The sequence below is a fragment of the Mycobacterium venezuelense genome (genome assembly GCF_054919535.1).
In genome coordinates this window covers 115,343-173,013 of the sequence record NZ_JBONDW010000015.1, presented here as the reverse complement: position 1 = coordinate 173,013, position 57,671 = coordinate 115,343, and the positions used below count along the sequence as shown (strand labels likewise).

Here is a 57,671-nt window from a genome sequence, read left to right as displayed (position 1 = left end):
ACAACGCATTCGTCGGGTTGTGTGGTTCGGGAAAGTACCGCGTCCACGTGCAGAGCACGCCGCTGCCCTTCCCGGACTCGATCACATCCCAATGGGGCTGAGCACCGGGAAGACACCAGGCCGGAGGTGGAACTGTCGGCCCGAGATCGGTTGTCGGGAGGCGGTCAACCTTATGTACGGTCAGCGACATCGTGCTCCTGCTCCTATCAGTTCATTGACTGCTACTTGTGCGGGCAGATCGGCTCATCGTCGAGGCGGTAGGTAGAAGCATTTGGCGAAACAGTCTCAAGTGGCCGGCACGGGCAGTTCCGAGAACTGCGCTCTCGAGCAGCAGTTCTGATTGAGCCGGTTTCGCGAGCGGCGGCATGGGACAACACTATGGATCCACCCACGACCTGCGCGTCGTCCCGCGGACCGAACTGTGTGTACTACCACGGGCGGACATGGGACATGACCCCGCAGATCGCGCCATGCGCGTCACTACTCGTTGGTTACCGACCCCGATACCGGTCTGTACCGATACGATCGCGCTATCGCTCAATCAAATGTGTGTCGTTGCGCACCGGGGGGAAGCGCGCTGTGCCGCCTCATGGACGGCGAAGCTTGTCACCGGATAACTAGAATCACGCTGGGCCGTACCGGACCAGATTCCGCTATCCACAGACGATTCGGAGTCCCATGACTTCCCTGGCAGATCATAGTGCCGACGAGTCGGCGATCTCGGTGCTGCTGGTCGACGATCAGGAGTTGGTCCGGTTGGGGCTACGGCGCGTGCTCCGGCGCGAGGAAGGCTTCGTCATAGTGGGTGAGGCAGGCGACGGCGGCGAAGTGCTGGCCGCGGTGGCTCAGTGCCGTCCGGACGTGGTCGTCATGGATGTGCGGATGCGTCACGTCAGCGGTATCGAAGCGACCCGCCTGCTCACCGAAACCGGCGGGCCGCCGGTGCTGGCGCTCACCACGTACGACGACGACGAGTTGGTGTCTGCGGTGCTTCGGGCCGGCGCCCGGGGGTTCGTACTCAAACACTCTCCGGCCGAAGGTCTTATTCGGGCCGTGCGTACCGTCGCGCGCGGCGAGTCCTATCTGGACTCCGCGGTCACAGGCAGTGTGCTGGAGACTATTCGCCGCGCACCGGCACGGCTCTCCGTCGAACCACAGCCGAGTGAACTGACCGAGCGTGAGCACGGTGTCCTGATATTGCTCGCACGCGGCCTGACGAACGGTGAGATCGCCGAGACACTGGGGATTTCGGATACCACCGTCAAGACCCACGTCCGTCGCATCTTCGCCAAACTGGATCTGCGGGATCGGCCAGCGGCAATCGTATACGCATACGAACACGGCATAGTCAGCGCTGTCGGCCATGACGAAACCTATCGCCCAAGCGGCTCTTCGCCGTCAAAGTGAACCGCGAGGGCCGATGAGTCAGTCCAGAAGCGAGGCCGGCCTGGTCGGCGTTGGCGTGCGGTCCTTCCAGGTCGTCATCCGGGCGATCGCGGAATTCTTCCGCCGACGCTTCGCCGGCGAAATCAGCCCGCTGGGTTTTCCCTGGGCGATCGGCATCGCCTGGCACTTAGGACTGTGGGTCGTGGCGACGACAGCCATCGTCCAACGTGGTGGTCAGCCGTGGGGCTGGATGGTCGTGGCCGGGCTGCTGGTTTTCGCGCCAAGCATCGTGTTCCTCGCGACGGGCAAAGTCATGACGGGCTTTCCCCTCGCGGCGACGACGCTGCTTTCGACCGCGGTGTTCGTCTGGACGCATCCGGTGTCGTTTGACATCGCGCCGCTGATCCCGGCGTTTGCGTTGGGCGCGATAGCCGTTCAACTGTCGACCCTCGCAACTGCCATCATCGCGTTGGGGTATTCCGCCGTGCTGATCGGTGCACAGCTCACCGATCGCATCGACGGCGTGGTGATCTTTCTGGTGTTGATGGTGATCTCCCTGCTGATCCACCACATGCTCAAGACACAGCAGCGGCTGTTGGCCGTTGAGCAACAGGCCAAAGACAGCGTGCGCGAGCACGCGACAAGCGAGGAGCGCCGCCGGATCGCGCGGGAAATCCATGATGTGGTTGCACATTCGATGAGCATCACCCTGCTTCACCTGACTGCGGCGCGTCGAGGATTGCAGCAGCAGGGGGATATGTCCGAGGTGATAAGTGCCTTGGTTGACGCCGAGCGGATCGGTCGTTCCGCGATGACCGATATCAGACGCACCATTGGATTGCTGGAGACCGGGCCTACGAGCCCGACGTCCGAGCCGAGTATCGACGACGTGGTCGACCTCATCCACGACTTCGAGGTGGCAGGCTTGTCTCTGGACTATCAGATCATCGGGTCCACCGACCATGTGTCACCGAGTACCGGATTAGCGGTCTACCGAATCTGCCAAGAGGCACTGGCGAACGTGGTCAAGCATGCACCGCAGGCGAAAGCCGACATGCTCCTTGAGATATCGTCCAGCTCGATCGTCGTATCGATCGGCAACGAATGCCACCGTTCACCTGCGGTCACAAATCCCGACCCGGTCGGCGGTCGCGGCATCTCAGGGATGAAGCAACGCGCCGAGCTGCTCGGCGGCTCGGTGATCGCCGGGCGGCACCGCTCGCGGTGGACCGTGGAAGCACGCATACCGTTGACCAGTTATCAGCCCGGGACGCGTTGACGTCGGTTATTCCGAGGTGTCCGGCGGAAGGAATTCGCGCGGTGAAACCCCGAGCAGCGCCGCCAACTCGTAGACGACGTCGAGCCGCGGCGCCGATTCGCCGTGGTAATACCGATAGATCTGCGTCTGAGACACCGGCAAGTCGGGGGCTTGCTCTTTGAGCAGCTTCTGCAGCCGCAGCGGCGTCAGCTTGCGCACCCGGCCCGATCCATCGAGCCTGCGGACATTGAGATTCTGCGAGAGCTCCTGAAGACGCTGCGAGAAGTACTGGGTGGCCGGATGCGGAGGCTCGAACGGCGCCTCGTCGCTCGTCTCGACGCGCACCAGCTCCAGCTCATGTGGACCCGTCACTCGTATCCTTCCCTGGGTTGACTCTGCCTTCGGCATACCACGATGCTCTTCTTGATCGAAGAATTCGAGGCGGTCTTCGCTAGTCTAAGTTTCTGCCCGGCCTTGACAGGCTGTTCAGCGGTTTGCGGCACGGAATGCACTTCCATCATATCGCGGTGGACGGCTTAGCCAACTGGATCGCCACGGCTATCGTTTGCCTTTCCGGCCGGCCTACCCCAACGACGATGGCGGCGTCGGGGGCAGCTTCGGACGACGGCGCGGCGCACTCGCCGCCGGTTGAGCCGGCTGGCCGCGGACGGTCCGGCGGGGCTCGGCGAATCGGAACGATCGGCCTGCGGCCGGGTACCTCGGTTCGCTGTTGCTGTGCGCGACACCCACGCTGGCCGCTTTGCGCGGGACGTCCTCGGCTTCTCGCCGGCGCGGGGATCGGGTGAGGACGGGGTCGGTTCTCACCACACGGCGTGGTTGTGCAGTTCGATCGTCGATGCCGAGATACCTGTCTTCCTCTCTGGTGCGGACGACGGTCACCTCCACCGGAGGCCGGTGTCTGACCGCGACCGTCACCTTCGACCGGTCGCGCTGTGTCAGCACCAGATCGGCGACGGTGTTCGGACTCAGCTGACCGTCGGACAGTGTCAGCACGGTTCGCGCAGGCACGGTGGTCACCGGGGTCGCGTCGAACACCGCGATGTCGCAGTCCCGCGCACCCGCGGTAGCGAAGAACAGGCGGCGCGGGTCGTTGACGGACGCGACCAACGTGTCCCAGCGGGTTCGGTCGGCAGCGTGTAACCCCACCACGGACCCGGTGACGACGGCACGGAGCACGAGTTGATGGGCAAACAGCAAATCGACTCCGGCATCGACCCGCAACCGTTCCGGGCGTCCGCTGTGGTCGCACAGCGACACGGCCACCATCGCCCCGTCGTCGTGGCCGAGAATCTGCCCGGCGGGACCGATGGGCACCTGGATGTCTCTGAGCGCTTCGCCATACGTCGCACTGGGGATGTCGGCAGCCAAACTGACATCGCCGCCGGGCAGTGCAGCCTGCAGCAGCGGACCCTGGACTCCGGCAGGCGCCGTCAAGACCCCGGTCGGCGGGCGCTGGACGTTGCCGAGCGTGGCGTAGCGGACGAGCGCTCCGATGCGTGGACCGGACGTGATCCTGATTGTCACCGTGGTGTGTTCGGTTCGCCACGCCCACCACCGATGCAGCTGTATGGTGCTGATCTCGGTGGGATCCGCGACGTACGTCGTCACGTAGGTGGCGTCCGTGCGGATCGTCGACCATCGTTCGTCACAACCGTCCATTGCGACCCCGTTCAAGAGCACGTCGGACAGGTTGTCGAGTTCAGCGCCGGACAACGCATGCGCACGAATGCGCTGCTCCCCCAATCTCTGCACGACCCGATACGCGGCCGTGGCCAGCGCCCGCGGCGCAGACCGACGAGATGGACCACGCGCCGCGATGCCGTCGAGATTGTCAACAGCGTTGAGGCGCAGCACAAGCCAGGTTCGACGCTGTGCGACGAACGGGCGCGATCCCACGAACTGGGAGTACACGGTTCGGTACGCCGAACCCACTGGGACATGCTCGCCGGCGGACACGACGTCGATGTTGAGGTCCAGCCCGTACTGCTGCGTAAAACCCACCACCATGTCGAGCGGCAACACATTGCTTGTCGTCGGTTCGTCGTCGCCCTCGCGGGTCAACGCCAACGCGGGTGCGACCTCGACCGCGGCGACCAAGGTTTCGCCTTGCCAACGGATCCCGGCCTTGCCGGCCAACACTGTGACATCGGCGGCAGCAGGCAACCGACCGATGGGACGGCGGCGCCGCCGCAGATGCGCCGCGATGACCAACACCCAGTCCGGCACCAGAGTGCGGCGATCGATCCGCGCGAACAGCATCAGCGAGGCCGCGGCCACGATCGCCCCGCCGAGCAACGGCGACAACTGTCGCCCCGCCACAAGCGGCACGACGGTACACAGGGTCAGGACCAGGACCAGTGCAGAGCCTGGTCGCATCCGATTTCGGTGGGAACTCTTCACGGCTTACCGTCAGAACTGGCGCGCGCGGCGATCGTGATCAACCACGCACACAACGCGATCAGTGCGATGGCCGCCGAAACAACCGCCGCCACGATTTTCGGCCGGGTGTCGGGCGGCGGCAGTGCGGCGGGGATCGTAAGCTCGGCCGCGGTCACGGTGATCTCAGGTTCGTCAGCAACAGGCACGTCGTGAGTCAACGCCGCCAGCGGGTCGATCATCCCGCGTCCGACGACGTTGTCGGTTCCGCGTGCAGGCGCGTGCGCGGTGGTGATGATGCGTGCGGCGATTTGGCGCGCCGACATCTGCGGGAAGCGAGACCGCAATAACGCGGCGGTGCCCGATACGAACGCCGCGGCGAACGACGTTCCGGCGATCGGCACCAAACCGCCGTTCTCGCTTGCCATGCCGTTGATCACCTGGTTCGGGTCGCCGTTGCTCAGCGAGACGACACCCGATCCCGGCGCGGCGACGTCGACCCATGGACCGGCCATCGAGTTCGGGCTCCGGATGCCGTCGGGGGAAACGAACCCGACCGACAAGACAAGTTCATCGAACCATGACGGAGTGGACACGGATGTCACCGAGCCCCAATTGCGACTGTCTTGCGGTCTGGCCGGATCCGTCATGGGGTTGCTTGTGCAATTGGTGTGTGCTCGACCGGCTTCGAGGCTGCCCACGTTGCCTGCTGCGGTGACGACGAGTGCGTCTTTGACGTCGACGGCGTACCGCAGCGCGCCGCCGAGCGTGGACTGGTCGATCATCTCGTTGGCCTTCAGACATGTCACGACGCTGATGTTGATCACCTTCGCGCCGAGATTCGCTGCATGCACAATGGCACGTGCCAACGATCGGATATCGCCTGCCGCACGAGTTTGATTGGGATCGTTCGGGTTTGCGCCGATGGATTGCGGAGTGAACGCCTGAGACGTCTGCCGGATCGACAGGATCTGGGAGCCCGGCGCGATTCCGACGAACCCGTCATCGGGTGATGGTGAGGCGCCGATGAGCCCGGCGACGGCGGTGCCGTGGCCTTCGCAATCGGTGAAACCGTCACCGGCGGCGTCGACATAGTCGCCTCCAGGCACCATCGCGCGCAGCCGCGGCTGGGGCCGCACCCCGGTGTCGATGACCGCCACCATCACTCCGGCGCCGGTGGAGAACTTGTGGATCTCGTCAAACTGGAGAGTGGTGGCCGGAGGAGGCGACTTGTCGAGATCGGAGTTCGGTAGCACTCCCCCGACGATGCATCCGCTGTTCTGGCGCATCGGCACTTCGGGCCCTGGCGGTCCGTCGGGCGGTGCCGCGGCAAGATCGGGCTGGGGTGGCGTAACCGCATGCGCGGGCAACACGGGCGCGATCGTCCATGCGACCACCACCGTGGCGATGGCCAGCCGACGCCACCTCGTGGGCCCACCTACGGCTTTCACCACAGCCCGTTCCGCAGCGCCGCGTAGGCACCGACGATCCAGAACGCCAACGGCGCGACGGCGAGAATCGCAACGAACTCAAGCTGTTCGATGCGCCGTAGCGTGATGGGCGACATCTTGGCTCTGGGCAGCAACAGGCCCGCCAGTAACGCCAGCACCCCCGACGCAGCCACCACGGTGATAACCCCCAACTGCGCACCGGGTGTGTGCACACCGGCCACGACGACGACGGCCGTGCCCGCGGTCAGAGCGAACGCGCCGATGAAGAACACCGTGGCATGCAGACGGTCCGGCAGCGACCGGCCGCGCAGGAGCATGATCAAAATCGTCAACAGTGCGAGCGCCAATTCGCCGTAGAAGTAATGGGTTCCGGGGCGGAGGGCTGCCACCGCACCGATCACGAGGGTGACGACCGCGGCGACGAACAATCCGGTGAGATACTTGTTTGCGACCCGGGACCGACGCTCCAACTGGCGATCCTCGTCATCGGACAACGCGACCGAACGTACATTGTCCGCGTCGTCGAACACCTCCACCTCAAGGGCGGCCTCTTCCAGTTCGGCACGGTCGATGTCCTCACCGGGGACCGGCAGGCTCGGCGGGCGTACCTTGGCCCGCAGCAATGACAATGCCGGCGCTCCGACGATCACCACCATCCCGGCGACGACCGCACCGGTGCCGACTTGTCGGCCGTCGAACCCGGTGAATGTCAGCACCGCGGCTGACACGGCGCCGATGCCCGCACCCGTGACTGCCGCGGTGTGCATCATGATCCCGATGCCCGTCAACCGGGCCACCAGGAGCGAAACCACGCCGGCGGCGAGCGCGGCCACCGTCGGGTTCGCGGCAGTCCAGGCGCCATCAACCCCGTCAAGCGTGGGCACGGCCACCCAACCGGCCGCAAAGGCCAAGGGCAGTGCCGCAATTCCGAGCGCATACGACAGCGCCGCGCTGCGCCGCTTCGCGATCACAGAGCCGGCAACCGCCAGCACGGCCGGCACCACCGCCGGGGCAAGCCACCAGTACACGTCCGAGGCGGACCACCAGGACAGCATTGTCAGCACTGCCAGCAGCAGTCCGAATGCCACCAGCGCCGTCAACGCGAGTGACCGTGCGGTCGCCGGTGTGAAGGACGGGAACCGCACGGCGTTGAATTCGGCGAGCGCGTCCGGACCGTCCTCGATCAGCGGTTTGAAGACTTCGGTCGAGTGGATCTCGCGCAGGATCAACCGGTCACCGTCAAGCACGCCCAGTTCAGCCAGGGTCTGAGATCTGGCATAAGGCATTCCCCCTTCGGGGGCAAGCGAATACACGCCAGTCGGGTTGAACTGGACCTCGAGACCCTCGTCGGCCAACGTGGTGGCGAGAAATCTGGTGAGACCCTCCATCACAACGGTCAACGGTGCATGGGCCACCAACGAGGTTTCGACGAACCACGTACCAACATGGATCGCCACCCGCACCTGTTCGGGTACCGCCGCGACGGGACCGGCCGCGGAGGTGTCAGGCTGCGGCGCCGCGTCGAGCACTGGTAGTACGACTGACATGACGCTCGCCTCAGTCTCCCGCCGCGGATTGAGCCGGCGGTTGGGGGATCAGGAAATCGTCGGCGAGAACACCGGCCAGTTCCTCGAACCCCCTCCTGGATCGGCGCGACAGCTTGTTGAGATCCACCGCGAGACCTTCGTCGAGGTGCTTGTCATAGCCGACGTAGTGCATCTTGATCTGCTGACGGGCGAAGAACTTTCGAAGCTCGTCGACACTCATCTGCGGCTTGGCCGACGATTCGTTGATGAGCAGGACCGTGCGGGCCAGCAGGCCTTCGTGTCCGTGAAACCGCAACCAGTCAATACTTTTCGCGGCAGCGAGCGCTCCCGAACGAGTCGGTGGGATCAGTAGCACCAGTGCATCGGACTTCGTGAGGACCTCGCGACTGACCGGTGTGTGAAGGTCGGTGCCGCCGTCCCAGAGCAACAGACTGTAGTAGTGCGACGCGATTTCGTGGACATCGCGGATGTCCTCGGGTACCAGGACGCGGTCACTGTCGGCGCGCCATCCGCCCGCCAGTACATGCAGGTTGGTTTCGGTGGTGGACAAGTAGCGCTGCACGAAATCCCGCTGGGACAAGTCGCTGGCATTGAGGAGATCCAGCATCGTGTGGCGTTCGGGATGGATCGCGGTACGGGTGTCGAGATCGCCTGCGGCCGGGTCGACATCGACCGCAAGGACCCCATCCGGGCGCAACGACGCGAAGACCTGACCCAAAGTTGAAGAAACGGTGGTTTTTCCCGCGCCACCTTTGAGGGTGAGCACGGCGACGGCATACATGGCATTCTTCGGTGCTCGAATGCGCTGAACCAAGTCACGGTGCCGGCGTTCTTTTGCCGATGGTCCAAGCCCCAGTCCCAAGCCGTTCAGCGTGCCGCGCCACCCGGTGGTCGCACGCGGTGACTGCTCTTCTTGTGACACCGTGACCAGTTCGGCATGCAATCCTGCGGTGGCCGCCTGAATCGGCGCCGAACGCCGGTACTCCGCGTCGGTTTGCGGTATCGCCTCGGCACGTGGGCCCGGTGTCGGGGCTGGGCCGCGGCGCGTCGGCATTGCCATCGGACCGGTGTGCCCAGAACCGGCATGTGGCCGCCGTGGTGCAGCGTCTTTGGTGCGGACGCTGCCACCGAAGCCCGGCGATGACTGTTCGTGTGGCTGTTCGGCGAGATCGGGCGGCGGTGGCAATGGGTGATGCTGTTGCGGAGCCCATGGCGGCATGGCCATACCCGAGCGTTGCGGCGCCTGCGCATTGCGTAGTCCGTTGGGCGGAGGGCCAGGCAGACCCTCGCCGCGATCAACGCCGGCGCGCACGAACACCTTCGTCACTTCCTCCGAGGGCACAGAGGGATCCCACAACCGTTGGTTGGGAACCGAATCGGCTTCCTCAGCCACGCCATTTCTCCTTCTCCGCAATGTGTCGCGGATGTGTTCGGTCCAGCTACGGTGCGGCCGTCGTGGCAAACCAGTTGCGGGACGGTGTCATCGCGATGAGGTCCTCGACGGCTGTGCGGAACCGCGCGTAGGTTCCCGGCCCCGCAGTGACGGAAAGCTGCGATCCATGTTTGCGCACCGCGGTGATCACCCGGCCGAATGAGGTGTCCGCCACGGCGATTCCGGCGGGCGTTACGACCGGCTCTGTTCCATGGTTGTCGTACATCACGATCTCGCAGCGCTGGCCGCTATAAGTCGAGACCTCGTTGAGGATCCGCGCAGTAGCAGCATCCACTCCGAGTTGCCGCAGCGGCCGCACGATTTCACCGGGAGGACTCTGCGCGACGCGCTGGAACTCCTCCAGTGGCGCGGTTACCGAGGTCATCCTCGCCGGCGGCGGCGCTTGGCTACCCTCCGATTCCCGCATCGCGGCCCACAATGGTGCGGCGACGACTTCGTGTGCCCGCTGACCGTGTGACCACAGTCCCTGTATAACGACCTCGTCGCCACGCCGCACCGCCATGACGTGTTCGGATCCGCGACGGGCGACCACGACTCGTCGCATGAATTCTCCGTTCATCGCGCGCAGCGACGCCTCTACGTCGGGGCGCTCGAGGACCCGAAGCCATCGCGCCAGGTCGGGTTCGACGGATCCGTCCACATCGAGCAGCCCTGAACGAACGAGCACGGGAACCGTGACGTCATCCACGCGGTGCTGGTCCGTGCGGTAGTACACGTTCGAGTACAGCGCCAACACCGCCGGAAAACTGTCGATCCCGAGCAGTCGTTTCAGGAACAGCGCACCGTCGACGCTCAGGTAGGCCGCGGCCAACATCTGTTTTTACCGTGAACCGTTCTGCCACGTCTGACAGTCACCCGACGAAACGACAAGTCCCCACGCATGTGACGCGTTGGGGCGCTTGTCGATTCGTTGGTTGTCAGACACCCCGGAACATGTTGGCGTGTGAGACTTCGGTCATCGCCATTTCGCCGTTCGCTACACCGAGGTCCTGCGCTGTGCGGTTGGCAATATCGATGACCCCTTGATTGGCGGCTTCGAATTGCGTGAAGGCGTCCTGAAACGAAAGCCCCGACGTACCGTCCCACGACGCCTGCAATGAGGCCCGGTTCGCTCGGCCCGCGTCGAGAAGCGCCTGGGCGGTGGTCACAATCCTGTCCAGCCCGGCCTTCACCTCCTCGATACCGCCGTAGTTGTAGTGCACATCGGTCGAGCTAGAGCCTGAAATCATGATCGTCCTCCTGTATGTGTCTCGTCTGGCGTTCAGCCGAGACGGGTTTAGACAACGCCTTGCTGAAAGAAGCTGGCGCCGGCGGCCTCCTGATTGGCGATCAACGCAATGCCGTGTTGCAGGCCATCGGTGATTGCGGTGTAGGTGTTGTTGTTGAGCAGCGCCACCTGTCGGATTTCCATGCTGCGCGTCGTGAAGGCGGCAGCCATTTCGCCCCGGGCGACGCCGGGAACGGTGTCGATCAATGCTTGCAGCTGAGTGATGTTCCCCGCTGTCTCGTCGACCAGCCCCCGAAACCCCTTCGTGTTCGCGATCTGGTTGGCGGTGTCCTGGGTGAATGCCTGCTGCATCGTTATCTCCTTGGGCCGTTGGACTGTGCGGTGCTGCTCCTCGGACGCGCAGATGTGCGCGCTACGCCCCGAGCAGCTTTGGGCGCAAGTACATGTCGAGACCGGTTCACGACGCCTCCTGTCGTTCCCGCGTCAACTCGCCGACCGACACCGTCTCCACCGACGTGTCCTGTTCGCCCCACACCGGAATGACCTCCGTCACCGGCCGGGTGAGCGGAGCCGCTTGATCACGGCTTTGTTGGGTCCCCGCCATCGGGGCGATCGCCGGTCCGATCGGACGTGCCGCGCCGGCGGCCGACGCGGCCGCGGAAGATGGTGGCGGCGCCGAGGCCGCAAGCGCGGCGTCCCATGACGCCGGGAAGCGGTACCCGGTGGACGCACCGGACAGTCCGCCGAGTCCGGAGACATGCAACCCGGCGACCATCGCCGAACTTCCCGTTCCGGTTCCGGCCAGAACATCCAAAGTCGGCGAATCCGGCCGAGTGTCAAAGAATCCCACGTCACCAAGATCTGGTGCGTTCACTCCCTCCATCAGGCTGGCGACGTGCGAGCTGATCTGCTGTCCGACCTGCTGACCGGCCTGAAGTACTTGCTGACCCACCTGCTGCTGCAGCTGGATGGCCTGCTGAACGACTATCGGCGCAATCTGCTGCGCAGCCTGCTGACCCATCTGCTCGAGTTGACGGAGTTGAGCTTCCCGGAATCGGGCCATCGCCGCCTCGGCGTCGGCCTGCTCGGATGTCGTGGCAGCCTCCTGAGCCGCCGCGTACGTGAGCCCCGCGCCCTGACCCGCCTGCATCGCAGCCTGGTCCGCACTGGCTTCAGCAGCAATCGCTTTGAGCCGCAAGTTGTCTGCTGCCGAGGTCGCTGCCGCCATGCTCTGGTTGGCGATAGAAGGCACCGCGACGTCAGTGCTCACGAGCGGCGCGGGAGGCTGGAACGGCTCGAAGGTCGTGTTGGCGACGGTAGCTGCGAGGTATGCCGCCTGCACGGCCATGTTGTGGAAACCCATCACGGCGTACTCCACCTCCTTGACCGTGATGATCGGCTGGTTCTGGCCGAAGAAGTTGGTGGCGACCAGAACTACGCGCGTGACCTTGTTGACGACGATCGCCGGAATCGGGATCACCGACGTCGCCGCGGTGGTGTACGCCGCAGCTTGATCGGCAGTGCGGGCGGCAGTGGTCACGAGTTGCGCGTGGAGCAGTCGCAGTAACGCGATATGGCGGGTCAGTGTCGCTGCAACCATTTCCGCCGCCGGCCCCTGCCAACTGCCCATCAGGCGTCCCAGGTGTGTCAGCAGCGAATCAATGGCTGTTTCAAACGCATACGCGAAAGCGGTGAACGACTGCGACGCGGCGAGCATCGGCCCGGCGCCGGCACCGGCCATCAACCTGCCGGTGGTTATTTCTGGCGGGGCCCACATCAGCGTCCCCAACCGGTGGCTGCGCTCGGCCGTGCGGCCCGCGGCTTACCGGAACATGGAGCCGTTGGCGACATCTTCGACCCCGTAGCTGAACCCGGCACTGCCCAAAGCATTTGCGTACCGCGCCTGTTCCGCCGCGACCTGTGCCGCGACCGCAAGAAATTGCGCGGTGTGAGCGCTCGTGTTGACCACCGCCAGCGAAGATGCCTCGTCGACACCGGCGGGTGCCGGCTCCGCCGCGGCGGTGGCGCCGCCGGCGACGACCGCCGCGCCGCGCGCAACGACGCCTGCAATGTCGGCCATCTCAGTAACCAGCACTGGGATGTCAACTCTGGTGATCATGGCAATTCCCCGATCATGCGGATACGTGCACTTCCTGTGTGGGTAAGTTTACCTATGGCGGGAAGTATTGCAACCGGTTCCAGACCGAACAAGGCGATACCAGCAAGTTCACGATGGGTTACGCCGCCGTAACCACGTCAGTCCCCGAAGTCCTCGACTACGTCCGCCTCGGCGAGGCCCGACCACGCCACCTGGATACGCTCGGTCCGGCCGAATGCGGTCTCGACGTATCGCCCGCGGCCAGGAATGCCGAACCGCTCGAATTTGGTTTCACCGACGCCACCGTCGTACTTGTCGGCCGAGAGTAGGACGGCCGGCACACGGTCCTCCCCCAGTTGCTTGATAATCGGATCGCTGTACTCCGCGAGCATCAGCCCTTGGGAGTTGCGCGCCACCACGAAATGGAGCCCGCGAGCGAGCGAATCATTGCGTACCCATGGGACGAGGTTGTGAACGGCCGGGCTCGCATGCCGTGGCGCGACGATCTGATAATCGTCGATCACGACGAAGATTTCGGGTCCTTGCCACCACGACCGCGCCTTACGCTCAGCCGCGGTGACGCCGGTAGGGACCGTCCGCGATGCCATGTCATACGCATCGTTCAGCGTGTTGATGACGGATTCGAGCTCGCTGTCGCGCCGAACGGTGGCGAACAGGTTCTTTTCATCGATGCACCCCAGATGCCTACTGCGCGGATCGATCAGCACGATTGCCGCATCGTCCATCGTGGGGAACTGTCGCGAGATGCTGTCGATGATCGTGCCGACGAGTTCGCTCTTTCCGGACTTCGGCTCCCCGTAGATGACCAGGTGCGGCTCGCGATACATCTCGGCATATGCCACACCGAGGGTCGATTCCCGCACACCGATCGGAAGGCGCAGCCGCCGCCGTGGATCGCCGTCCTGAGAAGGCACACTCGGCGTCATCTCGGCGCGCGTCAACGAAACCGGAAGCGTCCGAACCCTCTCTGCGCCCGTCGACGAGCTACTGGCAACTGAGGCTATCAAGCTCGACAGACCGGCACCCACACTGTTCGGATCGGGCACCCCGTCAATGCGGGGCAGCGCGACAAGCCCCTGCAGCTCGGAGTCGGTGGTGATGGCATGCCCGGGTTCGTGCCGGCGTTTCTTGGCCAACGCCGCCTTGACCCGTGACATCTCACTGTCGCTGTGCAACTCGATGAACGTATGGATATGGGGTTCGATGCCGCGCATCTCTACAGTCCGGGCGGTCGTGAGAATCAGGTGCACACCGTAATTCAGCGCACCGGAGATCAGCGCCTCGACTTCAGCACCGCGGTAATTGAGCACAGCACCGGTGGCCACCGCCGCATCCCAGCCGTCGATGATCAGATAGACGTCGCCGTAGGGATCACTCGCCCGAATGGGTGTGTCGGGTCGCGTTCGCAGCGCGCGATAGTCGGCGATCGTGCCGATTCCGTGCTCCCGAAAGAGTCTCTCGCGATCGATGATCAGAGTCTGGAGCTGGACGAGCATGCGATTGACTGCGTCGGGTTCGGCGCGGGTTGCGACCGAGCCCACGTGCGGAAGCTCGCCCAGCGGGCCGAGCCCACCGCCGGCGTAGTCGACGATGTACATCTGGACCTGCTCGGCGGTGTTGTTCAACGCCAGTGAGGTCACCAGTGTCTTTACAGCCGTGGACTTTCCGGTCTGGCTGCCACCGGTGATCAACACGTTGCCGCTGAGGTCGAGCAACCAAGCGGGCTGGGCATGTCGAGCTGGGTCGTCGAACAACCCGAACGGCACGGTGAGCCTGGGCATCGATGTGTTGACCGGCGCCACCCACTCCTTGAGTCCGGGGTCGACATCGTCCAAGGTCGTAGCGGTCAACGGCGGCAACCACATCCGGTAGGGCTTGGTGGCGGTGCCGAGCTTCAATCGTTCCACCACGGTGGTGAAAACCGTCGGCGCTGCGTTGATCTCGTCTTCACTGCGATGAGGCTCCGGCAGCTCGACGGGTGTACCGGCATCGGGCAGCGGTTGTCGCGCCGCGGTGAACGGCTGCGGATCGATGGTTTCTGCGGAATGTGCCTGAGTGCCGGATTGTTCGGGATGATCGATGGTCGCGGCGGGCGGGAAGTATGGCGCACCGGTCCAACCGGAATAGAACGTCGTCATATCGCCGCCGGTTACCTTCAGCACCCCATGCCCGGGCTGGCCAGGTAACCGAAAAGCCGCATCCGAGCCGTCGAGCAGGCTTCGTGAATCACTGGCAGTCAGCGTCTTCAGGCCTATCTTGTAACCGATATTGGCCTCGAGACCGCTCGTGCGACCGGCGGTTTCCAGCGTCTGGGAAGCGAAGAGCAGGTGCACGCCGACCGACCGGCCCACTCGGCCGATCCGCTTGAACAACTCGCCGAAGTCTGGGTGGGTTTGCAGTAGCTCGGCCCATTCGTCGATGATCACGACCAAGGAGGGCAACGGTGGCAGATCGGCCCCGCGTTCGCGTTGGATCTCATAGTCGCGGATGTCTTTGATGTCCGTCCGCGGGAACCGTTCGTTCGCGTCGCGCAAAATCACGTAACGGCGTTCGATCTCGCCGTTGAGCATTTCCCGCATCCGGCCGACGAGGTGTGCTTCCTGTTCCATGTTCGTGATCACCGCAGACACATGCGGGAGGTCCCCCATGTCCAGGAAGGTCGCACCGCCCTTGTAGTCGACGAGCAGCCAATTCAACAGATCAGGACTGTGCGTGATCGAACCGTTGGCCACGACGTTGCGGAGGAACTCGGATTTGCCTGACCCCGTGGCACCCAACAATTGACCGTGCGGTCCGGTGCCGCCCTCGGCTGCCTGTTTGAGATCGAGTTCGAGTCGATCGCCGGACGGAGTGAAACCGATCGGGATCCGGAGTCGTCGCCGATCGGTATAGCGCGTGATGGCACTCCAGGTCTCCATCGGATCCAGGGCCCCAGGATCCCGCACGCGCATCAAAGCGCCCCAGTCCCGTCCGCGTTCCACCTGCTTGGTGGCTCTGGTCATGTTGAGCAGCGTGGCGACTTCGAACCTCGCCAGCTGACGGGCGACGGTGCGCGCATCCCCGATTCCCACCTGGTCTGCCATCGCCACCCGGATGGGTTCGGCCAGCGGTCGTTCGGCCTCGCTGCGCCACACACTGCCATCCGGGTCACAGCGCAACGTGATACCTTCATCGGCCGTCAGGGCGTTCAGCGGCGGATCGATCAGCAGCCAGGTGACATTGGCCAGCGGCGTAATCGCCGAATCGATCAGCTTGTCGGGTATCGCGGAATCGACCACGACCAGCACATGACGGTACCCGTCGCTCGTGATCTCGCGGTTGGAATCGAAGTTGGTGTCGAAATCCACCACTCCCTCGCGGTCGCTCTCCTCATCGGCACCAAGGCCTTTCGTCAGTGTCGACCAGTCGGAATACAGCATCCGCGCCTTGCCAAGGCGGTCGATTTCAGACGGATGCTGGCTGTGTGGAAGCCATTTCAGCCACGACCACGCCACGCCATCCGGGTCATCGGTCAGCGCTGCGATCGCGAGATTGTCCGGCCCGTGCGTCACCGCGGCGTGCAACACCATCGCCCGCACCATGCCAAGGGCCACGTCGCGCTCACCGGTGACACCGATCACCGGAAAACGCGATGCGGTCAGTGCGACCGGCATACCGCGCACGGTGGACTGATGCCGCAGAAACCGCACGGTGGTGACCCACGAAACCGGCTCGAGGAACTCCCCGGGCGGTGCCTCGGGGACGACGATGCGAGCCGCCAACTCCACCTCGCCCAAGCCGTAACGCAAGGCAGTGAACTCGTCGCTGGTCGGCATCACCTCCCACATCCGTTCGGTACCAATGAGGCTCGGCAAGGTCACCGGGTCCGGGTAGAAGTACTGCAGACCCTCGTGCATGCTCAGGCCACGCGCGAAGGCTTTTTCGCGAGTGACGCTGAGCGCCCGCGTCGACGACTTTCGGTCGGCGAGAATCTGGGCTTTGCTGGTGCCCCCACCGCCGCCCCCGTTGAGCGCCATACCGCCAACGCCCATGAGCATCATCAGGGGGAAGAGGATGTACAGCGGGTTGAACGTGCGACCGGTACGCAGCATCAGTGCCACCATCGCGATCACGACGACCACCATCATCACCGGCAGTCCGACCGTCCGCCATTTCGGCTGTGGTTCACCCTCGTCGATCTCTTTGGGCGGCGGCACCTCGATCTCGTCGCGAGCGATCCGGGGCGGGCTCGGCTTGTTGGGTGGGCGGAAAAATGAGACCCGCATTGTCACCGCACCTCTTCGGGGTCGATCCCGGCGACGAATTGATCTGGGGGTACGCCATCGTGGCGAATCAACGCATCACGTTGGGAGAGTGTGGGGCCGGCCGCGAACAGCGTCACCACTACCCAGGGCGCACGGGCAGGATAATGCAGGCCCAGTGCCGGTAGGGTCTTCTCCCCCTCGGTTCCACTGGTGTCGAGGCCGAAGCGAACACCGTTGTCCGACAGCCAGAAATAGCCTTCCTGGTTGCGGGAATCAGGCGCCGACCCCGTCACCTGAACGAAGCGGCCGGTAGTGGGTGGCATCGAGATTCGGTCGGCAGTTGAACCTTGCGAGTACGCCGCCGTCACGAGCGGCACCATCGCGGCCTGACGTTCCGGTGCCAGCGGCAGTGACCGGCCGGTGAGAACCTCTGTACTCGCGGTCGGTTCCTCCCGATGGTGCCGCCATGACCAGCACGTCACCGGATTATGCGTCGCCGATTCCAGTTGCACCGGCGCAGCGGGGTAGTAGTCGACCGACAACTGCCGCGACTTGGGATAGTCGGCCAGCTCATCCGGTCCGATCTCGGCCGGCTCGGTAGTGGCCTGCCGGTTGGCCGCCCGGATCATGGTCGCCGCGGCCATTCCCACCTGCTGAACCCCGTCGGACAGCACCACGTAATACGTCGAGTCACCGCTGAGTTCAGACACCTTGAGAATGGTTCCGACCTCAAGTCGCCGGGATGACTCGAACTTCGGCACCGTCCCGGAATCTGCGATGACCGGCACGATCAGCGGTGGCTCGGCAGGCAGTGCGTTGAACAACCCCGGAGAAATCGGAAGCACGCTGTCGTCGGTTCTCAAGCCCAGCGCATCGGCAACCACACCGTCGGTGGGATCGACCGCGGCGCGGACCACGATGCCGTCGGGCCGCGCGTACACCAGCCAGGTCTGGCTGCGATAGCCGACGAGACGAGCCCGCGCGCCACCGAGCGCGCTCGTGTTCTGATCATGATCCAGCGCGCCGCCGATCACGGTGGTGGTTACCGGTGACAGCGCACTGGACGGCAGCCCGGACACCGGATCAAGTGGCACGGCCGCGCCGGTAGCCGTCGTGTCACACACCGTCCACACCGAGAGCGGATCGTCACTGTCCCGGATATCCACTGGCGCGCCGACAATCCCGACAAGGGAACCGCGCGGAAACTTCGCGATCTCGGTATCGCGTGCGCGTACCGGGTTGTGTGGCCCGCCGGCGATCAGGCGTGCCGAGGTCAAGTTCGTCACCGGATCCAGGCGGTCACCGACGCGGACATACAGCGCACCGGAGTCTTTGTCGGCCACGATCTGCGCGTTGTCGACCAACCCGGCGGGAGAGATCAGACCCCACACCAGTGCACCGACCCCAACCACCACAGCCAAGATCAGTCCGAGCGCCAGTGGCGAGGCCTGGAAGCGCTGTGGATCGTCGATCATTCGGGTGTCGCGTCGCACCAACGCGTGCTGCAGCCGCCGGTAGAGGAATCGCCACCCCGAAACCTGATAACGGGCGGTCAATCGAAAACCGTTGCGGCGTCTCTTCTCAGGACCGTCGATCTCAGCCACGATCTGGCGCCCTCTCTCTACCAGGCCAGCGGGACGCGTTGAGCCTCACAGGCTTCCCGAACCGCCGCAGCCACCTCGGCGGGTTCGATGGTCACCAGCTGTTCTTTTGTCATCGACTGAAAATCCATGTGCCGCAGTCGATCATCTCGAATTTCGGCGGCCTTCTCGGTTATGGTCCGGATGAACCGGGCATTGCCTGCCATGTTCATCGCAGGGACCATTCGGGGCTCACCAAGCGCATCCTGGTCGGGCACAGTCAGCGTGACCAGTTTGCGAACATGCTCAAGCAGCATGTCGCGGCCGGCTGCCGAGAACAGTGAGGAGTTGTCAGCGGCCATCCGGTCGGCGATCAACGCCAACTCCTCGGCGGAGTACGGCGGAAACTGGATGCGAGTGGTGAACCGGGACGGCAGGCCTTCGTTCATGGTGAGGAACCGGTCGATGTCGGCGTCGTAACCCGCGATCACGACGACCAGTTTCTTGGCCGGATCGGTGGCCCGGCGTTCGTTGTCCATTCGAGCCAGCAGGGTCGTGACTGCCGCCTCGCCGTACGCGTCACCCTCGGCGTAACCCTTGCCGTACAACGCGTAAGCCTCGTCGATGAACAGCAGGCCACCGAGCGCCCGGTCGATCACGGTGTTGGTCTTCGCCTCCGACTTGCCGAGGTACTCGCCGACCAAATCCGCCCGGCGCACTTCCTCGACTTCCGGCCGGGCGATGATGCCCAGCCCGAACAGCAGTTTGGCGAGTACCCGCGCCATGGTGGTCTTGCCGGTTCCGGGCGGGCCGGAGAAGATGAACGACAGCGCAAGATCTTTCGTCGGAATTCCCATTTCGGCGCGTTTCTGGGCGAGCAGCATGCTCGATTCCAGACGCCGGATCTGGGTCTTGACCGCTTCCATCCCGATCTGTTTGTCCAGTTCGGCCATGGCTTCGGCGCGGATCTTCTCTCGACGGTTCTCCCGCTGCTCGGATTCCAACTGAACAGCCGAGCGTCCCGAACCCGGATCCCAGATGTCGCCGCGCGTCGCCAGGGATTCGGCCGTGACAATTTCGATCTGTGCATCCGGTTCGTCGATGGCCGCGATGACGTCGGCGTGATTGACGACTGCGCGAAGTTCCCGGAAGGCCTGCATGGCTTCTTCGCGACGCCCCAGCGCGCGCATCGCGTAGCCCCTTGCCAACTGAAGACGCTGGTAGACCTCCGCGGGCAGATTGTCCCGGCTCAGTCCGTTGTCGGCCCACCACTCCGTTTGCGCGGCGTTTCCGGTACCCAGCAGAGCCCACGCTTTCCAGAGCAGCATTCCCAGGTTCAAGTAGTCGACGAACTGCCGGCGCCGAGCCATCTCGGCGTCACTGACCGCTGGGTCGGTTTCCAGGCTGCGCCAACGGTGTTGCTGCTCGAATGCCAGAACATCGGGCCATCGCCGGGCCAATCCCAAAAGGCACAACCGCACGTAGTCGAGCAGGTCCACGTCCATGATGTCGCCGGACTGCAGGCTCGACTTCCGCAGCTGACGTTCGATCACCTCGGCAGCCGCGGCCAACTGTGGCTCATCAGCCTCGGCCAACGCCACTGCGTGGGCGATCGAAAGGTGGACCTCGGTGTGAGTCGGTAGCTGTAAACCAAACGCGCCCAGAGTCATTGTCGTGACGGCGCCGAGTTGGTCCGGCGTCATACGACCGTTGCGGCCAGACACCGATCGCAAGGCGAGCCCGAGGTTGCGCCTGGACTCATATGCGCCACCGGTGACTTCGAGGGTGCGGTTGCCGGTGGCCATCCAGCCCAACCACGCATCACACATCATCGGGTCGGCCCGTACCGCTTGCGTGAAAGCTTCTGCGGCGCGGTCTGATTCACCGTTGCGCAGATGCCGCAAACCCATCGTGAATACGTCCAACGGTCTGGCGACGCCAACAGTTGTCATCTCAACTCATCTCACGAAGACCGGGGGATCGGCGTCATGCCGCGTTGGTGACGGGTTTCGTGGGCCGCGATCTGCGCCGACCCTCTACGAAGATCTGCCCGCCGGCCACGCCGGTGTAGCGCTCACTGGCGGCCTGTTCCTCGCATGCGACGCGAATCGGACATCCGCCGCAGAAGACCTGGGCTTCAGCCAACGCCGCACGTGCCTGGGCTCTACTGCCCGTGGTGAACACCTCGGCAGCCGATTGCTCCCAGCGCACGATCGTGTCGCGGTGGCGGCCGCAGTTCGGTGGGGCCAGGTAATTCGCGGCCGTCAACTCTGCCCTCCCCGTACCTCAGGTCGATGACCCGTCCAGGATAGACCGCATGCGGAAAAGTTACCAATCATGGTGAATTTCTGGGCGCAGGCTCGGCGTCTGTAGGTCAGTTCGCGGTCTTGGCCCCACCGAAGGGCGGCGTTCCGGTCTGGATATCGGGCACCGAGCCGAAATTCTGTTCCACGCCCACCGGCGGCTCGAAAACCCTGCGGTCCGGAAAGATCCGGGTGTCGCGCCCGATGCCCGAACCGGTCGACGCCGACCCGCCCATGGGATGCATCGGCATCATCGGGGGCATCATCGGCAGCCGACTGGCAGCCGATGCGGCGGTCGTCACGCCGGATGATGCGGTTGGAATCGCGGTCGGCGACAGCACAGTCGATGCAGTGGTCGGTGTAACAGCCGGGCCAGTGAACCCAGCCGGCAGCGTCTCGCCGACTCCTGTCTCGAATCCACCGGAGCCGAGGTCGCCGCCGGTGTCGAGATCGCCCCAGTCTCGACCGGTGTCGAATTCGGCGGCGGGAGCATCGTGCGCAGCGTTCGACGCCAACTGGCCAAGCATCTGCCCACCTTGCCCGACCATTTGCCCGAGCTGCTGTGAAAACTGACTCAACTGCTGGCTGAGCTGCTGCACAAGCTGGGCGCCGATCTGTACCCCCAGGCCAGCCAATTGTGCCGCCTGATCCTCCATCAGCATTTGCTGCGCCAGCTGGCGAGCCTCGTCGTCGATCGATTCCGGATCGAGCAGTTCGTCCTCCGCGGGGCCGCCGGGTTCATCTGGTGCCCCCTCGGCTACGGGTTCACCGAACCTCGAACCGCCCTGCTGGTCCTGCATTTCGACGGCCGCGATCGACGCGACCGTGGACTCGCCCAAGGTTTCTGACTGGCTGGTGACGAACGCCGGCGCGCTTGCCAATCCACCATGCAGTGCTTGCATGGCCGCCGAGATGAGTTGACCGACGGGGCTGGTCGCCGGTGTCGCTGACAGCGCGCTGTCGACGCCCTGCGCGAGCTGCGCACCGGCTGTCTCACCGAGCGAGCGCATGGCGTGCCCGAGATCGCGTTCGGCAGCTGGCTCCATCTCGAGCAGAGGCTTCATGGTGTCACCATTCCTTTCGCCGCGCCGAGTTCCATCAGCATCGACCAGCTGTAGAGCGCATCCTCAAGCGCTTGCCGGGCATCGGGCTCACACAACGCGAAAACGGCCTCGCAGGCATAGGCAGCGATCAGAAGCTCTCGGCACCGGCCTCCTCCGGTGTCGACTTCTCCCACGGGAATGTCGCGCACATCCAGCCGCAGCGCACGTTCCATCGAGCGAAGCTGATCGTGTTCTTCGGCCAGTTGCTGCCAGGAAAGTCCGGCTGACCGGTGGGGCCAGATCGCTTGAGGCTGTGCGGCGATGAAGTCGACGATTGTGCGGGCCTTACCGCGCACTCCTGCGCGGTGCACGGCATCGTGCGCAAGCCACAGTGCTTGTTTGCGCTGTTGTTCGGGCTCGGTGAGGCTGGCGGCCGCCTCGAGGTGTTGTGTGCGCACCCCGAACGCCATCCGCGAGACCGTGGTGACCTGCGAACGCACGGCACGAGAGACACGGACGAAGGCGAACGGGATTTCAACGGCAACCGCCGGTGTGTTCCCTGCCGAGGACACCAGCGCTGTCAGGCTGGCGCCGGGAATCGCTGCCGCGTGTTCGATGATGACCCGGGCGGGGTCGCGCAGCCCTTCCCAGCGCGCACAGTCCGGGTGAGTCCACGGCGTGATGACGTCCGCAGGCAGGCGGGCGTTTCTCGGAAACCAGGATCGCCCCCGATCGGTGGTGACGACTACCTGACGCCGCGCATCGGTGACGAGCATGCCTGCGGCCCAACAGACTTCGTCACCGCCGCCGGCCGACTCCAGGACCCATTGCAGCGCGGCCAGATCGGGGTCGGGCGCCGGCACCTCACCGCCTGTCCACCGCCCGCCGAAAGGCGCGATGAAGATGCCCGCCGCGTCGTCGAAAACACGCGCTGCCGGTACCGGAGGTATGACGGGCGCCGTCGCCGAGGCTTGGCCGGTGGCCGCCGAATTGTTCGACTGCGACTGTGGTGCCGCCGCAGGTGGGATCTGCGCGGCACCTACCTGAGGCTGCGCCGGAGTGGCTGTACCGGCCGACGGCATCGAGGCAACCATCGGAGCCGCTGAAGCGACCGGCACCGCAGCAGGGGGTACGGCCACCGTCGACGGCGCGGGCGCAAATGCCGAGCCGGTCACCGGAGAGACAGGCGAGACCGGTGGAGCGACCGGAGCGGCGCTCGAAATCGCCACCGGTTGGGCCACGGCGGTGGTCGCAGCCGCCGCGGCCAGTGCATTCGCCGCGGCGGCGACCGGTGTGCCCGTATTGGGAAGGCCTGGCACACCAACTCCCACCGGTCCGGATTCGTAAATCGCATCAGCCCTTGTCAATCCGGCCGATGAAGGTGGGCTCGGCGTCGACGACGGCGCACCATCTGTATGGCCACCATCAGCACCTCTCCCTGGCATCGAAGTACTGGACGATGGCTGATGTGCCGACGTCACATCGGTGGTTGCACTCGAGGTCGGAGTCGTCTCGAGCGCAGGCCTGTTGCCTGCCGTGGGTGAGACTGAGCTTGCCGGGTTGTCACTGCCCGTAGGCGCGGCACGGCCCGGTGCTCCCGCACCGTGGTCGACGCTCGTGCCCGCATCGGGGCTCGTGGGTGCCGACTGGCCAGGTGGCGACGCGCCCGAATCACTACCGGCCCCCGTCCCGCTGCCCCGCGTCGCGGGCACCCCGCCTGCCGTATCGCTCAAGGGCGTCCGCTGGCTGACCGGAACCGGACCTTCTTGCGTCGAAGGCACTTCACCCGCCGGTATCGTCCCGTCCCCGTTCCAATCGGTGCGATCGCCGACAAGCGAATCTCGTGCGGGCCCGCCGTTGCCATGGCCAGCCTGCCCCCCTGCCCACTCAGGTATGACAGCCAGGCCGGCCGCTGCCGCCGCGGAGATTGCGGCAATTTGCCCCTGCGCCTCAACGACGATGGCGCGAACCATCGCCCGGGGATCCTGACCGGATGCGGCGAGAGCCACTTCGTTGACCTCGATCGCCTGAATTCCGGCCTCAGCAGCCCAGACGACACTCGCCATCTCGGTCAACATTGCGTTGAGCGTCGCGGCCCAAGCAGCCAGCAGTCCGGATACTTGGCCCACCTGGGATCCGATGTCGCCGACCCGGACGAAGTAGTTTCGCCACGTGCTCGACATCGCGGTCACCAAGTTGCCACTGCCGTGTCCCAGCATCTGCTGAGACTTCATCTGTCCGTCGAGCGATGTGTTGTCCATGTCGGCGGCCAGTCCGGCCAACGCCAGAGACCGGTCCGACAGCTGGCCGGGTGTGAGGGCGTGTTCCCAGTAGGGGCCCAGGATCGCATCAGCGTGGGGCGTCACCGGTTTCTCGATCATCACACTCCCCGGGAATCTCCTCGAATGGTGCGGGCGGAAATTCTGGGCAACAGGCGCGGCCATCAAGCCGCCGGTCCCGCACTTTCGGCATCATCGCACATTCACGAAAACAACTCGACCCCAACAAGTCCGAAGCGCCACGCCCGACGCTGCAACACTGAAGGAGGTTTCCGTCGAACCGGCGAGAGATGGTGGATAACTGTCTGCGTCGCGGTGGCTTTGCATCATCGTTCCTCGTCCGCGCAAGACGACGACCGACATTCTGCACAGTACGACGGAATCGACTGGAAATACGCTTCATTCCGTCGCGTGGACACTATTTCGACGGCCGCGTAATCTCGCCGTTCGCAGGTGAGTTCTGCGTCATATTTCTGGGGTACCGTGTCGAAACACATTGGAGGGAACGGTGGTTCATGGCCAGAGCGAACTTGGATAAGAATGCCGTTGAAATTACAGGCATGTTCGACGAGGTTGCCGCCGGATATGACCGCACCCGCGCCCGACTGTGGTGGGGTCGGATGAACGAGTGGGGTCGACAGATGGCTCGAGCGACCGATGCCGGCCCGGGGCGGCACATACTCGACGTTGCCGCGGGAACCGGAACGTCAACCGAAATTCTGGCGCGCCACGGTGCCAGTGTGGTCGCCTGCGACATCTCAGCAGGCATGCTCGCGATCTGCAATCGTCGCCACCCGGACCTTCCTACGAAGGTTGCCGACGCTCATCGACTTCCGTTCGAGCCCGACAGCTTCGACGCGGTAACGATCTCTTTCGGGTTGCGCAACATGGCACAACCCTCCGTCGTATTGGGCGAGATGCTCAGAGTCGTTCGCCCCGGTGGAAGGTTGACCGTCTGTGAGTTCAGTCTTCCTCCTGCTCGACTGCCCCGACTGCTTTTCCGAAACTATCTGCGCCATGTGGTGCCGTGGATCGGAAAACGCGTCAGCAGCAATCCCGAGGCATATTGCTATCTAGCCGATTCGATCCAAGAGTGGCCCGCTCCTGAGGTTCTCGGCCACTGGATCAGAAAGGCAGGCTGGTCGGACGTCACCTGGCGGGCGCTCGACGCGGGTGTGGTTCATCTGCACACCGCAGTCGCGCCTTCTACACCGTCCGATTCCGGTTCGTAACGACGTCCTCATCGAGGGCTGCACCGGCGTAAGCGTTGTGCCGGTATTGAACTATTTGAGTGGAGAATTGATGACCGAAACGAAAGTGCTTGACGAAAATCTCGTCAAGGGAGGCGACGAGCAAGAGCCCGGATTGAAAAGGGTCATGGGCCCCGGCCTGCTGTTGCTCTTCGTCATCGGCGACATACTGGGCACCGGCGTGTACGCGCTTACCGGTGATGTGGCCGCAGAAGTCGGTGGAGCGGCATGGTTGCCGTTCCTGGTTGCCTTCATGATCGCCACCATAACCGCGTTCAGCTACCTCGAGCTGGTGACGAAGTATCCCCAGGCTGCCGGAGCTGCACTGTATGCGCACAAGGCATTCGGCATTCAGTTCGTGACATTCTTGGTGGCATTCGTGGTGATGTGTTCGGGGATCACGTCCGCCTCGACCGCATCACGGTTCTTCGCGGCAAATCTGCTCAAGGGCTTCGACTTGTCCTGGGGTACGGCTGGTGTGGTCACCATCGCATTGCTCTTCATGCTGCTGCTGGCTTTGGTCAACCTGCGCGGAGTCGGGGAAAGCGTGAAGCTCAACGTCGGACTCACCATCATCGAGGCCACCGGATTGATGCTCGTGCTCTTCGTCGGGCTGTGGGCGTTCACCCGCGGAGGCGACATCGATTTCGCTCGTGTAGTCGCATTCGAAACCGACTCCGAGAAGGGCGCTTTCCTCGCGGTGACCGCCGCGACGTCGCTTGCGTTTTTTGCGATGGTTGGATTCGAAGACTCGGTGAACATGGCCGAGGAGACGAAAGATCCGGTCAAGACTTTCCCCAAGGTGCTGCTGACCGGCCTGTCCATCGCCGGCATCGTCTACATCCTGGTGGCCATCGTGGCGGTCGCGCTCGTACCCGTCGGCACGCTCGCCGCGAGCGATACCCCGTTGGTGGAGGTGGTCAAGGCCGGTGCACCGAACCTGCCGATCGAGGACATCTTTCCGTTCATATCGATGTTCGCGGTGTCGAACACCGCATTGATCAACATGTTGATGGCCAGTCGGCTGATCTACGGTATGGCGCGCCAGCACGTGTTGCCGCCGGTGCTGGGCACGGTACATTCGAAGCGCCAAACTCCCTGGATCGCCATCGTATTCACGACGCTGATCGCCTTCGGCTTGATCATCTACGTGAGCGTATTCGCCACCAGCAACGCGATATCCGTTCTGGGTGGCACGACGTCCCTCTTACTGCTCGCGGTCTTTGCGGTTGTCAACGTCGCGGTGCTGGTCCTGCGGCGCGACGTACGTGACAAGGGTTCGCATTTCAAGACGCCCACCGTGCTGCCGGTGTTCGGCCTGATAGCGTCGCTCTATCTGGTGTCGCCGCTATCCGGACGACCGATGCAGCAGTATGTCGTTGCGCTGGTGCTCGTCGGGATCGGCATCGTGCTGTTCGGAATCACAATGCTGATCAACCGCCAGCTCGGAATCCGGAACCCGGTGATCACGGATCCGACGAAGTTGGGCGCGCCGCCAGAGTAGGTCCGGCCACTCAGAGCGCCTTCCGCCCCGTGCCTGGACGAAGCCAGCACGGGGCGGAGCTTTGTCGGCGGTCCTGGCCCACGCCGCTCAAGGAGTTGGAACGTTGTCCGCGAATTCTTTTGGCGACGTGCTCCCGGCCTGACATGGAGAGGTCACGAGCTCTCGTTCGACCAGTACGTCGTTCTGTCTGCGGGTGACGCTGTTGATGATCGAGATGATCGTGTGCGCACGCAGCAGACTCGCCGGTCCGGCGAGCATATGGGCGAGCTTGAGGAAGCCGACGTACTGCTCGCGATCTGCGGGCACCGAGTTCGTGTAGGTATTCAGTAGGGTACGCACAATCGCGTTGACAGACAGCCGCTTTCCCTTGGCCAGCCACGCCCGATCGCCTGCAGTCGACCAGATCCAGGGCCATCTGATGAGTTGCATCTGACGTGCCTGGAAGGAACGCAACGCTTGGTGTGGTGCAGTTCGACCGCGGTTGCCCAGGATCTCGCCAAGGAGTTGAGCCTCGCACGCCGCTACCGTGATTCCCTGCCCGTAAACGGGATTGAAGCAACACACGGCATCCCCGATGGCGATGAGTCCCGCAGGCCAGTTCCTCAGTCGGTGGTACTCGTATCGCCGGTTGGCGGTGGCGCCGTACCGGTAAATGGATGAGATGGGCGTCAGCATGCTGAGAATGTTGGAGATCCCGCTGTTCAGTGTGTCGGCGAACGCGAGGAATCCTTCCTCGTCGTTGGGCGGGTGGTCCCCCGCGGTGCCCTGAAGGGTGCACAGTAGCCGCTGTCCCTCGATACGCAGCGCAAAACAACCGCGCGTAGTGACTGACGCCTCGGTGAACTCGACCAACAGATCCCAATCGAACTCCACGCCGCTCGGGATGTCGAACATGCGCGTGGCGTAGGCGAGGTTGGCGTCGACGGTGACCTTGTCAGGTTGCGAATAGCCGAGCTGCTGAAGCCAGTCCGGCAGATGTGAGTTGCGGCCCGATGCGTCGACGACGAGGTCGGCATGGATCTCGGTAATCGGGGCGGGCGCGCGGACGCCATGTTCGTGAGTGATGACGCCGACGACTTGGCGCCCGCCCGGCGCGGTCAGCAGCCCCGTCACGACCACCCCGGTCCGGATCTCAACCTCCGGCAAGGCCATGACGCGCTCCCGGATGGCGGCCTCGAGTGCGGGTCTGCTGATCGACTGAATGTCGATACCTGTCTCGGTCGCCGGCGCCTGGCCACGCGAGAAGTGCAGCCGGGCACGCTGCCCGAAGTCGAAGGAGATGGCCCCTCGTTGTGAGAGCTCAGCTCCTATCCCCGGAAACAGACCTTCGGTGATCAGTCGGCTGCGAGCCAGCAGGAGGTGCGGATGCCTTGCTTGTGGTGTACCGCTGCGAAACTGGCCTTCTTCGATTCTGTCTCGCTCAAGTACTGTCACACGGTCGAAGTGATCGGCGAGAACCCTTGCCGCGAACATGCCCGCAATTCCCCCGCCGGTGACGATTGCGTGTTCGCCGCTGTACCGGGTCATACGGATGCCAGCTCTCGCTCGACGGACACTGGATGCCGCTCGCCGTCACGCGGCGCGTACGGCTCATCCACTCGGGCAAGGCCATCATGCCGGGAGTATGCGCGTTTCGCGGCGGTGGTCTGCATCGAATGAGTCATGGCGGTTCGCGCCCACATCCCGATGCGTTCCTGCAGTTGCGTCATTCCCGGCACCAGTCGCCGCGGGACCTCTGTTGCGCCGCGTGCGGTTGCTATCGCGATCACAGCAGCTTGGAACACCTTGTCATCGGGTAGACCGAGCCCGTCGCTGTTGACCTTGCCGAGGAGCAGACGGCTGTAGCCACAGAGCAATCCCGTCACACCCCACCGGGTAAGCCTCGGTAAGGTGCCTTTGCCGGAGCCGACGAGCATCGGTCCAATCGCCGCTTTCAGCGCATCCGCGAGCCGACGCGAATCCTCGTCCGGGTGGAACTCGTAGTCCGATTGAATCCACAGCAGCCGCCAGTTGTCCCGCTCATTCGTCGGCAGGATGTCGGGGTCGATGCCGAGGAGGTAGCCGACGTATCGCCACAGGTGGTACACGGCATCTTTCTCGCGGTCGGTGAAACGCAGGCCGAGGGCTTGCGAACCGACGATGTTGGCGAGGCCGAAAAGCATCAACGTTCCGGCAAGCGTCGACTGATTGACCGGCTCGTCCCACTCCTCGTGGTTCCAGTCGGGCCGCCGGCTCATGCCTGCACGCACCATCGCATGCATCAGACGCACTCGTAGAGTGCCGGTGAACCCGGGCTTGAATCGGTCAAGCGCTCCCGGAGTGGAGACATCCGACGCCCAGGCTGCGGTATCGGACAGTCGCTTCACTGCTTTGCGTTCCAGTTCACCGGTCCCCACAAGGGTTTTCGTAACCCGCGAAGCAAGGTAGCCGCCCATGAGGGCGAGCATGCCCAGTGAAGTCAGCCAGGTGATAGCGCCGGTGCGCCCGATAACCCGCGCAGCCAGTGCCAGTTTGTCCTGGTCGACCCAGTACGGCACGGCGTCCACCTGAGCGAAGAAGGCCACCAACTCCGGCGGTGGCGACTCCACTGCGTCGATGCCGTGCTCGACGGCCGTCTCGAACATCCGTCGGCCCTCACCGGCGGGAAGTCGCCGGAACATGTCGACGACTGCGTCCGCCAGCGGATCACCGAGCTGTGTGAAGCGCAGATACGCGTCGCGCTGCTGTCGAGTCGGCCGGAGGTTGCCTACACCAAGCATCCGAAGGCCAACGCCGACGGGGAATCCCGTCATGAAGGACGGGTCGGTCATCACATCTGACATTGGACGGTGCTCCTGAGTTTTGTGGGCCAGTTGCAAAACATGGGGTGATGCCGGGCGGCATCCGTTCACCGCAGCGTTTCTCGTTTGAATCGCTCATACTCCTCAGTTGTGGGGACCGAATCGAGGAGTTCGTACGTGCCGGCGCCGACCGTGTTGTCCGCGGCTTCGGCAGCCTCATCCATCTTTTCCCGAAGGGCGAGGCGTCCGCGCATGGATGCGACCGCCGCGACTTCCAGAATTTGTTGCGCCAGAATGCGTTCGTTGAAATATGACACGGCTTCGCTCAGGAAGACGCCGGTCGTGGCACCGCCGAATGCCGCCTTTACCCCGATGGTGCGCCGCGGATTGAACACTTGGTAGCTGCGCTGTTCGAAGGGAAGCTCGTTGTCGCTGGACCGTTTCACCGTGTTTCCGTTCTGTAGCTTGTCAGCGGGTGTGCGCCCGGCTGCGGGACATGAGGGCCCTTAGGCCGGGAGTCTGCGGTGTTCCGATTGCCTCCATGAGGTCGTAGACCAGGGCCGCACGGCCTTCGTCGCTGACCGTTTTCATAGCGACCTCCCAGAGGTCCTCGCGCACTCGATTCACCTGAAGTCCCAACCGCGCCGTGTGGTACGCGGACACGCTGTCGCCCGCAGTGGCTTGGCGGGTCGCCAGCTCGAGTGCCGTGTCAGCGCACAGATCGATCAGTCGGTCTTTGAGGAGAACCGCCGATCGCCATCGGTAGGCATCATCGGGGATGTCGGCGAATGGTGCACCGCGGATGAGTTTCACTGCAGCGTTGAGCTTTTCAGTACTCGCGACGGATACGTCGTGGCCGACCAACTGCTGGAACTCCTTCCAGTCGCAGTACAGGTCGACGTTCAGCAGATTGTGCGGGTCGGTCGTGATTGGGTCGGTACCACCGAACATCCGGCGGATCTGGGTCCGGAGCTGGCGGCGGTTGGGGGGTTTGATGTCGAGTATCTGATCCCACTCGGCAGTGGTCAGCCCGCCCGAGGTGGCCAGCGCCATCAGCGCCTCGACTGGTTTCCTGGCGCCCATCCGAGTGACAGCTCCGTGTAGGACATGCTCGCCGGTTTCCGCGTCTTCACCCAGCGCATACGTACTGCCGAGTGCATACAAACCTTGTGGCTTAGCGGGCGTCACGGGTGTCCTGTGCGTCGATTCGTCGGGGGGCTGTACATTCCCATCGGGAGTCACTGCGGCGGACAACGAAACCGCCAAGGCCGACCACGCATCATCGGTCAGGTGCAGATACCGCCACAGTGGCCAGTACCGATTGGCCACGTAGATTCCGGCCACCTCTCCGTCGAGGAGTAGTGCGTTGCCATGGGTATCGGGGTGCATGGAAACGGTGATGGGTGATCCGTCCAGCGGAGCCGCTGACGCAGTGGTGAAACATATGGTGGGAGACGAAACTTCAGGCTCGCCGACGTGCCTGATTCGACTACCGACCGGCAGTGCCACAGCCTCATCGTCGATGAGAACTTGCGCCTCGGGGGTTTTCGACAGCACCTGCATCAGCCAGGAGCGCATGATCGGCGTTGCCGCGCCATCGATGCCGACGGCCCGCGCGGCGGCAAGGTTGATAATGAGAAGCTCATTGCGAGAGGTGATTCCGGCGACGACATGATGCTCGGCGGTGGCACTGTGTGGCATCCTCGGCGGATCGAAGGCGTGCTGCCAGCCATTGGGCACTTCAATCCAGCCGCTTTCGGAAGGTGCCGCATCTGGACTGGTCGGATAGGCGGTTATGGTGCCGTCGCTGGTGTCGACTGTCGCCGCGATGACCGCCGCTGGGCCAAATGCGTCGGTGAGCATTCTTGCCACGTTCTTCAGTCCGCCGTGGCCGGCGAGCAGCCATCGGATCATCGCCTCGGCACGATGATTCACATCGCCGCGGCTCTCGGCCGGGCCAGAGATGTCAGGGGAGGTCGATGTCTGCAATGTCATGAGCCTGCCGGTAAAGCTCACTCGCTCGGTCGGCGACTTCCCTGCCGACTTCGGCAAGCAGTTCGGTGATCTCCTGCGCAATGGACGCCGGACTCTTCGTGTCGAGTACGCCGGGCTTGAGCCAGAGATCGGTCAGCTGTCCGGTGAGATCTACCTTGATCGCGATGTCGGCGTCTTTCGACATTCGCTCGCCGGTGATGGCCGACATCTTGTCGCGGTAGGTGTACAGGCGCTCAGTAAGAGCGTCGGCGCGATCCAGAGCACGCTGCACCTCGGGGTGGATGACAACGCTCATGCGCGGATGTCCGGTCGGAAGGACGCGGCGCCCGCGCTGTCTTGCGCTTGAGTGCCGACGACGGTGCTGCGCAGTGCGTACGCAGTTTGCGCGTTGCGGTCGGCGAATGCCGTTCCGGCCGCGAGCTTTTGCTCGAGGAAGCCCTTTACCGCAAGATAGGTGTTGTAGTTGACGAGGCCATGTGTGGCGAGGTAGCGCTCCGCGAAGTCGGGATCTGCCTTCGCCCAGTCCGCTACCTGGGATGCGTTCAGCTCATGTTCTCCGGCGAACTTCTCCAGTTCGGAGTAGTCGACCTCGTAGACACCATGGGACGCGGCGGGTGCGTCCTCGTCGGAGTTGGCCAGAAGCTTGTCCGATATGTCGCCACCCTCCTGGTCACCGCTGTCCGCGTTGTGAAGTACCGGAGGAAACCGGTTGCCGGGGTTGGGGATCCACACGCCGGGAGTGAGTTCCGTATACCCTCTTCCTGGGTCTGCCGTTCGGATCGCGGAAAGATCGAGCGGGATCTCCGGAGGAGAACCGTCGGCCAGTTCCGGCTGGGGTATCCAGACTCCCGGCCCCAGTTCCATATAGCCGTTGGGGCCGAGTTCTCCCGGGCTCGTCGTCTTGATCTCGGCAAGATCCACGAACTTGCCCGAAGATTCCGGTTCGAACGTACCGGGATGCATCTGATTCGTTCCTGGGCTCGGAACCCATACTCCGGGGCCGAGCTCTTGGTAACCGTACGGACCCAATTGGCCTGGCGGTTGCCTGACGATATCGGAATAGGCGAGAGGGAAGGCCATGGCTGCCTGTGTCCTTTCGTAGGTCGATGGTGGTCGATGTCAGGATTGGCCTGCGGCGATTCGTTCTTGTTTGGTGGTCCGCGTCGCCGGCGGTATCTCGGGTGACGCGGCGAACGGTGAGGGGGGCGCCGGCTGCGGCTCGGGAGATGACTCCGCGTCTGCACGCGATGCAGGTGCCGTCGACGGCCGTGGTGGTGAATCGTGTTGCCCGGTATCCGGTTTCTGCGGTTCTGGTTGCGACTGGTCAGCCGGTGGTGTGCCGGCTGTCGGTCCGTTGTCGTTGGGCGGTTCCGGGACACTGCTGGGCGGCGGTGTCGACGGGTCGATGAGCGGGGGAGCCGACGTGGGACTCGACAGGGTCGGATCGACTTCCCAAGGACGATAGAATCCGTGAAATCCCGTGCTGTCTTTGAGTGCCTCCGCGACAGTGACAACTTCGCCGGGCTGGCCGGGTACCGCAAGCAGTCCGGGTCCGACTGCGACCATCGTCTTGTCCTGCCACTTCGCGATGTCGCCGGCCTGCAGATCACTCGGGTCAACTTTGGCGCCGGGATTCTTGCCATCCGACGGGATTTCGACTCCGGTGTCCGCGTATGCCTTTTGAGCCGCGTCACCACTGCCGTCGTTGTCGGCAAGCGCATTACGTGCAGCTTCCGCCGCCTGCGCGTTAGGCGCTTCGATCTCGCGTCCGTCCGGCAGGGTTACTGTCGTCTTCGGCGCCGGTGTACCGGCCGCAACTGCCGAGACCGGCTGAGCCGTACCGTCGTTCTCTCCTGTGGCAGCAGCGTGAACGGCGGGAGCGTGCTGCGGACTCTGAGTGGGCGTGACAGGTGGCGCCAGCGGCTCGACCGCCTTGTCGCGCTCCTCGTCATCTTTCTCGTCATCCTCGTCGTCTTCGAGTCGGTCGATGGGCTTCGCGGACGCACCGATGGATGCACCGAGATTGCCCAGACCGCCCAGCCCCGACAGCGCTGATGACAGTGGATTGGTCAAACCCTGGCCGGCGGTGTTGGCCCAAGTGTTTGCACCAAGCCCGGCAGCCAGACTCGGCAGCAATCTGCTGACCAAATCATCAGCGTTCTTAGTTGTCGTGTTTCCGGTGGGGGTGACTGGGCTCGACGGGTATTGGCCCGTACCCATCGGAGATACGCCCGTCCCGTTGTCCATCGGAAACACGCTGGTGCCGTTGTTCAGTGGGACACCGCTATCGGACGGCCAGGAGGTGCCGGCCATATCACCCCCAGGGGTACCCGGGAGATCACGCACCGCCGCGGCCGCATCAGCGACCGTCTTCTTTGCGCTTTCGATCAGCCGCGTCTCAGCGGACAACAAATTGGTCCAGTCACCGTCAGCGAGCGTGGTCACCTTGGTGTTGAAATCCCTGATAGCCGAGTCAATAGCGCGCTTACCCTCGTTCCGGTCGAACTCGGAATCGGCGATCGCCTTGTTGAATGCTGTTACTGCATTGTTGAACTCGGCCGCGAGAACCAAGAACTGCGCTTTGACGGCGTCATAATTGTCGATGCCGCTGCCAGTGCCATGGTTGACGTTGAACGGAAACTCAGGTAGATCGCCGCCGACCGGCTGTCCCTTGCCGAACATCTGGTAGAGCTCTACCAGGATGGCCGTCATCTGATTGGGGATGTCAGGATCGGCTTTCGTCGCCCAATCCGGGTAGACCGGCTTCTCCATGTCGCCCGTATCGACCGGTGATGGCCCTACTTTGGGTGTTCCGCCATCTCCCGCCGCGCGGTCTCTATCGAAGTTAGGCGGCGGACTATCGACCTGCGGACCAATCTGATGGCCGTCCTTGTCGACGGGAAACCATTTGCCGTTCAGTTGGTGGTAGTCGGCAGGCGTTACCGGCACACCGACCGGCTTGCCGTCGGGTCCGCGCAATGCCACTGTGCCATCGTTGTTCTGAATCCACGTCTGGTCCGTGTCGGTATTGCGGTAGACAATGGTGCCGTCGGTCGGCAACCGCGTTCCGTCGCGGAACACCAAGTGGCGGTCTTCGGTATTGATATCGGTGTCGTAGCGAATATTGGGGTCGCCGAATGCGATACGGGCTTTCTCAAGCACCCGGTCCCAGTAGTCGTCGCCGGTACCGATATGCCACGATTGACCCGGCGGGCGCCAGCCAGGATCGAAACCGTTATTTTCGAGCGGGTTTTTTAATCCGAGGAGCGTAGGAATTTTGTCCCAATGCGTGAGTTCGTCGAACTTCCGCGCAGTCATCGTAGCCTCCGAGCGTCACGATCCGCGGGCACGTCACAACCGACGGTCACGGAGATCTCATGTTCACCAGAATTCGGCCCCGGCACCTCCCACATGGAGTGCGATACGTGACCGCGGCTCGGCTTCCCTACCGTCGTCCAGATTTCAGACAATTTGAGCCCCACGGGATTCCGCAGGTGTGATGATTCGCTTCACCACCGCGTCAGCTGGCATGGTGGATATCTTCACGACGTCGCCGGTCTGTGGAGCATGGACAACCTTTCCGTCGCCAAGGGCGATCTGTACATGCTCTGGACCGCGCCCGGTGAACCTGCTGAACACCAGATCACCAGGTTGAGCATCGGCCGGGCTGACCCGCTGCCCGAGGTTGATCTGGTCATAAGTGGTGCGCGGCAACGTCTGTCCGGTTTCCTGTGCATAGGCCCATTGGACAAGGCCGGAACAGTCGAAGCCGCCACCTGTCGGGCCTTTCGAATTGCCGCCACCCCACCTATAAGGCAGGCCCAAGGCCGTCAATGCCCGCTCGGCGACGTCTCGACCGGCCTCCGAGCCTCGCCCGCGGCTTGAGCCTGTTGTCATCGCCTTGGAGTAGCCGGGGTCGGCGGTTGACGCCAGGCCGCTCATCGCCTGCAGCGGCGAAGCTGCCGACATCATGGGTGCCGCCCCGCTGCCCAACGCTTGCGCACCGGAGCCGAGGGCGTTGGCGACTTGACCTGCTTGGCCGAGTCCGAGCATCGATGCTTTCGCCTGTTCGTAATAGCGCTGCGCCAGTGCATCAACCACGACCCGCCGAAGTTCGGCCTTCGACGGCTGCGGACGTACCGCCTCGGCGCCGTCTCCGACGGCGATCGCCTTGGCTTGCAGCACACCGAGCTGTCCCAGCGGGGTGCCCTCGACAGGCGCAAGTTGATTGCGTCGATCGACGTAATCGACACCGGCAGCAGTCAACGAATCGCGGGCCGCAGTGACATCAGCGACAGACTGGTTGATCACCGGAACCAGCGATGGATCGAGCGTCGCGAGTTCGGCGGCGATTTTGGCCTGGCCCGCACGATCATCGACCAGGGCGTCGATCACCTCCCCCAACCCGCTCGGCAGCACATCAAGCCGCCGCTGAACGCCGGCAGGCACCGTCGAAGGCGTCGGCGCCATCACCGGCTCGCCCTCGCCGAGAAGGTCCCGGAGCTGACCCAAGACGGCAACAACTTCGTCAGACAACGGAACCCTCCTTTCCCCATACAGGTGAATATTTCCACTATTGGTAAGTTTGGGCAATTCCTCCGCGCATCAAATGTGGGCCGTCACGTCACTCTTGGACCGTGCCGCGGCTGGGAAGCGAACCGAAGATCGAGTCGATACCCGGGTCGTCGACTTGCCGCCACGACGGCGCCCGATAACTGCGCGAGGTCGGGTCGTACTCCGGATGGTCGTCAGCCTTGAGCAGCGGCAGTGTCTGGTAATGACTGAACGGCTGCCGGAGACTGTCCGGCGGCATGATGACGCCCCGGTCGTAGAGGCATACCGAGGGCTTCAGGTCGGTGACGACATCCGCCTCCGCTGGGTCCAACGGCCGCAGCGGGTTCGGCATGTAGAACGCCTGCGCCAAAATGTCGCGTCCGGTCGCGGGGTCATACGCGAGGCCACGCTGCCGCACTGTGAGTGGTTGTGTCTCGCTGCAACTTTGGAACCGCAGACGACTGGCGAAGATCTTGTCGGCCGCGCCATCCAAGAACGCGAGATCGTCGCTCTGCGCCGTTGCCAAACAGTGCATACGCAGGTCACCGCCGCTGCGGAGCAGATCGGCCAGCTTGTCGAAGGTCGGACACCTTTGGGGCTCGCTTGGTTGCTTGGTGGCATCGTAGAACCGGTTCAAAGTGACTTCGAGATCAGCGAGGTCATCGATCACCAACAGCAACGGTTCTTTGCTGGACATGGCTTTTCGACTTCGCTTGTGAATCTCGCGCCGAGTCGTCATCTCCCGGTAGAGAACGTTCACGACGGCGATCGCCTCATGCGACTCGGTGAGTACCGACACGACGTTAGGGAAGTTGCGGTAGCCGACAAGCTCACCGGCTGTCACGTCGACGACGAAGATGCGCCATCCGAGCCGCGCGGCCGAGGCGATCAAGCTACGGATGGTAGAAGTCTTGCCGGATCCGGCCGGACCGACAATCAGACTGTGCGGATGATGCGCCGGCCGCCAAGAAACGACAGCGCTGTTGCTGTCGACCGCCAAGGGGATGGCGGCGGCATCGTAGAAGGCGCGCACATATTCGATTTCGCTCGCGGCCGGCACAATCGGCGGGAGGACGCGGGTCGGCAGTTCTCGGCGTAGTTCGAACACTGCGATCGCGTTGACGTGGTCCCAACGGGCAGCGCGCCAGTTGCCCGGCAGCAGCTCACCTATTTTGCGTTCGATCGTCTGTGGTCGGCTAGTACCGGCCAACTGCGCTGCGACCTTGTGTCGGACAGCGAAGCGGACGAGGTCGCCGCTCGTGCTGTAGTCGGTGTCGGTTACCGTCGCACCCTCGCCGAACAGGCTGACGTTGGAAATCTGTTGCCGTAACCGACGTACCACAGGCGGTTCGGTTATATCGCTGACGACGGTTGCCGCGATGAGTTGGTCGACGCTCGAGAAGTCCAAGCTGTAGTGCGCACCGGCGGCTTCGTCGAGGCGCTGGCTCAGCTTGTCGGTATGGAGCTCCTCTCGACGGCCACTGTAAGCGAGCATGATCGTCTTGGGCCGAGCGGGGCGGACGTCTGATGCCGCGTTCCACTCGGAGATCGCGACCACGCGGTATCGGGGCAGCGCGTCGAATCCCAGATACGGCAGAAGAGTTGATTCCAGCTCATTGAGGTACTGCACCTTGGTGCGGTGTGTTCGCAACCGTCCGCGCATCCAGTCGCCTACCACGACTGCTGCGATCGCCGCGAACGCCACAGCGAGATAGTCCGGCGTAAACGGGATGCCCAACAACGTGATACTGCCGAAGAGTCCGGCGCAAAGCGCCGCCACCGGTGCGAAGACCGGAGGCAGCGGACGTCGGTCATACGGGCGGTGCACCACCGGCGGCGCCAAAACCTGCACCACGGCAAGACCGGTAGTGATCACCGCAACGAGCACAGCCAGCAGGGCGACGGTCGTCACCGGGGTCGGCCCGACGCCGAGAGGTTCACCGGCCGGAACAGTGAACATCGGTGCAGTGCTGAAGTATTCGTTATGCAACGCCCAGGAGCTAATGTCGCCGACAGCGCGGCGCCAGGCCAGAACCACCAATAGGATCCCGGCGATCATCAGGATCACGATCGGGCGTCGATTGGCACGTTGCGGGTCGGCAGTCATGGCTCAGTACCCGCGGGGCGCGCGACGGGCGTCTGCCTGCTGAATTTTGTGCGTCAGATCAGACCCGTCCGGTGACACGTCATAGCGCGACATCATGTAGTGGATGGCGGCAGCCGAGTTCGATACGGGATTAAGGATGTTTCGCTCGGTTCCCTCTCGCCAGTGCGCATCAAAGGTGGGGCCGATGGTCTGCATCAACCCCTGAGACGGGGTGCCCTTGGCAGCGTTGGAGTCCGAGCGGTTGACGGCATTCGGATTGCCACCGGATTCCCGGGCGACCATCGTGCGCAGCCCGGGCAGCCAGTTCGCCACCGCACGCGGATCGGTGATGCCGTTGGCTGCCAACGCCTGGATGAGCCAGGAGTCAACCCGGTCTCGCGGTTGGACCTTCTGCCTGTTGCCGTTCGCGTTATGGGGATTGAGGTCACCGACATACTGGCCCGCCAAGGATTGGATCTTGCCCGCGTTGAGCGCGTCCTTGCCTGCGGTGTCGGCGAGGACCGCGCCCGCCTGTTGCAGGCCCTGACTTATGGCATTGAGAACGGCCATCTGCCCCACCGGCGTGTTGGATATCGGGCCGAGCGCTTTAAGGTTGCTTCTGACCTGGGCGACGATGCGTTCAATCTCGTCGCGGCCTTTGGTGGAGTTGTTCGCGGAATCTGCGAGTACCGCCCGCAACTCCTTGTCGAGACGATCGAGAGCTTGGGCTTGGCGCGTGTACCCGTCCGTCTGTGACTGATACGCAGCCGCCGGTTGCCCGGCCATAGCAGTCTCGGCATCAAGCGATTCCAGCCGGTCCAGTACGTCCGGCGGTAGGCCAGATGACGACGGCAGCTCGGGAGTGCCCTGCCCGTATGCGGCAAGAATGGTCGCGAACGGCGCGAGCAGACCCGCACCGCTGGCCAGCAATGATGCCGGGATCCCGAGCGCTGCGGTTATCGCGGGCGTCGCGAGACCGGTCGCCAGGTTCAATGCTTGCCCGGGATCCATCCCCGGCGCGGCGGGTTCCGGTTCCTGTTCGCCTTCGGCAGCTTCCGGATCCGCCGGTTTCGCCTCTGCTGGAACGGGACCGGCGGCGGCTGGCGGCGTGCCATCAGCCGCAGCCGGGCTGACCGCACCAGGCACTCCCCCGACTGCGCTGGATGCCGCAGGCGCTGCCGCCGGTCCCGTGGTTGTTGATGCTGTGGTGGCCGCATTGGCGGGCACGGGCTGTGACGTCGACACCGGAGTTGCAGTGGCTGGACCAGACCCGGCTGGGCTGACCGGCAGGCGCGGCGCAACCGCCGTCGATGTACGGCTCCGATTGTCGTTGGGATTCAATCCGATCGGGGCCGGCGGTGCGGCCAGATCGGTTGCGGTTCCTTCTTCGTTGCTCACGTACCTGCCTCGAGGATCGGCCGTTTGATGATGACATTTCCGGTTGGCAACTCCGCCAGGCGAATCGCCTGTTCAACTGCGTTAGCGTCGACTCCGAGGGTGGAAGAGATCGCGATCATCACCGATACCGGACCGTCGGTCGCCGTGAAGTCGTAGAAGACGAGATCGCCTGGACTGACGAACTGCGGGTCCACCCGCTCGCCGACCATGATCTGCTCGCCGATCTCCGACGGGAGCTCCAGTACTCCACCGCTCGCCCGGAAGTACACGTATCGAACGAGATTCGCCGCAGAGAAGCTACCTTCGGTCGGTCCGTCCACCGTCCCGCCGTCCACAGTTGACCGCAGACCGACCTGCTCGTTTGCCGCCACCGCCGCCTGCTCTCCCAGCTCGCCACCCGGGTCCGTTATCGGCGGCCCCACGACCGGCCCGTCTTTGACAGCGGATGCGCACGCCGCGGTCTTGGTGTCCAAGGTGGGCGGAACAGACAGGCTCGCATATGGATTCGATGGTGTCGTGCCTGTCGTGGTCGTGACGGTGGTTGTAGCGGTCACGCGGGTGGTTGAGGTCGGCGTGGTGACAGTCGTGGTGACGGGTTGTAACGCGGTGGTCTCCCATTCCGGGGCGCCGACGCGCGCACTTGACACCACGATTGCGGCGGTGTCGCCGACCGAATAGCCGAGGCGCGACTCGCATTGGTAGGCGAACTGCTCGCGATCCTGGTTGCCACGCACGGTCACGGCAATCAAGACGAACAGTCCGATCAGTGCAGCGACCACCACAACAGCCGCCACACCGAGGATCACCGGCCAGCCGACAGCACCTACTACTCCAGCCCCCGCGGTATAGGCCGCCTTGGCCTTACCGACACGCGCCAGAGCGCGTGTCAGCGAGCCAGCACCGTTGTCGCCGTTGCCCTTTGGCGGAAGAGTCATGACGTTCCCCTGGGCGGCATCGACCCCGGTGGGCTGGTCTGCGGCTGCCGATCAGACGGTGACGGAGTCGTCCGAGGCAGCGGCTGGCCCGTCGGCTGTTGCTGGACAAACGACGGTGCCGGCGGCGCAGCGGCGTCCGTCGGCGCAGGCGGTGCGGCACCGTTACCGGGTACGTTTGACGCAGCGCCGTTGCCCGATGGTGCGGGTGGCGCGGCACCGTTGGCGGTACTCCGTGGCTGACCGCCTGACGTCGGTGGATTCGGTTGCTGTCCCCCGCCGGTCGCTGCGGTCGGCGGAGCCGGCTGCGTGGCGCCCGTGGCGGGTGCCCGCGGCGGGGATTGCTGTCCGCCGCCCTGCGGGCTGTTCGACTGCGGCGGTGAGGTCGGCCCACCAAGTGGCGGATTCGGCCCTCCGCCCGGTGAGTTCGGCGGCGGCGGTGGCGCAGCGGTCGGCCCCCCACCTGACGGGTTCGGCCCCGCCTGCGGGCCGAGTGCCGACCGGATGTGATTCACGCCAGCGGCGACACCGTCGGCTTTCTTGTCGCGCTCCGACGCGGCTTTGGCGGAACTCGCGTCATCCAGTCCTCGGTAGAGAGTCTGCATTGGTCCGGCCGGGTAGAACGACGCGAATCGGCGCATCACCTTCCCGGCGGTCGGTGACGCTTTATATATTGCTTCGCCGGTAAGGGTTCCGGTGATTCCGAGGGTTAGTGCGGTACCCACTCCGTGCCTCGGCTCGTTGTACAGGAAACCGCCCGGTATATAGGAGGATTTCCCGCCGCCACCCCCGCCGGGTGGTGGTTTGGTCGCACCCAAACCATCCAGGATGTTGTCGGCGATCGACTCCGCATTCTTGCGGCGGTGACGCCCGAGCTTGTAGAACAGCCACATCATCATGCTCGTCAACGTGATCGATGAGATGGTGGAGACGATGACGTTGGCCTGCTGTCGGAATATCGTGCTGAACATCTCGCCGACGAACATGGTGGCCGTCACGTAGGCGAACATGGCCAACGCGGCGAAAGCGAATTCGACTGCCGCCGTGTAGATGCTGCGTTGCCCCGGACCTGGAATCAACCCCACGGCCAAGCCCCACATCATCTTGAGCGCACTTACTATGGCACGCATGAACTCCGCGATGATCCGAAATGCGGTGGTCACGGCATAGAGCAGAAATACGGTCATAAATGCCAGCAGCAACAACCCTGCGCCGACTTGGCCGGCGCCGGGGTTGTCCGCGCGGGCCTTCATGCCGGCCGAGTTTGGCGCCCCGCAATCGCGGACATTGTCTTTGATGCGGTCGGCCTCGCCGGAATTGACACCGGAACTCCACGCCGTGGCACATGCCGGTGTGTCATCCGGCAAAGCGCCGAAGTTCAATGCTTGCAGCGGTCTGCGCACGAGGTTCGTCGCCAGCATGCCCTCGAGCTGCCCCAGGGTGTCGGTGGCGTGACCCGAACTCACGGCAGAATTCGTGGCTGCCGAAATCGCGAGATCGCGGCCCTGCACGATGGGTCCGTCATCGGAGACTGCCCAGCTGACCGGTGAATACGCGACCGCCCCGGCTACCAAGGCGACAAGCAGGGCGGCCGAGGCCTGACCGACGGCCTTGGGCATGTCGCCACGGATGACGGTCATCGCGATGACCACTGCGGCGATGAGTCCCGCGACGACCGCTACGCCTGGAAGGATCTGGCTTGCGTACGCCTGGGTCCCTTCCGCCATCGGCAGCACCAGATCGCGTAGAAAGCCGAAACTCAGTATGTACACGAGCAGCCAGATGGCGAACCCGCCGATGGTGACGAAGATAGCTCCCTCAAGACTCAGAAGGCCGCCCATGAGAGCGTTGCCTGGCTTGAAGAGGCCGCCGTGGTCAGTCGCAACTTGGTAGTCCCACAATGAGACTCCGTAAGAATCGGTCACCGGGAGCAACGCACCCAGTACTGCCATCTCACCGTAGGCGTGCGCTTCGGCGGGAAACATCAATCCGAAAGCGGCCAGTGCGATGTACAGCGCCACCGGCAGAAGCGTGAAGTAGCGGAGCCGAGAGGCACTGCAGAACAGCCACATTCGAGATACGCACTGTCCGAGCACCGGCAACGCGGGATCCCATGAGTGGGGCAGTCGGACACCGATCTTGATGAGGAACAGGTCGGTGAACGAGGGTGCCTCGACAGGACGGGAGCCGGACGTCACTGTGCCCCGACCTTCGGGGTCGTGATGATCGCGGTCTGCCGGTCGACGCGGGCGGGCCCGAGGATTTTCCCGCGACCGATGCGGCCACGGCCATCCGCGATGAAGCACTCACCTCGCCGGTTCGGCTCGACGTACTCCTTTCTGCCGATCGGCGGTGACGTGTTGTGGCGCAACTGCTTCACCAGATATCGGTCGCGCTCGATATCAGCGCCCAACCATTCCAGCGTGTTCTGCGCGAGGGTTTTGTCGCGGTGGCGGAACCCGAACCGGTTCGGAACCAGATCGAGCGCGACACCGGCATAGTCGGCCTTGGGGTCGTGGGAAGCCAGGATGATGCCGGCTTGCGTCTTGCGGCCGTCTCGAACGAACTCCTCGACGATCTGCTGCCCGACGGTCGATGTGGTGAAGTGATACGCCTCGTCAGCGATCAACGCGCCGAACCGGTCCCGGTTGCTCATGAACTGCTCGCGTGCCAGCAGACCGACCAGTTCATACAAGGTGTGGCCCAGGCGTTTACGCCACGGCAAGTTCGCGTAGGCATGCGACAGGGTGAGTTCCTGAGGTTTGGGCAGCGACAACGTGTGGGTCCGGACAATCGTGGCGGTGGCGCCCATGGGCATGGGCGGCAGGCCGCGGCCAAACAGAACCGGTGCTTCGGCGGCGTCCATCGCGTCGGCAATTGCCCGGTGATCGTCGGCGTCACGGCCAGTCGTTGTGGCGCCGACGAATGCGCAGTGGTCTCGCAGATCGGCCAGGGTGTGCAGACCATGGGCCGCGCGGGCATCGGTGCGCAGCAGTTTCGACATCAGCTTGCCCTGTGCCGAGGTGGCCGGGATGTTGAGCAACGGCAGGATCGTGTCCAGCGCGACCCGGCGGGCGAGGGTCGGATCAGTGAAAATCTGCAACGGATCCCACGTGTAACTGGGATCGCCGAGGTCGGTAATCACCGAGTTGGGGATCGAGCGTGCCAGCGGTTCGTACTCTCCGGCCTTGGAGCGGTCGATAGCCAGGAACTGGCCACCGAGGTCGGCAATGATGAAGCCACATGTCATCACGAAATAGCTCTTGCCGGCCCCGAGTTCGCCGGCAACCGCGATCGCGGGCGATGTGTCGCGAAGTGCCTTACCGAGGAAGTTGAAGTGCAGCGGTTCGAACTGACCCGACAAGAGATTGACTCCGATGACCGGACCGGTGTCATCGAGCAGACGCGCGGTGGTGAACGGGACTACCCCGGCCCACGATCGGCTGGACATCAGGTGCTCGTAGTCGCCGTATGCCGGGTCTGCGGAGGCGCCCGGATTGAACATCTGCCAGAGTTTGCGTTGGCATCCGCGCGGTGCCGTGAGCTTGATGCCGAGCTTGCGAAATCGTGCCTTGAGTGCCGCGACCTGACGCGACATCTCGGCTTCGGTCGTTGAACCCACCGCCAGCGCAACGGTGAAATTGACCTCTTCGGCGTTTTCATTGTCGGCGAGTTCTGCGTTGTACTCGGCAAGTAGCCGCACCTTGTTCTGCAGTTCCTGCGAGTGAAACCCGACCTCGAGGTCACGCTGATGAAGTTGCACGCTGATCTTCCTCAGCGTCTTCTCGTTCGCCTGCATGGCAGCTTCACGGTCGGTGCGCCGTACTCGCATCGCCCAGTCCACGCTGACGTCGGCAATTCCGTCGAGCACGGACAGGAACTCGCTGCCTCCCGGAAACCACATGCCTTCGGTAGGGAACGACGATGGAACCAGGATGCTCTGATAGCTCGTGACGACATGGCCATCGTCGAGACGGACCATCGCCTTGAGCATAGGGTCGAAGCTGCGCCACCACGGCTTGTCCGTGCGTGCGCCCTCGTCCAGTACCCCCGGGCGGAAATCAGTGTGGGGCGGAACAGATCCCGGTGCGGCACGAACCGGATCGCGCGGCATAACCTCCAACGCCGCACCCCGCATCAGGTGGTGGTTCCACAGGAACGGCAGCAGACCTTCGGGAACCGGCGCGAATTTGAAGATGTTCTCGGGATCGATCGTGGCGATCAGCTGGTCGGCCTTATCGAGAAACGGCCGGAACTCCGCTGGAGTTGCCCCGAAGTCGTCCGACACCTTGCCCATTGGGAACGTGGCCGTGTAGATGCGGGTCGTCGGCGCGATCGCGGCCGTCCGGTGGTACGCCGCGACTGCTTCCTCGACGTGGTCGGGGTAGCGCTCGAGATCGACCTGGTCCAATGCTCGGTGCATGACATCGACCAGATCCATCGGCGCCTGGATACCGACAAACAGTGTGCGGTCAGGTACGGCCAGGATCAGCGACTCGTGTTCGTCTTGAACTGATTCCTTGTCTTCGGGCGGGCGCAATCCGTAATCGAGCGGATCGATGAAGAATGTGGCTGTCACTGTCCCGGCGTGAGTCAGCTGCAGGTTTCGGAACCGGGCCTTGGTCGGCTGCTGCAGTTTCACGGCGCGACCTCGCCATTGGTCCCGCCCAAGGATTCCGCTTGTTCGGCGACGAGAAACGCACCACCTGCCCGCTCCTGGCGAGCGAGTTCCTCGACAGCGACGACCGTGGGCTTGCGGTCGACGAGCAACATCACCAAACGCGTCACTCGGGTGGTCACCGGCACGTTGTCATAGGGCACCAGGCTCAACGCAAAGGCGACGCCGACGCCGACTGCGGCCCCCACCGCCAGGGCGGCCAATGCGTTGACGGGGAAGGCGATAGCAACGAAGCCCGATGCGGCAAAACACACCAACACCGCCACGACCTGTTCGATGGGCCGGGCTCCACCGATGAGTCGCCGACCACCGGGCAAACGCCCGACCCAGGTACGGAACCGGCGGCTTCCGGTGGCGACTTTGACAACGCTCACAGCAGACCTCGCGGCTGGGCCGGTTCAGTGCTAACGGCCGGTGATCTGTGCACCGGTTTCCCTGCCGACGTCGAGGAGTGTCGGAATCAGCGCGAACGCCGCGCCGCCGACAATGATCATTCCCACCGCGGTCGCCATCTTGACGGGGTCTTTGCCATTCTCTCCGAAGAGATTCGTGAAGAAGTAGTAGATCGCCCAGATCACCAAGATGCTCGCGCCCGCCCGTCCGATCACGAGTGCGAGGTTGTTGAGGAAAGTCTCGACGCTGGTCATCCTGTGTCCTTTTGCTGGGTCGGCAGTGATCGGGTACGTCAGCCGCGCGTGGGTGTGGGCGGGGCGACGGTGGTTGTGGTGGTGGACTCGGTGGGCTCGCTCGGCTCGGATCGGTTGAGCTGCACCTCGGGTGTAGGAGCGATATTGCTGACCTGCCAACGTCCTTCGACCGCGCGCATCGTCAACGGGTAGTGCAACTCGGTGAGGGTGTAGTTCTTGGTTCTGGCGATCACCGTGACGTACACCTGCGCTGTTGCCGATTCGTTCGGATCGTCGGGGGAATCGCTCTTCACGTCGACCGCATCCACTCTCAGGTACGGCGGCGGTTCGATCGGGTGCTCTATCGAGTCGGCGGTGAGATATCGCGCGAAGTCGGAACCGCCGGTCAGATAGGCCGTGACGAAACCGGTGGCGGCTTGGGCAAGTGGCGCGTCGAGCGGAATCTGGTTGCGGTAGTTCAAACGCACGTCGACGCCGGGTTGCGGCGCCGCGATTTGCGCAGGCAGGTCAGTCGCACGGCAGGCGCCGTCGAGCATGGTGACCGCGACCTGGTAGTAGGACCGGATCTCGTTGGTCGTGTTCTCGCCGTTGACAACTCCTGACACAACGACGGTCCACAGCGACAGTCCCTGGTCCTCGGCGTAGCGCTGCTTGACATAGGTCACGTCGGGATCAGCGAATGCCGATGCGACGGGCGGCAGTTGGAGATCCTCGGCGGTGACGTATGTGTTCAAAACAGCCTCCTCGCCACGCTTGGCGGTCAGGTACGCGGTGACGAACTCGCGCGCGAATGCCTTCACCACCGTGGAATCCGGCACGCTGCTGTCCCCCGGGGTGGCGCCCTGGTCGACGCCCCGGTCCGGAAGCACCGCGAAGACCAGAGAGATCACCGCGTACAGGCCACCGACGACCGCCGCGATGGCGACCAGGCGTTCCTTGACCTGCTCGCCATCCAGGGGTCGGACGAACTTGGCGAACTGTTCCCTTTGAGAGGGAAGTTTACCATTCACGGTAAATATTGTGTCACACTGACCGGTCATGTGTCGCGGTCAATCGGGCAAACGCAGCGTCGGCTTCGGCGCTGTCGAGGATCAACCGCACCAGGGCCGCCCGAGCTTGGTGATTGAAAGGGTTGTCGTGCAACTCATCACACGCCACCTTCATGCGGCGCGAGTAGGCACGCACAGTGGCGATGTCCGGGCTGATGTCGAAATTCGTGAAGCGGCTGTTTCTGCGTCGATTCATGCAGACCCCCTGTCCTCGGATGGCCGTGTCGGTGTGAGCGCGTGTCCTACCTCTCCTAGTACCGCCGCCGGTTGGAGGTTTCCGTCGCTTGCCACCCGGACCGATCGGGACGATGCTCCGGCGCCGGCATTCATGGAGTTCCGTCGAAAAGACTTGAACGATTGCGCGCTCCGACCGCGTCGCACCGCGATCGTTCCCGGTCAGGGCGGTGATCCGCGCGGGCGATATGGCCGACATCACAGCGCAAGCACGAGATCTCACGGGCTTTTCACCACGTTTTCACGGCTGACCTCACGCGTCTCCGCGCGCCGATTCGGACGGTGGACAAGCACTGGGACGAATTCCGTCGTTCCCCTGCATCGGGAGGTTCCCCCATGACGCCGCACACCGGGCCCGCGGTCTGCCAGCCGGCCGCTCGCCTTGCCCATCACGTGAACGTTCTCATCGCCTCACGCGCACACAGCGGTACGGTTTCGCGCTGGCTCACCCGTCTCCGGATTGCCGACCGCGACCAACTGTTGAGCGAGCTCGCTGGTTCGAATCCGGCGTCGACATCGTTGCTCATCACCGAGCACCGGCGCGGGTGTCAGTTGGCTGGCAAGGTGTTGCTCGGTGCGAAGTGCCGCATGCTTGCTGCGGTATCGCGGCATGCGCCCGGCGAAAACGCGCAAGACCGGTTCCACACGACCGTCGCTGCGTTCATGGACCACGCGCTGGTTCGCGCTGACGTGACGAGTGAACATCTGGATGCGCAGCTGTACTGGATCACATTGCGTACGGTGAGCCGACAGCGGACCCCCGTGGGCGACATCGAGATGGAGCTACACGCCGGACTCGCCGGCCCCGACGTGGTCGCCGATGCGGACACATACATCACGGTGTATTCGCTGCTTGAATGGGCCCACGGCACCGGCGTGATCAACGATGTCGATCGGCGCGCGTTCATGCTTCGCTTCTGCGGCGAACGCCCCATGCCGGTGCGTCAGGTCGCTGCGATGCTCGGCGTCAGCGAAGACTCGTTGGAATCCCGCCTCCGGCGAGCACTCGATCGACTGAGGAAAGCAGTCGTGGAACGACGTGACGATATGGAGTCCGCATGCATGGCTCACTACTGGGCGTCCCAAAATATGCCCCTAGACACCAGCACATCCAACGCTCGGGTTGCGTGAACCCAGCGGAATTCCGTTGTGACGGTTACGCTTCTGTTCGGATCGGGGGATGTGACGCATGACCGACATTTACGCTGCGGCCGCTGACGAGTTCACTGACCACACGGTCTCGCAGCCCGCGCTTCTCGACCCGGTCAGCGAAAAGTTCGCCGCTGACTCCGATGTGGGCTATGGCGAGTGGATGCCGGGAATCGGTGAAGACTTCCGGGGCGACGGCTCAGCAGAACGTCCGCCCGACGAGAACCGGTCAGATCTCGATGCTCTCAACGAGGTGATGGCCGGCCACTCGATGCAGGGACTCTTATCGGCCGACCGACGGGGCGAGTACGTCTTCACCGACGACCACACCGATGAGGACACCGACGACCACCGCGGCGATGAGGACGGCCGCGACAGCGGTCCAGCGATGTCGTTCGGAGCGTTCAGCGACGCCACGACGCCGCGGAAATCCCGTCGCCTCAATTGGTCCCGTCGCTCACACCGCATCGCTGCCGCCATCGCAGTGGCCGTCCCGCTGGTCTTGATTCTTACCCTTCTGACCTCGAGCGGTGGCAACGACAAATCCGAGAACACGCCGGCCGCCGCCCCGGCGTACACCGTCCCGACGATCACCAAGGCAGCGCCATCGGCCGCCGCACCGCCGTCGGCTGGCACACCCGATGCCGCCGACGGTCCCATCGGTATCAAGCGAGCCGACAGTCGGTGCACCGCGGGATCCACCGATGCCATGCAGGCATTCGACAACGATCTCGCCACCGCGTGGATGTGCGTCCCCGCCTACACGACTGGCGAAGGCACCGTACTGCGTGTCGAGTTCGACAACTGGTATGTCATCACCGGGGCGTCGATTGTCCCGGGATGGAACAAAGTCAACGCCGACGGCTCCGACGAATGGCTTGAGCACCGAACCGTCGCGGTCGTGGAATATCAGTTCAATGACCCCGAACAGACCCGCTTGACGCAGTCCACGCTCAATGTCCGCGATGACGTTGTTACAGCGGTCGATCCGCCGGTGCTCGCATCCGCGATGACCATTACGATCCGCGAGACGGCCGCTCCAACCGGCCCGGTCGCCGACGTCACGTCGGCCCCCGGTATCGGTGGCATCATCGAGTCGGACACGCCGGCCACGGGAGATCTCAAAGACTTTGCAGTGTCCTCGTTTTCGGTGATCGGGCACCGCGCACGATAATCGCCGTCATGGGCGCTGCTTCGTCATGTTCCCGTCCCAGCGGGGCGCCTCGTCAGAAGCGATGCCGACTTGGTCGAGGGCGCGAGTGACGATGTAATCCACCATGTCGTCAACGGTTTTCGGATGGTTGTAGAACGCAGGCACCGGCGGCACGATCGACACGCCCATACGAGCAAGCTTGAGCATGTTCTCCAGGTGGATCTCACTCAGCGGGGCCTCCCGGGCAAGCAGCACGAGCCTGCGGCGCTCTTTGAGCACGACGTCGGCCGCGCGCGCCATGAGATCCTCGGTATAGCCGGAGGCAATCGCGGCGAGCGTCTTCATACTGCACGGTGCGATCAGCATGCCGTCGGTGTGGAAGGAACCGCTCGATACGCATGCCCCGAGATCTCCCGGCTTGTGCGCGAAGTCGGCCAGTTCCCTGACTTCTGCTGCGGTCCAAGTAGTTTCATGTTCGAGTGTGCGGGCTCCCCAGGCACTCACGATGAGGTGGGATTCGACGTCGAGTTCACGCAGCCGTTCCAGCATCCGGATGCCCAGGATTGACCCGCTGGCGCCGGTGATACCGACGATGACCCGCCGACGCCGCTCGGTGGTCATGACAGCGACCTCAGTTCGTCGATCTGCCGCGTCCACCGCGCGAGCACCTGGTCAGCTTCCTTGAGACGGTACGTTATTCCGGATGTCAGTTCTGCATAGCCGACGCGGTCCTCGTCAACTTTCACGACGCGGCCCGAGAAGAAAGCGAGCGGACCGGCGCCGTCGGGGTTCGTCCGGGTCAGCGCGAGTTGGATTTTGTAGTGCGTGGCGCCGACGACCGCGGTGATGAGACCTCTTCCGGAGCGGGTGAGCGCGGCCGTGGTTCGGCTACCGATGTGCAATGCCAGTCGGATGTCAGTGTCTGGACCGGCAAGGACCTCGCCAACGCTCAACAGACTCAGCCTCGGCCAACCGGCCTCGTCGACCGCCACCAGCTGCAGAGTCTGTCCGAGCTTGCGGGCGAGGTCGGAGCCGTTTACGAGCTCGGCGACCGGCGGGGGCAGCCCCGGTTCGGCGCTGCTATGCGTACTCACGCTTGCTCCTATCCAGGGCTGTGCGCCGACTGGCGTAGTCACCGCGGCAACCCGAATCTTGTCGGGGATCTCGGGACGAGTCAACGCATCGACGAACGGCCCAAACCTGGTACCGCGGTCGGTTTACAACTCCTACCAGGGTCGTAAATCAAGATCGGACATCAGCGCGATGTGGGGTGGCCCATGCGCTTCGTAGCGTCAAGCCATGACACGAGCACAGCCCTCACAGGCCACCCCACTGGCCGGCGTCACGCGGGCGTGGCCGGCGATTGCCTTGCCGCGCACCGAACCTCGACGCCCGATCGCCGATCTGCTGCGCCGGATCCGTACGGCCATCCGCGCGGTATCCACGACGAAGACGCCTAAGGCTCGCCCCAAGGCCACGTACAACCCACCGCTGCGCGAGAGCTTCATGGAAGAGGCCGCGATGCGGCGAGAGATGTTCCGGCTCTGAGCTACGACCCTGGTAGGACTCCGCCTTGCCACCACGGGATGATGCGCGGCGGCGAACGATCCTTCTACCATCAGAAGATGCTGGGTGCGATGGCACACCGCGTGCGGGAGCAGCTGCGCCGACGGGGCGAGATGATCCCGCTCGGCCACAACTGGGCATCCGTCGTCGCGATGGACGCCACCCTGGTCGGTGCGGGCGTCGTGGCCGTGTTGCAGCGCAGTACCGCAGACCTCCCGGTGGCGCTGCTGGCGCTCCTGATCTCTGTCGCACCGTTGCCCCTGTCCTACACATACGGGCTCAGGTTCAAAGCCCCCATCCTCTGGGCGGCGTTGACCGGCGCGACCGCCCTGCTCCTGTTCGCGACGGCGACGCCCATCGCCAGCGACTTCGCACCGCTGCTCATGGTGATGATGGTCGGCGAGGTCGCCTCGCTCACCGGCATCGTCGGCGGATTCCTGGCGTCGGTCTCTGCCGCCGGTCTGCTGCTGACGGCCTCGACATTGCACCGGCTCGACAACCTGCCGCTGTACCTCGGCATCCTCGGAATGGGCTGGCTGGTGGGCTATCTCATGCATACCCAGCAGCAGCTCATGGGCCAGCAGCAGCAAGCGCAGGCTGCTTTGGCGCGACACGCGGCGGCCGACGAGCGGCGGCGAATCGCCCGTGAAGTCCACGACGTCATCGCGCATTCGCTGAGTGTCACGTTGCTGCATCTGACCGGTGCCAGGCGCGGTTTGCAGGAAGATCGCGACGTCGATGACGCAGTGGACGCGCTTGAACAAGCCGAACGCCTGGGCCGCCAGGCGATGGCCGACATCCGCCGCACGGTCGGGTTGCTCGACGGTGCGCCCATGAGCATTGCCCCTGAGCCCGGCATCGAGGACATCGGAGGTCTGGTCGACGATTTCGTCCGTGCCGGCCTGAACGTCACGCTCGATGCCAGCGGCCCGACCGACACCGTATCGGCCGCGGTGGGTCTCGGGCTCTACCGCATCACGCAGGAGTCGCTGGCCAACATCGCCAAGCACGCACCGGAGGCGCCATCCACGGTGCGCCTACGTGTTTCCCGAACCTCGGCGACCCTGACCGTCGTCAATGAATTGTCCGGCCCCGCGCCTGCATCGGAAGGCCGTGGCGTGCGGGGCATGCGCCAGCGCGTGGAACTGCTCGGCGGCATCATCAGCGTCGGTCCGACGTGCGACGGCTGGGCGGTGCGTACCAACATCCCGTTGGACGACACCGATGAGTCCCTGCGGCAATGCCCCTTGGTGTCATGACGGACCGGGCCAGCGAGATCGCCGTCCTGCTCGCCGACGATCAGGACCTTGTGCGCTCCGGCCTGCGCCGGATCCTGCGGCGCAAAGACGGGTTCGCCATCGTCGCCGAATGCGCTGACGGCGACGAGGTGCCGTCCGCTGTCGCCGAGCACGACCCCGACGTCGTGGTGATGGATCTGCGGATGAAGCGCGTCGACGGTATCGAAGCGACCCACCGGCTGACCGCCGCGGCCGGGCCGCCGGTACTCGCCCTGACCACATTCAACGACGACGAACTACTGTCCGGGGTGTTGCGCGCCGGAGCGGCGGGGTTCGTACTCAAAGACTCCTCGGCCGAAGAGCTGATCCGGGCGGTCCGCGCGGTGGCCCAGGGCGACAGCTATCTCGATCCGGCGGTGACGTCGCGCGTGTTGACGACCTACCGCAAGGCCGCGGCACCGCGCCGCGTCGACGCGATCGGTGACCTCACCGCACGCGAACTGGATGTGCTGACGCTGATCGCGAAGGGCCGGTCAAATGCGGAGATCGCCGACGAACTGAGTATTTCGGGCCTCACCGTCAAGAGCCACATCGGCCACATCTTCGTCAAGCTCGACTTGCGCGACCGGGCCGCCGCGATCATCCACGCCTACGACACCGGGCTGGTCACCCCGCAATAACTCAGAGGTGAGCAGAGCCACACTCGTGGTAGAAGAGATTAGGACCGAGTGCGGTCGACGCCGGACGCCGACATGACGAAACCACGGTCAGCTTCGTTAGTTACTGAAGCAGCGATAGCCGGCACGTACGAGAACAGGGGACAGCATGGATGAGGTGCTGGCGCGCGCCGGAATCTTCCAGGGCGTTTCACCGAGCGCCGTGGCCGCGCTCGCCCAACAACTGGAACCGGTGTCGTTCCCCCGCGGCAAGGTCATTTTCGTCGAAGGCGAGCCGGGTGACACGCTGTTCATCATCACCTCGGGCAAGGTGAAGATCGGCCGGAAATCCGTCGACGGGCGCGAAAGCCTGCTCACCCTCATGGGTCCGTCCGACATGTTCGGCGAGCTCGCGATCTTCGATCCGGGCCCGCGGACGTCGACGGTCACCGCACTGACCGACGTGCACGCCGTCACGATGAGCCGCAGCGTGCTGCGCAGCTGGATCGCCGACCGGCCCGAGATCGCCGAGCAGCTGTTGCGGGTGCTGGCCCGCCGGCTGCGCCGCACGAACGACAACCTGTCCGATCTGATCTTCACCGACGTGCCCGGCCGGGTCGCCAAACAGTTGCTCTACCTCGCGCAGCGATTCGGCAGCCGTGAGGGCGGTTCGCTGCGGGTGGATCATGAGCTCACGCAGGAGGAGATCGCCCAGCTCGTCGGCTCGTCACGCGAGACCGTCAACAAGGCACTCTCCGATTTCGCGCAACGAGGCTGGATTCGGGTGCAGGGCAAGAGCATTCTCATCGACAACACCGAACGGCTGGCTCGCCGGGCCAATTAGCCTTCGTCGCCAACCGGTACCCGCCGCACACTCCAGTCGAAGCTGCCGCGGCTGACCACGGTGCCCGAGCTGTCCATGATCTGCGCTGTGGTCGAGAATCTGGCCCGATCCGAGGAACCGGCCCATAGCGGTTCAAGCGCATAGCGGGCCTCGTCGTCGAGGGCGGCGGTCGCCAGTAAACGCCCGCGGGCCGGGGCAAGGAATTCGACGGACGCGGTCCGCCCCAACGGCAGAATGCCCGCCATCGCGCTCTTGCTGGGCGCTCCGGCGATGATCGCGGCCAGACCCGCCGCGTCGATCAGCGCGATCAGTCCCGAGGAGTGCAGCGAGCCGATCACATTGGTGAGCTGTTTGCTTGTCCGCGAGGAGATCTCGGCTTCTCCGTCGGCGGCTCGCAGTACCTCGACACCGACAGTCCGATGCGCAGGCAGCGGTTCGAGCAGCTCACGCGCGAGCGTGGTCAGATCCATCCGGCCAGCCTGGCATCAGGCTGTGAATACCGAATGGACAGGCGATCAACAGCTGTTGTCGGCCCTTTCGCCGCAGAGGGTTTCAGTCGACGCGCTTGGCGACGACCGCGAAGTTCAACGGGATCCGTGGCGTTCCCGGCGGCAGTTCCCAGCCCTGCGGCGATGGCTGCAGGATGGGGAACGCGGGCCAGTCCATATACGGCAGCTCTTCGAGCGCTTCGATCCGCAGCCCGGCGGCGAGCAGCGCACCGACGATCTCGCCGAGGTCGTGGCGCCACTCGTGGTTGGTGCGGTGCGCGATCCGCCCGTCCGAATCCTCGGTGTAGGTGCCCGCATCCTCGTACGTGCGGGGCCCGCCCCCGGACAGATAGTCATCGGCGATCTCCCAGAGCCCGTACTCCATCGCGCCAAGGATGGGATGGTCGTCGCGGATCATGAACAGTCCGCCGGGCTCGAGTAGGTCGTGGATCGACCGCGCCCAGTTCCGGAGTTCGGGTAGCCACACGATCGTGCCTGCACTGGTGACGATCGTGTCGAAACGGCGGTCGATCAGGGTAGACGCAAACCGCGCGTCGCCCTCGATCCATGTGATGTCCCGGTTGTCGGCACGGGCGATGCGCTCGGCATGGCGCAGCGAGTTCGGGGACAGGTCGAGCCCGTGGACGTCCACGGCGCCGAGCCTGGCCCATGAGACGGTGTCGGTACCGATGTGGCATTGCAGATGCAGCAGTGAGCGGCCTTGCACGCCTGCCGCCGGCAGATGCGGCGTCAGCACCGACAGGTCGTTGCGCACGACCGAGGAGATATCGGTCGGGTCGGCAAGGAAACCGTCCACGTCATAGAACTTCGAGCGCACGTGAACTTCGGCGCGGTCGTCCCAGTTCTGCCGGTTCGACGCGATCGCGGCCCCGGTCGAGTCCAACTCACCCATGCTGGACACCCTCACATCAACGTCCCGGCGCGGGCCAGTGATTTTCTCCGCGGATGTGAGCGCACAGACATTGTTAGTGCGCTAACTATTAGCGTACGATTTAGTCATGTCCACATCGATCGAGGTCGACATCGATCCACTGGCCCTCGAGCGCCAGGTCTGCTTCGCGTTGGCCGTCACCAACCGCGCGGTGCTGTCGGTCTACCGGCCACTGCTCGAGCCGCTGGGCCTGACCCATCCGCAATACCTGGTCATGCTCGCGCTGTGGGACCACCACCGGTCGAATTCCGGCGGCACTCCCCCGCTGTCGGTCAAGCAGATCGCCGCCGCACTTCAGCTCGACTCCGCGACACTGTCGCCCATGCTCAAACGCCTGGAGGCGCTCGGCCTCGTCACCCGCACCCGAAGCACCGGTGACGAGCGCGCAACCGACATCGCACTCACCGAGGCCGGGATCGAACTTCGCGACCGCGCACTCGACATCCCGCCTGCCGTCGTCGCCCGACTCGGCGTCGATATGGCCGAACTCGAAGAACTCCACCGCGTACTGACCCGCATCAACAGTGCCGCGCTCGCCGCCAACGCTCTCACCCACTGACGAACCGCTAGGACCCATCATGGCCGCCACCAAGCCCAATCTCTTTCAGTACATCGCCTATTCGTACGGAAAACGGCTGCCCGACTCGATGCGCGAGTGGGTTGCCCACGATCTGGCCGACCATGGCGCGATCCGCAGGCACATGATCCGCATGGCGATCCCGCCGTTGTTCGTGCTCGCTCCGTTCTGGTTGTTGCCCGCCTCGCTGTACGTGCACATCGAGATGACCGTGCCGATCTACATCTGGGCGCTGCTGATGGCGCTCGCGCTCAACAAGGTGTGGCGCCGGCATCGCCTGGCCCAGCACAATCTGGACCCCAACCTCGTCGACGAGATCAAGTACAAGAAGGAAGCGCACATCCACGAGGACTACATCCGGCGCTTCGGGCCCCGGCCTCAGGAAGCCAAATACCAGCAGAACAGCAGCCCGTTCTAAAACGCTCAGCAATGGGTAGGCCTCAAGCGAACCACGAAACAAGGGAGGCCACCTATGTCCCAAGTACTCGACGGCAAGAAGATCGCCATCCTGGCCACCGACGGTGTCGAACGTCGTGAACTGACCGAGCCTCGCGACGCCGTACGCAACGCAGGCGGAACAACCGAACTGCTGTCACTCAAGAGCGACGCGATCGACGCGCGCGACCACGACCTGCAGCCCGCCGGAACATATGACGTCGACCGTCCGGTGGCGAAGGCCAAAGTCGACGAGTTCGACGGACTGGTGATCCCGGGCGGCACCGTCAACGCCGACAAGCTGCGGTCCGATTCAGACGCCGTGTCGTTCGTGCGCGATTTCGTCGAATCGGGCAAGCCCGTCGGCGTGATCTGCCATGGCCCGTGGACGCTCGTCGAGGCCGGCGTCGCCAAAGGCCGCACGCTGACGTCATACCCGAGCCTGCGCACCGATCTGCGGAATGCCGGAGCCAACGTCGTCGACCAGGAACTCGTCGTCGACGGCAACCTGATGACCAGCCGGTCGCCCGACGACTTGCCCGCGTTCTGCGCGGCCATCGTCGAGGCCTTCGCGAAGGATCGCGCGCCGCAATCCTAAGACGGTCACCGCCTAGTTTGTCGACACCGTGGTGAGTGAGTACTCTCTCACCATGCCCACCGGACGTGACCGGCTCTTGGCGGCGGCGCTCAAACTGTTCGCCGCCAAGGGCTTTGCCGCGACGTCCGTGGCCGAGATTCAGCAGGCGTCCGGTCTCGCTCCGGGGTCGGGTGCGCTCTACAAGCACTTCGGCTCCAAGCGTGAGCTCCTGGAGGCCGCGGTCACGCACCGCATCGACAGCATCGTGGCCGCGCGCGAAGAGTTCGATTCCGGCAAGCCGAGGACCGTCGAGGACGCCGTGCGCAGCGCCGGTGAGCTGATCTGGACCAATCTGACCCAGAGCGAAGAACTCCTCAGGGTCATGTTGCGCGAGCCGCATGAACTCGGCGAACTCGATCAGAAGACGTGGCAGGTCATCACCGACAACGCCTACCAAAGATTCGCCGACGAGCTGACCGCCTCGAACCGCGCAGGCCGCACGAACATCCCCGACCCCGAGGCCAGTGCGGCCGTCGCGATCGCGTCGCTGTCCTACGCCGCAACCCTGCGGGCCCTGACCGGGCGTTCCCCCGGCAATGTCGATCACAACCGCTACTTCGAAGCGTGGGTGGTCCAGACGG

The 57,671-nt window shown here is 64.1% G+C and carries 52 protein-coding genes (2 of these 52 running past the window's edge); 14 read left to right on the top strand and 38 right to left on the bottom strand.

Annotated elements, in window-relative coordinates:
- Positions 1-85, bottom strand: the 5' end (the start) of a protein-coding gene (locus tag ACRCUN_RS23595; RefSeq protein WP_462144043.1) for a hypothetical protein. 161 nt of this gene lie to the left of the window's left edge; 85 of the gene's 246 nt are visible here — the first part of the coding sequence; the start codon lies at positions 83-85; its stop codon lies off the left edge, out of view.
- 593 nt (positions 86-678) lie between these two features.
- On the opposite strand from ACRCUN_RS23595, the gene ACRCUN_RS23590 reads away from it, so the two are divergent.
- Both ACRCUN_RS23590 and ACRCUN_RS23585 read left to right on the top strand, forming a co-directional pair.
- Positions 679-1,407: a response regulator gene (locus ACRCUN_RS23590; RefSeq protein ID WP_462144042.1), complete on the top strand. Its 729-nt coding sequence runs from the start codon at positions 679-681 to the stop codon at positions 1,405-1,407.
- Positions 1,408-1,420: 13 nt separating this feature from the next.
- Entirely contained in the window at positions 1,421-2,665 is a 1,245-nt protein-coding gene (locus ACRCUN_RS23585) for a sensor histidine kinase (protein ID WP_462144041.1), read from the top strand.
- 6 nt (positions 2,666-2,671) lie between these two features.
- Here ACRCUN_RS23585 and ACRCUN_RS23580 read toward each other — a convergent pair whose 3' ends face one another.
- The 16 genes from ACRCUN_RS23580 to ACRCUN_RS23505 all read right to left on the bottom strand — a co-directional run bounded on the left by ACRCUN_RS23580 (position 2,672) and on the right by ACRCUN_RS23505 (position 24,390).
- A complete protein-coding gene (locus tag ACRCUN_RS23580; protein ID WP_462144040.1) occupies positions 2,672-3,016 on the bottom strand; it encodes a helix-turn-helix domain-containing protein in 345 nt (114 codons plus the stop codon).
- A 210-nt stretch (positions 3,017-3,226) separates the two neighbouring features.
- Complete coding sequence (eccE, locus tag ACRCUN_RS23575; protein WP_462144039.1) at positions 3,227-5,041, bottom strand: type VII secretion protein EccE; 1,815 nt, start codon at positions 5,039-5,041, stop codon at positions 3,227-3,229.
- A gap of 20 nt (positions 5,042-5,061) precedes the next feature.
- Entirely contained in the window at positions 5,062-6,495 is a 1,434-nt protein-coding gene (mycP, locus tag ACRCUN_RS23570) for a type VII secretion-associated serine protease mycosin (RefSeq protein ID WP_462144038.1), read from the bottom strand.
- Positions 6,489-8,039 carry a type VII secretion integral membrane protein EccD gene (eccD, locus tag ACRCUN_RS23565; RefSeq protein WP_462144037.1) on the bottom strand — a complete coding sequence of 517 codons (1,551 nt, stop codon included), beginning with the start codon at positions 8,037-8,039 and terminating at the stop codon, positions 6,489-6,491. Before eccD ends, mycP begins: the two co-directional genes overlap by 7 nt.
- 10 nt (positions 8,040-8,049) lie before the next feature.
- Entirely contained in the window at positions 8,050-9,432 is a 1,383-nt protein-coding gene (locus ACRCUN_RS23560) for a MinD/ParA family ATP-binding protein (protein WP_462144036.1), read from the bottom strand.
- A 46-nt stretch (positions 9,433-9,478) separates the two neighbouring features.
- The gene (locus ACRCUN_RS23555) at positions 9,479-10,306 is read right to left on the bottom strand and encodes an ESX secretion-associated protein EspG (RefSeq protein ID WP_462144035.1); all 828 of its coding nucleotides are present in this window, start codon (positions 10,304-10,306) and stop codon (positions 9,479-9,481) included.
- 103 nt (positions 10,307-10,409) lie between these two features.
- On the bottom strand, positions 10,410-10,721 hold the full coding sequence (locus tag ACRCUN_RS23550; RefSeq protein WP_462144034.1) for a WXG100 family type VII secretion target: 312 nt from the start codon (positions 10,719-10,721) through the stop codon (positions 10,410-10,412).
- Positions 10,722-10,768: 47 nt separating this feature from the next.
- Positions 10,769-11,071, bottom strand: coding sequence for a hypothetical protein (locus tag ACRCUN_RS23545; RefSeq protein WP_462144033.1), 303 nt, complete (start codon positions 11,069-11,071; stop codon positions 10,769-10,771).
- A gap of 106 nt (positions 11,072-11,177) precedes the next feature.
- The gene (locus ACRCUN_RS23540; protein ID WP_462144032.1) at positions 11,178-12,497 is read right to left on the bottom strand and encodes a PPE family protein; all 1,320 of its coding nucleotides are present in this window, start codon (positions 12,495-12,497) and stop codon (positions 11,178-11,180) included.
- A 45-nt stretch (positions 12,498-12,542) separates the two neighbouring features.
- Positions 12,543-12,839, bottom strand: a complete 297-nt coding sequence (locus tag ACRCUN_RS23535) for a PE domain-containing protein (protein WP_462144031.1) — start codon at positions 12,837-12,839, stop codon at positions 12,543-12,545.
- 137 nt (positions 12,840-12,976) lie between these two features.
- Positions 12,977-17,104: a type VII secretion protein EccCa gene (gene eccCa / locus ACRCUN_RS23530; protein ID WP_462144030.1), complete on the bottom strand. Its 4,128-nt coding sequence runs from the start codon at positions 17,102-17,104 to the stop codon at positions 12,977-12,979.
- A 2-nt stretch (positions 17,105-17,106) separates the two neighbouring features.
- A complete protein-coding gene (eccB, locus tag ACRCUN_RS23525) occupies positions 17,107-18,687 on the bottom strand; it encodes a type VII secretion protein EccB (RefSeq protein ID WP_462144029.1) in 1,581 nt (526 codons plus the stop codon).
- A gap of 17 nt (positions 18,688-18,704) precedes the next feature.
- Positions 18,705-20,615 carry an AAA family ATPase gene (locus ACRCUN_RS23520; protein ID WP_462144028.1) on the bottom strand — a complete coding sequence of 637 codons (1,911 nt, stop codon included), beginning with the start codon at positions 20,613-20,615 and terminating at the stop codon, positions 18,705-18,707.
- Positions 20,616-20,649: 34 nt separating this feature from the next.
- Positions 20,650-20,931: a hypothetical protein gene (locus ACRCUN_RS23515; RefSeq protein ID WP_462144027.1), complete on the bottom strand. Its 282-nt coding sequence runs from the start codon at positions 20,929-20,931 to the stop codon at positions 20,650-20,652.
- A 106-nt stretch (positions 20,932-21,037) separates the two neighbouring features.
- Positions 21,038-22,030: a hypothetical protein gene (locus ACRCUN_RS23510; RefSeq protein ID WP_462144026.1), complete on the bottom strand. Its 993-nt coding sequence runs from the start codon at positions 22,028-22,030 to the stop codon at positions 21,038-21,040.
- The gene (locus ACRCUN_RS23505) at positions 22,027-24,390 is read right to left on the bottom strand and encodes a hypothetical protein (protein WP_462144025.1); all 2,364 of its coding nucleotides are present in this window, start codon (positions 24,388-24,390) and stop codon (positions 22,027-22,029) included. Before ACRCUN_RS23505 ends, ACRCUN_RS23510 begins: the two co-directional genes overlap by 4 nt.
- 413 nt (positions 24,391-24,803) lie before the next feature.
- On the opposite strand from ACRCUN_RS23505, the gene ACRCUN_RS23500 reads away from it, so the two are divergent.
- Positions 24,804-25,520 carry a ubiquinone/menaquinone biosynthesis methyltransferase gene (locus tag ACRCUN_RS23500; protein ID WP_462144024.1) on the top strand — a complete coding sequence of 239 codons (717 nt, stop codon included), beginning with the start codon at positions 24,804-24,806 and terminating at the stop codon, positions 25,518-25,520.
- A 70-nt stretch (positions 25,521-25,590) separates the two neighbouring features.
- Entirely contained in the window at positions 25,591-27,042 is a 1,452-nt protein-coding gene (locus tag ACRCUN_RS23495; protein WP_462144023.1) for an APC family permease, read from the top strand.
- A gap of 87 nt (positions 27,043-27,129) precedes the next feature.
- On the opposite strand, the gene ACRCUN_RS23490 is transcribed toward ACRCUN_RS23495, so the two are convergent.
- The 17 genes from ACRCUN_RS23490 to ACRCUN_RS23410 form a co-directional block, all read right to left on the bottom strand.
- Positions 27,130-28,569 (bottom strand): NAD(P)/FAD-dependent oxidoreductase, encoded by a 1,440-nt coding sequence (locus ACRCUN_RS23490; protein ID WP_462144022.1) that lies wholly within the window; start codon positions 28,567-28,569, stop codon positions 27,130-27,132.
- Positions 28,566-29,852, bottom strand: a complete 1,287-nt coding sequence (locus ACRCUN_RS23485) for an oxygenase MpaB family protein (RefSeq protein WP_462144021.1) — start codon at positions 29,850-29,852, stop codon at positions 28,566-28,568. Before ACRCUN_RS23485 ends, ACRCUN_RS23490 begins: the two co-directional genes overlap by 4 nt.
- 77 nt (positions 29,853-29,929) lie before the next feature.
- Entirely contained in the window at positions 29,930-30,268 is a 339-nt protein-coding gene (locus tag ACRCUN_RS23480; protein ID WP_462144020.1) for a hypothetical protein, read from the bottom strand.
- Positions 30,269-30,290: 22 nt separating this feature from the next.
- A complete protein-coding gene (locus ACRCUN_RS23475; protein WP_462144019.1) occupies positions 30,291-31,838 on the bottom strand; it encodes an AfsR/SARP family transcriptional regulator in 1,548 nt (515 codons plus the stop codon).
- Positions 31,789-32,112: a YbaB/EbfC family nucleoid-associated protein gene (locus ACRCUN_RS23470; protein ID WP_462144018.1), complete on the bottom strand. Its 324-nt coding sequence runs from the start codon at positions 32,110-32,112 to the stop codon at positions 31,789-31,791. Before ACRCUN_RS23470 ends, ACRCUN_RS23475 begins: the two co-directional genes overlap by 50 nt.
- Positions 32,109-32,897, bottom strand: coding sequence for a hypothetical protein (locus tag ACRCUN_RS23465; protein WP_462144017.1), 789 nt, complete (start codon positions 32,895-32,897; stop codon positions 32,109-32,111). The genes ACRCUN_RS23470 and ACRCUN_RS23465 overlap by 4 nt, the downstream gene beginning before the upstream one ends.
- A 39-nt stretch (positions 32,898-32,936) precedes the next feature.
- On the bottom strand, positions 32,937-35,135 hold the full coding sequence (locus ACRCUN_RS23460) for a hypothetical protein (RefSeq protein ID WP_462144016.1): 2,199 nt from the start codon (positions 35,133-35,135) through the stop codon (positions 32,937-32,939).
- A gap of 144 nt (positions 35,136-35,279) precedes the next feature.
- Positions 35,280-36,353, bottom strand: a complete 1,074-nt coding sequence (locus ACRCUN_RS23455) for a C40 family peptidase (protein WP_462144015.1) — start codon at positions 36,351-36,353, stop codon at positions 35,280-35,282.
- An 88-nt stretch (positions 36,354-36,441) separates the two neighbouring features.
- Positions 36,442-38,478 (bottom strand): FtsK/SpoIIIE domain-containing protein, encoded by a 2,037-nt coding sequence (locus ACRCUN_RS23450; RefSeq protein ID WP_462144014.1) that lies wholly within the window; start codon positions 38,476-38,478, stop codon positions 36,442-36,444.
- A 3-nt stretch (positions 38,479-38,481) separates the two neighbouring features.
- A complete protein-coding gene (locus ACRCUN_RS23445) occupies positions 38,482-39,855 on the bottom strand; it encodes a DUF4226 domain-containing protein (protein WP_462144013.1) in 1,374 nt (457 codons plus the stop codon).
- Positions 39,852-40,790 carry an NlpC/P60 family protein gene (locus ACRCUN_RS23440; RefSeq protein ID WP_462144012.1) on the bottom strand — a complete coding sequence of 313 codons (939 nt, stop codon included), beginning with the start codon at positions 40,788-40,790 and terminating at the stop codon, positions 39,852-39,854. Before ACRCUN_RS23440 ends, ACRCUN_RS23445 begins: the two co-directional genes overlap by 4 nt.
- On the bottom strand, positions 40,787-42,985 hold the full coding sequence (locus ACRCUN_RS23435) for a hypothetical protein (RefSeq protein WP_462144011.1): 2,199 nt from the start codon (positions 42,983-42,985) through the stop codon (positions 40,787-40,789). The genes ACRCUN_RS23440 and ACRCUN_RS23435 overlap by 4 nt, the downstream gene beginning before the upstream one ends.
- Positions 42,982-45,429, bottom strand: a complete 2,448-nt coding sequence (locus ACRCUN_RS23430) for an ATP-binding protein (RefSeq protein ID WP_462144010.1) — start codon at positions 45,427-45,429, stop codon at positions 42,982-42,984. Before ACRCUN_RS23430 ends, ACRCUN_RS23435 begins: the two co-directional genes overlap by 4 nt.
- On the bottom strand, positions 45,426-45,839 hold the full coding sequence (locus ACRCUN_RS23425) for a hypothetical protein (protein WP_462144009.1): 414 nt from the start codon (positions 45,837-45,839) through the stop codon (positions 45,426-45,428). Before ACRCUN_RS23425 ends, ACRCUN_RS23430 begins: the two co-directional genes overlap by 4 nt.
- Before the next feature lie 30 nt (positions 45,840-45,869).
- Entirely contained in the window at positions 45,870-46,112 is a 243-nt protein-coding gene (locus ACRCUN_RS23420; protein ID WP_462144008.1) for a hypothetical protein, read from the bottom strand.
- Positions 46,113-46,150: 38 nt separating this feature from the next.
- Positions 46,151-47,122, bottom strand: coding sequence for a conjugal transfer protein (locus ACRCUN_RS23415; protein WP_462144007.1), 972 nt, complete (start codon positions 47,120-47,122; stop codon positions 46,151-46,153).
- 13 nt (positions 47,123-47,135) lie between these two features.
- Positions 47,136-47,357, bottom strand: coding sequence for a hypothetical protein (locus ACRCUN_RS23410; RefSeq protein WP_462144006.1), 222 nt, complete (start codon positions 47,355-47,357; stop codon positions 47,136-47,138).
- Positions 47,358-47,731: 374 nt separating this feature from the next.
- Here ACRCUN_RS23410 and ACRCUN_RS23405 point away from each other — a divergent pair, with 374 nt between their 5' ends.
- Positions 47,732-48,526 (top strand): sigma factor-like helix-turn-helix DNA-binding protein, encoded by a 795-nt coding sequence (locus ACRCUN_RS23405; protein WP_462144005.1) that lies wholly within the window; start codon positions 47,732-47,734, stop codon positions 48,524-48,526.
- 58 nt (positions 48,527-48,584) lie between these two features.
- A complete protein-coding gene (locus ACRCUN_RS23400) occupies positions 48,585-49,718 on the top strand; it encodes a hypothetical protein (RefSeq protein WP_462144004.1) in 1,134 nt (377 codons plus the stop codon).
- Positions 49,719-49,724: 6 nt separating this feature from the next.
- Here the strand turns inward: ACRCUN_RS23400 and ACRCUN_RS23395 are convergent, their stop codons facing one another.
- Together ACRCUN_RS23395 and ACRCUN_RS23390 are read right to left on the bottom strand one after the other, a co-directional pair.
- A complete protein-coding gene (locus ACRCUN_RS23395) occupies positions 49,725-50,318 on the bottom strand; it encodes a UbiX family flavin prenyltransferase (protein ID WP_462144003.1) in 594 nt (197 codons plus the stop codon).
- Positions 50,315-50,791, bottom strand: coding sequence for a hypothetical protein (locus ACRCUN_RS23390; RefSeq protein ID WP_462144002.1), 477 nt, complete (start codon positions 50,789-50,791; stop codon positions 50,315-50,317). Before ACRCUN_RS23390 ends, ACRCUN_RS23395 begins: the two co-directional genes overlap by 4 nt.
- A gap of 205 nt (positions 50,792-50,996) precedes the next feature.
- Between ACRCUN_RS23390 and ACRCUN_RS23385 the strand changes: the two genes are divergently transcribed.
- The 4 genes from ACRCUN_RS23385 (at position 50,997) to crp (ending at position 54,001) form a co-directional block, all read left to right on the top strand.
- Positions 50,997-51,245, top strand: coding sequence for a hypothetical protein (locus ACRCUN_RS23385; RefSeq protein WP_462144001.1), 249 nt, complete (start codon positions 50,997-50,999; stop codon positions 51,243-51,245).
- 77 nt (positions 51,246-51,322) lie between these two features.
- Positions 51,323-52,522, top strand: coding sequence for a sensor histidine kinase (locus tag ACRCUN_RS23380; protein ID WP_462144000.1), 1,200 nt, complete (start codon positions 51,323-51,325; stop codon positions 52,520-52,522).
- Positions 52,519-53,181 (top strand): response regulator transcription factor, encoded by a 663-nt coding sequence (locus ACRCUN_RS23375; protein WP_462143999.1) that lies wholly within the window; start codon positions 52,519-52,521, stop codon positions 53,179-53,181. Before ACRCUN_RS23380 ends, ACRCUN_RS23375 begins: the two co-directional genes overlap by 4 nt.
- Before the next feature lie 145 nt (positions 53,182-53,326).
- Positions 53,327-54,001 carry a cAMP-activated global transcriptional regulator CRP gene (gene crp / locus ACRCUN_RS23370; RefSeq protein WP_462143998.1) on the top strand — a complete coding sequence of 225 codons (675 nt, stop codon included), beginning with the start codon at positions 53,327-53,329 and terminating at the stop codon, positions 53,999-54,001.
- Here crp and ACRCUN_RS23365 read toward each other — a convergent pair.
- Together ACRCUN_RS23365 and ACRCUN_RS23360 are read right to left on the bottom strand one after the other, a co-directional pair.
- Positions 53,998-54,471 (bottom strand): PaaI family thioesterase, encoded by a 474-nt coding sequence (locus ACRCUN_RS23365; protein WP_462143997.1) that lies wholly within the window; start codon positions 54,469-54,471, stop codon positions 53,998-54,000. The two genes, crp and ACRCUN_RS23365, sit on opposite strands and share 4 nt — an antisense overlap.
- Positions 54,472-54,553: 82 nt before the next feature.
- On the bottom strand, positions 54,554-55,402 hold the full coding sequence (locus ACRCUN_RS23360) for a class I SAM-dependent methyltransferase (protein WP_462143996.1): 849 nt from the start codon (positions 55,400-55,402) through the stop codon (positions 54,554-54,556).
- A gap of 106 nt (positions 55,403-55,508) precedes the next feature.
- Between ACRCUN_RS23360 and ACRCUN_RS23355 the strand changes: the two genes are divergently transcribed.
- The 4 genes in view from ACRCUN_RS23355 to ACRCUN_RS23340 are tightly spaced (at most 54 nt apart) and all read left to right on the top strand, a layout consistent with a single transcriptional unit that may run on beyond the window.
- Positions 55,509-56,000 carry a MarR family winged helix-turn-helix transcriptional regulator gene (locus ACRCUN_RS23355; RefSeq protein WP_462143995.1) on the top strand — a complete coding sequence of 164 codons (492 nt, stop codon included), beginning with the start codon at positions 55,509-55,511 and terminating at the stop codon, positions 55,998-56,000.
- 19 nt (positions 56,001-56,019) lie between these two features.
- Positions 56,020-56,436: a DUF5313 domain-containing protein gene (locus tag ACRCUN_RS23350; protein ID WP_462143994.1), complete on the top strand. Its 417-nt coding sequence runs from the start codon at positions 56,020-56,022 to the stop codon at positions 56,434-56,436.
- A gap of 54 nt (positions 56,437-56,490) precedes the next feature.
- Positions 56,491-57,051 (top strand): type 1 glutamine amidotransferase domain-containing protein, encoded by a 561-nt coding sequence (locus tag ACRCUN_RS23345; protein ID WP_085146255.1) that lies wholly within the window; start codon positions 56,491-56,493, stop codon positions 57,049-57,051.
- 52 nt (positions 57,052-57,103) lie between these two features.
- A protein-coding gene (locus ACRCUN_RS23340; RefSeq protein ID WP_462143993.1) for a TetR/AcrR family transcriptional regulator crosses the window boundary here: on the top strand, positions 57,104-57,671 show its 5' portion. Its footprint extends 38 nt past the window's final position; only the first 568 of its 606 coding nucleotides appear in the window; it begins with the start codon at positions 57,104-57,106; its stop codon lies beyond the right edge, outside the window.

Coding starts and splice junctions, on each gene's coding strand:
- ACRCUN_RS23590 (WP_462144042.1), top strand. CDS start 679: ATGACTTCCCTGGCAGATCATAGTGCCGACGAGTCGGCGATCTCGGTG.
- ACRCUN_RS23440 (WP_462144012.1), bottom strand. CDS start 40,790: ATGACTCTTCCGCCAAAGGGCAACGGCGACAACGGTGCTGGCTCGCTG.
- ACRCUN_RS23375 (WP_462143999.1), top strand. CDS start 52,519: ATGACGGACCGGGCCAGCGAGATCGCCGTCCTGCTCGCCGACGATCAG.
- ACRCUN_RS23385 (WP_462144001.1), top strand. CDS start 50,997: ATGACACGAGCACAGCCCTCACAGGCCACCCCACTGGCCGGCGTCACG.
- ACRCUN_RS23380 (WP_462144000.1), top strand. CDS start 51,323: ATGCTGGGTGCGATGGCACACCGCGTGCGGGAGCAGCTGCGCCGACGG.
- eccD (WP_462144037.1), bottom strand. CDS start 8,039: ATGTCAGTCGTACTACCAGTGCTCGACGCGGCGCCGCAGCCTGACACC.
- ACRCUN_RS23555 (WP_462144035.1), bottom strand. CDS start 10,306: ATGTTGGCCGCGGCCTACCTGAGCGTCGACGGTGCGCTGTTCCTGAAA.
- ACRCUN_RS23420 (WP_462144008.1), bottom strand. CDS start 46,112: ATGACCAGCGTCGAGACTTTCCTCAACAACCTCGCACTCGTGATCGGA.
- ACRCUN_RS23520 (WP_462144028.1), bottom strand. CDS start 20,615: ATGACAACTGTTGGCGTCGCCAGACCGTTGGACGTATTCACGATGGGT.
- ACRCUN_RS23550 (WP_462144034.1), bottom strand. CDS start 10,721: ATGATTTCAGGCTCTAGCTCGACCGATGTGCACTACAACTACGGCGGT.
- ACRCUN_RS23345 (WP_085146255.1), top strand. CDS start 56,491: ATGTCCCAAGTACTCGACGGCAAGAAGATCGCCATCCTGGCCACCGAC.
- ACRCUN_RS23460 (WP_462144016.1), bottom strand. CDS start 35,135: ATGACTGCGCGGAAGTTCGACGAACTCACGCATTGGGACAAAATTCCT.
- ACRCUN_RS23495 (WP_462144023.1), top strand. CDS start 25,591: ATGACCGAAACGAAAGTGCTTGACGAAAATCTCGTCAAGGGAGGCGAC.
- ACRCUN_RS23465 (WP_462144017.1), bottom strand. CDS start 32,897: ATGGCCTTCCCTCTCGCCTATTCCGATATCGTCAGGCAACCGCCAGGC.
- ACRCUN_RS23400 (WP_462144004.1), top strand. CDS start 48,585: ATGACCGACATTTACGCTGCGGCCGCTGACGAGTTCACTGACCACACG.
- ACRCUN_RS23355 (WP_462143995.1), top strand. CDS start 55,509: ATGTCCACATCGATCGAGGTCGACATCGATCCACTGGCCCTCGAGCGC.
- eccE (WP_462144039.1), bottom strand. CDS start 5,041: ATGCGACCAGGCTCTGCACTGGTCCTGGTCCTGACCCTGTGTACCGTC.
- ACRCUN_RS23500 (WP_462144024.1), top strand. CDS start 24,804: ATGGCCAGAGCGAACTTGGATAAGAATGCCGTTGAAATTACAGGCATG.
- ACRCUN_RS23540 (WP_462144032.1), bottom strand. CDS start 12,497: ATGTGGGCCCCGCCAGAAATAACCACCGGCAGGTTGATGGCCGGTGCC.
- ACRCUN_RS23505 (WP_462144025.1), bottom strand. CDS start 24,390: ATGATCGAGAAACCGGTGACGCCCCACGCTGATGCGATCCTGGGCCCC.
- ACRCUN_RS23450 (WP_462144014.1), bottom strand. CDS start 38,478: ATGACTGCCGACCCGCAACGTGCCAATCGACGCCCGATCGTGATCCTG.
- ACRCUN_RS23585 (WP_462144041.1), top strand. CDS start 1,421: ATGAGTCAGTCCAGAAGCGAGGCCGGCCTGGTCGGCGTTGGCGTGCGG.
- ACRCUN_RS23365 (WP_462143997.1), bottom strand. CDS start 54,471: ATGGATCTGACCACGCTCGCGCGTGAGCTGCTCGAACCGCTGCCTGCG.
- ACRCUN_RS23490 (WP_462144022.1), bottom strand. CDS start 28,569: ATGACCCGGTACAGCGGCGAACACGCAATCGTCACCGGCGGGGGAATT.
- ACRCUN_RS23410 (WP_462144006.1), bottom strand. CDS start 47,357: ATGAATCGACGCAGAAACAGCCGCTTCACGAATTTCGACATCAGCCCG.
- ACRCUN_RS23485 (WP_462144021.1), bottom strand. CDS start 29,852: ATGACCGACCCGTCCTTCATGACGGGATTCCCCGTCGGCGTTGGCCTT.
- ACRCUN_RS23470 (WP_462144018.1), bottom strand. CDS start 32,112: ATGAGCGTTGTCATCCACCCCGAGGTGCAGCGTGCTCTGGATCGCGCC.
- ACRCUN_RS23405 (WP_462144005.1), top strand. CDS start 47,732: ATGACGCCGCACACCGGGCCCGCGGTCTGCCAGCCGGCCGCTCGCCTT.
- ACRCUN_RS23510 (WP_462144026.1), bottom strand. CDS start 22,030: ATGAAGCCTCTGCTCGAGATGGAGCCAGCTGCCGAACGCGATCTCGGG.
- ACRCUN_RS23535 (WP_462144031.1), bottom strand. CDS start 12,839: ATGATCACCAGAGTTGACATCCCAGTGCTGGTTACTGAGATGGCCGAC.
- eccCa (WP_462144030.1), bottom strand. CDS start 17,104: ATGCGGGTCTCATTTTTCCGCCCACCCAACAAGCCGAGCCCGCCCCGG.
- ACRCUN_RS23545 (WP_462144033.1), bottom strand. CDS start 11,071: ATGCAGCAGGCATTCACCCAGGACACCGCCAACCAGATCGCGAACACG.
- ACRCUN_RS23395 (WP_462144003.1), bottom strand. CDS start 50,318: ATGACCACCGAGCGGCGTCGGCGGGTCATCGTCGGTATCACCGGCGCC.
- ACRCUN_RS23350 (WP_462143994.1), top strand. CDS start 56,020: ATGGCCGCCACCAAGCCCAATCTCTTTCAGTACATCGCCTATTCGTAC.
- ACRCUN_RS23360 (WP_462143996.1), bottom strand. CDS start 55,402: ATGGGTGAGTTGGACTCGACCGGGGCCGCGATCGCGTCGAACCGGCAG.
- crp (WP_462143998.1), top strand. CDS start 53,327: ATGGATGAGGTGCTGGCGCGCGCCGGAATCTTCCAGGGCGTTTCACCG.